We start from the raw sequence: 57,671 nt of genomic DNA on the forward strand, positions 1-57,671 counted from the left end.
TGACGGACTTCAGGCACTCCCGGCTTCCATGGCTTGACGGGCGGTGTGTACAAGGCCCGGGAACGTATTCACCGGATCATGGCTGATATCCGATTACTAGCGATTCCAGCTTCACGGGGTCGAGTTGCAGACCCCGATCCGAACTGTGACCGGTTTTGTGGATCCGCTCTGCGTTACCGCATGGCTTCCCGCTGTACCGGCCATTGTAGCACGTGTGTGGCCCAGGACGTAAGGGCCGTGATGATTTGACGTCGTCCCCACCTTCCTCACGGTTTGCACCGGCAGTCCCGTTAGAGTCCCCGACATGACTCGCTGGCAACTAACGGTAGGGGTTGCGCTCGTTATAGGACTTAACCTGACACCTCACGGCACGAGCTGACGACAACCATGCAGCACCTTGCAAATTGCCCGAAGGAAAAGTCATCTCTGACCCTGTCAATATGCATTTAAGCCCTGGTAAGGTTCCTCGCGTATCATCGAATTAAACCACATGCTCCACCGCTTGTGCGGGCCCCCGTCAATTCCTTTGAGTTTCATTCTTGCGAACGTACTCCCCAGGTGGGATACTTATCACTTTCGCTTGGCCGCCCAGGTCTCAAGGACCCGGACAGCTAGTATCCATCGTTTACGGCGTGGACTACCAGGGTATCTAATCCTGTTCGCTCCCCACGCTTTCGTCCATCAGCGTCAGTCGATGGTTAGTCAGCTGCCTTCGCAATCGGTGTTCTATGTAATATCTATGCATTTCACCGCTACACTACATATTCCGCCAACTTCACCATAACTCAAGACCGACAGTATCAAAGGCAATTCTACCGTTGAGCGGCAGACTTTCACCCCTGACTTATCGGCCCGCCTACGGACCCTTTAAACCCAATAATTCCGGATAACGCTCGGACCCTCCGTATTACCGCGGCTGCTGGCACGGAGTTAGCCGGTCCTTATTCTTACGGTACCGTCAGTGGGCTACACGTAGCCCTTTTTCTTCCCGTATAAAAGCAGTTTACTACCCATAGGGCATTCTTCCTGCACGCGGCATGGCTGGATCAGGCTCCCGCCCATTGTCCAATATTCCTCACTGCTGCCTCCCGTAGGAGTCTGGTCCGTGTCTCAGTACCAGTGTGGGGGATCCCCCTCTCAGGGCCCCTACCCATCGCGGTCTTGGTGAGCCGTTACCTCGCCAACTAACTAATGGGACGCATACTCATCCCCTACCGTAACCTTTAACCATAAATACGATGCCGTAATATGGTACCATGTGGTATTAATCCAAATTTCTCTGGGCTATCCCACAGTAGGGGGCAGATTGTATACGCGTTGCGCACCCGTGCGCCGGTCGTCAACATCTAGCAAGCTAGACTTGTTACCCCTCGACTTGCATGTGTTAGGCCTGCCGCTAGCGTTCATCCTGAGCCAGGATCAAACTCTTCATCGTTGTTTCATTATATGTTATAAGTCTTTCAACCCCGAAAATTTCCCGGCCCCGACTCTCATCCTAAAATAAAAATCTTAAACTCTAATCTGTATGTTGTTTCGTAATTCATCGGAACAAAAAGGTTTCCCAATTCATCCCTTTACGCTGTCTCCACAATATGTCAAATGAACTTCTATATCCCTCCCGGTCTCCCGGGAAACGCCTTCCGAACATCTTACTGTCTGTCTAAGCGGCTGCAAATATACAACTGTTTTTCTAACCGGCAACTTTCTTTTAAAAAAAATCGAAATCTTTTTTTTCGCCGTCTCAAAACAATATATCACAAGGAACGTTTACTCTTTTTTAACCCCCGCTTAACAAACATCTTCATACCTGTTTAGCGGGCTGCAAATGTAACACCCTTTTTTAATTCCAGCACAATTTTTAACGGAAAATTTCGTTTTTTAACGCCCTGACCGCACAGCTGCTTGATTATGAGACATAAAGGGAACAAGGTTTTTCCTTCCTTTCGGGTCATTTCCAGTACCAAAGGCTTGACATGGACGCAACATGGCACCATGAACATGCACCTGCCCTCCCCAAAACACACCCGAACTACGAGAAAAAGTTCCACACAAGACCGAAACGGATCACGAAATCACGGTATGGATACCCAGGGGCGGAATAGTATGTAGGCTTCTCTATGAACAAAGAATTGAAGTGTTCCGCCTTTAAATAGATTCTGGTTTGTTGAATTTTTGCATTTATGAAGAAATCCAACATAGGGAAGTTACCCAATTTTTGATCGTTCTGAAGGTAGAATTCACCCAAAAGCGAATTGTAAGCATCCATATTATACGCTGTAAAATACTTTAGGGTTACTCCTGTTTGCATAAACATGGCCTTTTTAAAAACGTCGGAAGAGAAGTACAATGTATTCCTAGTTACCAACTCAGGCACGTTTAAAACCTGATTTGCCTGAGATACATTTTGATACATAACTGTATTATTTAACGCAAAACCTCCCAGCTTAAACTCCTTGGCATATTTTACCTTGGTATGGTTGAGTACATTGCCTTCTTGCAAAGGGCGTATCGTAGCATTCTCCATACCTTCTTCCAACAAAACGGATGGGTCTTGCCCAAAATAGGTATAATTATCAACCGTCTGGTAACTCACCATAAGATTACCCCACAACTCTGACTCAAAGTCCAAACGTAAACCGTATACCTGTTCTTTTTCAAAATTGGACAGGTTTAACCAGTTGTAATTTTCATAATCACTTTGGTAAAGCAAGAAATTAAAATCCGGCATCTTTGATGAACCAAACGCAGATACGGTTATCTTATGCTTATCATTTAACCTATAAGATGCGGAAGCGTTCATTTGATTACCACCCAGCTCTCCTGACAAATTATACTTTGCCGTGGCCTTTAATTGAAAACCTTTTATACGCTTTTCATATTCCGCACCTAATGCAATTTCTTCGCCCTTTAGCCTACTTGGAATGGTTACCCTTTCTTCATTTATGAGTATACTATTGAAAAAGTAGTTGTAATTGTACAGTGAAATATTACCTTGAAGCCTACCCAACGTTGCATTATAAAACTCCGCATTAACTTGGTTGTACATTGTTTTTAAACTGGCCTTGTCCTCTATTGGCGAAACCAGATTGTTTCCATAGTATTCGTTTGGAGTAGTTTGGTTAAATGCGTAATACTTGGTTTCATAATTAAACTGATGACCTATACCTAATGATGTTTTTTCTTGGCGACTAGAGTCCTTTTCCTTTCGTATCAACTTATATAAATGATCAAAAAAGTAGCGTTTTCCCAATATCTTACTATTGGCATCGCTAAAACGGACATCTATCTTAACCCGGTTACTAAAGTCTGCGAGACCGGACTCAAACTGCCCCTCCTCATCTACCAAACCGCCGTTTTCCATATTTTCAATATTCTGGGCGGCTATATGTGCTCGTAAGCTATACCTATTATTCTTGGTAACATAATTGGTAGTAGTCCTAAAATTACCTGATTCCGATTGGTTATATTGGTATTTACCAAAAGAACGAAACCCTTTGTACGCTAGAGAAAAATTGAGTCTTCTAGAGGTGTTGAAGGCCAAGTTGGCATCTAGTAATTGACCTTGTTCAAAAGTAGTCTTGAACAACAAATCTGACATTGGCGTGGCTACATTATAATAATCAATGTCCTCCTTCTCAAAATAATTACTGTGAAGTGCAGTAGCCCCCAACGACGGATACAAATTATTAGAAGTAAAATCTACCCCTAACTTATTATATGGTTTTCCTACGTTGGCAAAAGGCATAAGTTCAAAATCGTCCTTCCTTAAATAATTGTATTTATATTCTTTCTGAATGGTAAGTGTTGTATCCAAAAATGTGGTATCTCTAGCATAAGAAATAATCTTGTAATCTTTGATTGTTAACTCCTCCGGCTCCTCTTCTTTTTCCTTTTCCTTGGGTCCTAATCTACGTGGCATACGACGAACCGCCGAAGTATCTATGTCTCTTTTAGGAGGAATAGAGTCTTCTTGTGCAGAGACCTGAATACATGAAAAGTGAATTAAGAAAACTAAAAGAATATATTTCATTGAAGCTAATTACAGCGGTAAAGTTAATTTTTTTAGTTCGTAATTAAATGTGAAAATTTTAAGTTCTTGGATAGAGGTTTAAAAATTGATTTTCAAAACAAAAAAAAGCCGTCAACTAATATGACGGCCTTTCCTAGCAAAATTCAAATAAAAATCTAGTATACCAAATCTATATTCCTCCAGTCATTTGCACCAGAAGCAGTACCTGGTTCACCTACAGCAGCAGTACCGCCAAAAGTATATATATCATCTTGAGTAATTTCAAGTTCAGATGCCGGCACAGGATACATAGTAGGCGAGCCTGCTTGCAACATATCATGCCTTCTCATGAACCACCACTCTACGCAAATTCCCGATGCAAGGTCAAGTTCTATAGACACTTCATAAAGCAAAGCGTTCAAAACGTTAGGTCCTGCTGCCGTTGTAGACTGATTACCCTTTGACATGCGAGGAGAAGCATCTAAAGCTGCAACAGCTGCACTAAAGTTTCCTAAACGATAGTGGCACTCAGCTATTATATAATCTATTTCGGCCTTTGCAAAAACATTGGTAGGCAGACCGGTTTCGTTCTGATCATTGTCATTAAAAAACTTCACAGTTTTATAACTTGAAAAGAGATACCGCCCTCTTGAGGCTCTAAGAAATCCAAAATCGTCACCAACATATTCGTAATACTCCTCAAGTCTAGGATCGTCCGATACTGCTTCTCCTAACACAATACTTTCATCTTCAGGATAATCCGTATCATAAGTGGGGTCAAAAAGGTGCAAAATTTTCAAATCCGTAGGCATATAACCCGCATCTCCTAAATCAAACAATGACCAATCTTGAAAATTATTAAAAAACACATCTTCTTCTGCCAATGGGCTAAAGTCTTCGGTTAGGCCTTTTTCGGCATAAGCTAGTATAGCGTTATAATCAAGAGTTTCTGCTTCGGCATTATCCCTAGGCAAACCTATAGATAGACGTGCCAAATAACTATTTGCCAATTCTAAGAACTTAGGACCGTCTAGCATCTCTCCTCCTGGATAAATACTATATTGGAATCCGCTAAAAGAACTAGCCTTCTGGATACCTATCTCAATGTTCTTAACGGCTTCAACAAAAACTTCTTGATAAGTAGAAAACTCAAGTGCACCTGGATCCGTATCCGGATTTACGATATAAGCTTTATCATATATTAAAGCAAGATAACCTTGCGCCACACCTTTATCAAAATAAGCAGCAGCCAATTCCTGTTCCGTAAGATCACTGTCTCCAACCATTACTTGGTTACCATCATTCTCTATATTACCTATTACAATATTGGCATTATTGATTACTGAATTAAAACTATTCCATGGTCCACCGGCTTGAGATGAAAGGTCATCGTTAGCAGTTGAGTTTATAATCTGCCTTCTAGGTTGATCACAAAATGCCCAAAAACCACTAAAAGCATTTGTTGTAGAGAATTGATCAGCTATACCTCTAAAGAAAATACCTTGAAATTCTATTTGATTGTCGAATAAGGCTGAGTGATTAGAAATATTAAAGTTCTGAAAATCGGGTCCGTTCGCCAATACTCTTTGCGAATCTGCCTCATTGGAATTGCGTATATCGAATTCCTCTTGTGTACATGACAGTACTGTCATGGCCATGACAATATAAATTATTTTTTTCATGCTCTTATTTTTTTAAAATGTTATCTGTACCGCTGCAGCGAAAGTTCTAAAATTTGGAAAAGAAAACTCATCCAACTTAAAAATAGGACTTCCACTAAGTGCTACTTCCGGATCATAACCTGAGTAATCCGTAAATGTGTATAAGTTTCTACCTGATAGTGTAAATTTGATAGCATCTATTGGAATTTTAGGTCCCAATATGTCATCATCCAAAGTATATGACAATGAGATTTCACGGATTTTCACAAAGGTTGCATCCTCAACAAAATAATCAATAGGAGCAGCTCCATTGTAAATTGTTGAACTAGCATTAGCATAAGAAGATTGCTGACCTGCAGCTCCATATGTATCTAAATCTGCATGTCTATCATTGAAATACAAAAATTGCTTGGTATAATTATAGACATCCCCACCAATTTGAGCATCTACAAGTGTGTAGAGACTCACGTTTTTATAGGTCAATGTATTTTTGAAGCCCATATTGAAGTCTGGGTTAGTATCTCCAATTAAACCTACAGCTAATTGATTTGTCTCAGGGTTCCACTTTCTAATTGCCTGTTCTCCGCCTGCGTTTACCAAACCAGACTGATCTTCATTGGCGGTCACAATAACATGACCAAATTCGTTAACCGAAAAATCAGATATTGGTAGATTAAGTCCTTCATTGATAACTACGCCATCCTCAACGGTTAAATCATCTAACGATGTTGCCAGTTGATTTCCGAACATTGCTCCAAATGGCTGCCCTGGCTCAACCCTAAAAACATTTACCGCTGGATCTGCATCCAATTGCTGGTTACTGTTACCTGCTCCAAAACCTTGAATAACCCTGTTGAAAGGAGCAACCGAACCTAAATTATCGACCGAATTTTCAACTGTCGCGAAAGTGATACCAAAATCCCATGTAAAATCTTCGGTTTCAAATGGCGTACCGTTAAATGCAACCTCATATGCCTCATAGGAAGTATCCGCTACATTTTGAACTTGAACGCTTCCTGGAACCGCGCCAGATAAAGGTACCGTAATCAAGGCATCTTCCGTATTTGAATTAGCATAAGTAAATGCCAATGTATACTTATTTAAGACCTGAAAATCAAAACCAACTTCCAATTCCTTTATTGTTGGCGATTGCAAGTCAGGATTACCAATTTGCAATGGAGTAATACCCGTCTGACTTACTGAGAACGTCTCAAAAATGTCTCCAAAGCTAGGTCTAAGACCTGCAGTACCATAGGAGGCTCTAAATTTTAATTCATCTAACCATTCCGCATCAATATCCTCACCCAACCTATAGGCCAAAGACCCTCTATAGAAAAGTTGATCGCGATTGTCCTCTCCAAAGAGCGAACTTCTATCCGACCGTACAAATCCACCAATTATTAATTTGTCCTTCCAATCAAAATCTGCGGATAAGAATACGTTTTGTGTTTTCTCTTGAAACTCACCCGAGTTTACACTAATATTCTCAGTACCCTGTTGTAAATTACTAACCCCTTCCGTTAAAAAATTAGAACTTTGGGCAGTTTTAAAAGATCCTTCAAAGTCTTCAAATAAATACCTTAAAGAAGATTTAAAATTAAAATCACCAAAACTAGTGTTGTAATTTAACTGAGCATAAGAATTGACTCGAGCGTAATCACTATCAATATTTAAAATAAAACCGTTGTTGGTATTCGGATCAAATTGAGAACCTGAAACATAACCTTTTGGGAAAAAGTTAACGAATTCACTACGGCCTCTGTCCGTAGACAAATGAGTTTCAAATACCAAGTTATCCGTAATGCTATACTTACCAGTAACCGAAGATACTAATCTAGTATTTTCATTATCGAACTTTTGGTTTGAAGCAACATACAAAGGATTTTGATATTCATTGATAAATCCATTTCCATCAAAGAAGGGAATAAAGTTTCCGTTAGCGTCTTTTTGATCTAGTCTTACCGTTGGGTTCGCCGTTAACAAATTAAAAAATACGTTATCTCCTTGTCCAGCTTGAGTAACCTCTGCCCCTGTTTGCCTAACCAAATAATTGGTTAGTTCCAGCTTAAATTTGCTACTTAAGTTTACATCCAAATTTAGACGTGCATTTTGTCTTTTAAACGGGTCAAGACCTCTTATAATGCCTTGTACCTCTGTTTGCTCAGCCGAAACATAATAGTTAACCTTGTCTAGATTCTGAGAGACTCCTACACTTATTTGACTGTAGGGTTGGGAGCTAATGAACTCATCTACGTTATTTATCAAATCACCAGGATAGGGGTTGTCAAAAATCCCGTCTGGGTCAGCAACTATTGAACCGCTGCTAACATCAAAATTGCCATTTGCATCTAACAATCTATCATGATTCTTTGCCAATGGATAATCTCTTTGAGTATTAGAGAAACCATTTTCAAAACGCAATGTTACTTTAGGCTTATCTGTGGTACCCCGCTTTGTTATAATTTGGATAACACCATTACCTGCCAATGAACCATAGAGAGATGAAGCTGCCGCCCCTTTTACCACCTCTATTGTTTCTATATCCTGTGTACTTATTTGATTAAGTCCTCCTTGAGTTATAATACCATCTACAATAATTAGCGGTGCAGTGCTCCCTTCTATAGAACTTGCCCCTCTTAAAATAACAGCAGCATTACGGAGCGGATTACCACCACCTTGAACAATTTGCGCACCAGCTACTTTTCCAATTAAAGCCGATGCAGCATCAGGAGTTGGTACATTTTGAGTTCCAGTTACAGGTACTGTCTCCACTTTAAAAGCCAGCTTCTTTTTTGAAGTACCTTGGGCAACACCGGTCAAAACCACCTCATCTAAAGCTTGGGCCGAATATTCCATCTGTACGTTAATGGAATTTGAGGCACCAACCACTCTTTTAACCGTTTTTTGTCCGATATAACTATATCTAAGACTCTGCCCCTCTTCTGCACTAATGGTATAATTACCGTCAAAATCTGTTTGGGTACCATTTGTAGTACCTATAACCACAACGGAAACACCTGGTAACGGAAGACCATCTTCATCCGTAACATTTCCGGAAATTGATTTTTCTTGGGCAAAAGAGTAGCCTGATAATAATACCAAAAAAGGCACTATAATCCATTTAAATTTTCGTTTCATGTATATGTTTTTGTGAATTAGTTTCGACAAAAAACCTAAAAATTTGTTAATAATCCAAATATTATCACAAATTTTGTTTATAAAATGTTAATTTGACACTTATTTTGTTAAAAAAACAACAAACGCGATTTGACCAGTATTTCTTAGAAAAAGGAGACCTCTATATTGTAATTTGTAATAAGTAATTATACTTTACGGTCCTATTAATTTCCATTGAAAAATGCTATTAGAGAGATACAAATTTGAAAACGAAGCCGGAACCGATGAAGCTGGAAGAGGATGTCTAGCCGGACCAGTTACGGCCGCTGCCGTAATCTTGCCCAAAGGATTTACAAATAGCATTTTAAACGACTCAAAATTACTGACCCACAGCAAAAGGGACGTGCTAAGGCCCATAATTGAATCTAACTGCACAGCCTACGCCGTTTCCCATGTTTTTCAAGAAGAAATTGATGCCATAAATATTTTAAATGCCTCAATTTTAGCAATGCACAAGGCTATTGAACAACTAAAAACAACTCCCAAATTTATTATCGTAGACGGGAACCGGTTCAAGCCTTTTAAAGATATTCCGCATGAATGTATTATAAAAGGCGACGGAAAATACATGAACATTGCCGCAGCATCCGTTTTGGCAAAGACTTACAGAGATGCATATATGGATGTGCTTCACGAAGAATACCCAATGTACAACTGGAAAAAAAATAAGGGCTACCCTACAAAAGAACATCGTGCGGCCATTAAGAAGTATGGTATTACCAAATATCACAGGAAAAGTTTTCGGTTACTCCCCGAATAATAGAGTCCAAGCATTTATTTCTATTTTTTCTTACATGTAGGAAGAGTAATATTTATTCCATCTACAAAGTATTTTATACCATCCATACAATTTTCACATCCAACAAATACAAATCTCTCTTTTAAAAAACCCATTTCATTTAGTTTTGATGTTAACCTTTTAAGGTGTTTAATCATTAATGTAAACATTAGGTCTACGGACAATTTTTACATTATTAAATACCAAGTACATGAAAACACTAGAACACTACTTAAAATTTATTTTACCCATAGTGTGCATCTTTTTTGCCCACCAGACAAGTGACGCCCAAATTTTAAGAAAACTGGGTAAAGCTGCCGAAAGGGCCGCCGAAAGAACGGTTGAACGCAGGGTAGAAAAAGAAACCTCCGAAAAAACGGATCAAGCCCTTGACAGTATTTTTGAACCTGGATCCGAAAAAAAGAAAAAGAAAAAACCTAAAACCAATCCTTCCAACAGTCCCGGAGAACAAGAATCCCCAGAAACTAGCGAAGAGAATTCCCCCAATAACCAAGAAGAATCCAGTAAAACTGAGTCAGAAACCATTAAAGTGTACAGTAAATTTGATTTTGTACCAGGTGATACCCCAATTTTTGTAGATGATTTTTCCAACGATTTTGTGGGCGATTTTCCATCTCGTTGGAATACAAACGGGAGTGGAGAATTGGTAACCCTAGACGGGCAATCCAATAAATGGCTGAAAATTTTACCCGGTTACCAAACTACATATATTCCGGATGTCACCAATCTACCCGAAGAATTTACCTTGGAGTTTGATGTTATTGCTACCGGACTGGACGGTAAAACTTCCTCTCAATCTTATTTTGGAGTAACTATAAGCGATAACAACACCTTTAAAAAAGGTGCCAATTTAGGCAAGGTAGAATATTCTTTTTGTCAGTTTATTGCACGTGGGGTGGTGGTTGAAAACAACATTGCCTCAAAACGAGTTATCCGTAATGACGTGGGTGCAGATATCCGAAATATTGTAAATAAGAAACACCATGTTTCCGTGGCGGTCAACAAACAGAGATTTAGACTATGGATAAACGAAACCAAATATATAGATGTACCACGGCTTTTACCGGCCAGTGTGCAAATGCAAGGTGTTAAGTTTACGCTTCGCGGAACGGACACCAAGAAAGAATCTATACTCATAGGGAATATAAAAGTTGCAAAAGGAGGTGTTGACTTACGTAGAAAATTACTTGCAGATGGGAAAATATCCACTAACGGAATCCTTTTCAATAGTGGCTCTGCCAATATTCAACCGCAATCTATGGGCATCATCAGACAGATATATCAAGTACTGCAACAGGATAGCAACATACGTTTAAAAATTGTTGGGCATACTGATGCCGATGGAGACGACAGTAAAAACATGAGCCTATCTCAAAACAGAGCTGAAGCTGTCAAAAATGCCTTAATATCAGTATATAACGTATCTTCAGACAGATTAACAACAGAAGGTAAAGGTGAAACTGAGCCTGTTGGCGACAATTCATCACCCGATGGCAAAGCGCAAAACCGACGCGTAGAATTTATCAAACTATAAAAACATAAAATGAACACTATGAAAACCCCTTTATTGATTACCTTATTTTGCTTCTTCACTATGAACATCACTTTTGCACAAGAAAGTTGTAGTAAATTCTATCCTTTAGAAGAAGGGAGCTCATTTGAATACACGAGTTACGATAAAAAAGGTAAAACTGATGGCAGCGTAAACTACACCATCACCGATGTTCGTCAAGAAGGTTCGGCAGCAGCAGCTACTTTTGACATGAAATATAAAGATAAAAAAGGTAAGGATGTTTTTGAAAGCAGCTATTCCTTTAGTTGTGAAAACGGATTGGTTACAGTTGATTACAAATCGCTTTTCCCCTCTCAAATGATGCAACAATATTCAGAAATGGGATTGGAAATGGATATTTCTGGTACCGATATTGAGCTTCCCAATGACCTCAGCGTAGGCCAACAATTAAATGACGCCAACGTTGCCATTGCTATGAGTATGTCTGGCATTAACATGAACGTTTCCGTAGACCAAACCAATAGAAAAGTAGAGAAGAAAGAAAGTGTGACCACTCCTGCAGGTACCTTTGATTGTTATTTGATCACCGAAAACAGCACCACAAAAACCATGGGGGCTACTATTAAAATGAAATCTAAACTATGGCTTGCAGAAGGTGTTGGTATGATAAAACAGGAATCTTATAAGGACAATGGTAATTTAATCAGCACATCTGAACTTACTTCTTATTCAAAATAGAACAAACTGTTAACCTTTTTCACCTAAGAACATTAAACAATACTTATAACCTCTAAACCCTCTATTATGAAAATGAAACTATTTTTAGGATGCACACTTTTATTGATGTTTACATCATGTATAAAAGACTATGTTGGTCATGCAGATGACAAGGTTAAACTAACCAAAGAAAATTATATCTATGAAGGTGACCTCTACTCCTTTTATTTAAGCAACGAAATAGCAACCTTGGAAAACCATATAAAAGAATTGGAATCTATCTCACCCAACGACCCAAAATACAATGAAGCTCAAAAAGAAAAGGCTATGGCCGAAAGCCAAAAAAAGGAATTTATGGAGGTACAGAACAGTATTTTTGATTTAGGTGTTTTAGGAATAATAGACCCGGACAATCCTCCCCTTCCATGTTTATGTTGGACACTCTCCAACTTGCAAGAGTTCCTTATCACCACTCCGGACACAAAGATCCTGAATGTTAGCGTTCTAGATTTGAACGGAAAAGAGATAAGTAAAATCATAACCGAATTTTCGCCATTACCTGAATACAACAATCAAATTCTGTATCAAAAGTTTGCCACCCTAGCCGCAGAAAAAGGCGAACTACTTATAAAAATTGAGAAATTAGGAAAAGATGGAAAGCCATTTAATTACACAATACCTGCCTATTATATTCCACAATAAAAATAACCTAATGATACCCTTACAAATGTAAAATCCATAATTTATTGTAGTACAAATCTTTAAACGAACTTATTCGTAAATTGGCCTTCATATATATGAAGGCCAATTTTTTATGAAACCAATTATTGTATTTTGCATCTTCTTTTTAGTATGTTGTTCATTAATTGGGCAGACTCATGAATACAATAACCATTTAGATTCCTTAACAAAGAAATCGCGTCAATTTTACTACAAGCAACAAGATTCAGTATATCACTATTTTCAAAAGATATATTCACTTTCCAGTGCGAACAACTCTTGGAACGACAATTTCTACACGCTGATCAACTGGAACAGACAGTCTATTTACTTTTATGATTTACAACAAATTAAATCTAACATTCGCTTACTGGATTCTATTTCCTTAGTTCATGAAAAAGAAATAGATACCTCTTCTAATAGGCTAATGATTCAAAATTCGCTTCTGTACGATAAAGCCATGTACTATTACAACATTAATGAGTATAGTACATTACGAAATGCTTTATTGAAAATAATAGACTCATATAATGAGACCCAGCCAGAAACCCTTACTACAGGTCATGCCTACCTTATCTCCAGCGGCTATAGCCTTCTAGCAAAAGCCTATAGCAACGGAGGCAAATATGATTTAGCCAAACAGTATTATCATCAAAACATTAGATTCTTACAGAAACATTTGCCCAATAACCTCCCCTATCTATTAAACACATATAGCTTGTTAGGTGAAGTTTATGAAAGAGAAGGCCAGTACGGACTATCCAGCTCTTATTTTCAAAAATCATTCTCATCTCATTTAAAAAACAACTCAAACTTAAATTACGTCATTACGGATGGATGCCGACTGATTCAAAGCAAACTGGCCCTCACCCAGTTGGATAGTGCCAATCATTATCTAAATCTGTTAAAGGATAAAATCCCTGAAAAACATCCATTTTGGCATAAATATTATGAAGCAGAAGCGGGGTTTTACAAATCAAAAAGAGAATACCAAAAATCGACCGAAGCTTATACGAATGCTATATCCGCCTTAAAAAGAAAGTGGAAAAATCAAAATCATGATGAAATTGCACTCCTATATAACCAAATAGGGTTAATGAATATATATTTCAAAAAATATGATGGGGCTTTGAAAAATTTCAAGTTGGGAATTGAGCAACTATCCGTTCACAATCCTAACGGCACCACCTTATTAAAACTCCTAAAAAACAGAGCTGAGGCACTCTCCAGAATTGGTAATGAATCCTCTTATCCTCAAGTTATAACTACCGTTAATCAAGCGTTGATCCAATTGGACACCCTAAAGCCTACCTTTAAAAGCCAAGCGGATAAGCTGACGCTTATTGAAGATGTATATCCGCTTATAGAATCTGGCTTGAACGCTCTTTATAATTTGTATACTATTAAGGGAGAAGGCAATTATATTGACCAGGCTTTCAAGTATAGCGAAGAAAGTAAATCTGCTATATTGCTTGAAGCTCTATTGAACACCAAAGCAACCAAATTTGGCAATATTCCTCCTGAACTTTTAGAGCGAGAAAGTCAGTTGAAATCCGAAATTGTTCACTTGGAAAAGAAGACCAACTACGTTAAGGAAAAAACTGACACATCAGAAGAACTTCTTTTTGACCTTAAACAGGAACACCGGAAACTCATTGCCGATTTAGAAGCTAACTACAATGATTATTTCAACTTAAAATATAACACCAAAACCATTTCACTACGGGGGTTACAGGATGAATTGGGTGAAGGAGAAAAATTAATATCCTACTTCTACGGCAACCATGATATTTATGTAGTAACGGTTACCAAAGGCGAAAAGAAATTAGGAAAAATTCCGATAACCGAAGAATTAGAAACCAGGATTAAATCCGCTTATAAAGATTTGGCAGACCCACAGTCCGATATAAAAGAACTAAGCAAAAAAACCTATCAACTGTACAACAGATTGTTAGCACCTTTTATAACTGAAGCAGACCAAGAACTTACACTTATAACGGACGGGTTATTAAACTACATTCCCTTTTCGGCCCTAAATACGAACAACAACGACTTGACCTACCTAATTGAGCATTCTGCAATAAGATATAGTAATTCGGCTACACTCCTTTCGGAATTACGCAACCGACCTGTAAACACGCCAAATGTACTAGCCGTAGCCCCAAGTTTTGATGGTACATCTCAGGTTAATATCAACAGGTCCGCACTTTCACCCTTGCCCCATAATAGTTTAGAGGCCAAAAGAATTTTGAGCACTTTTGAAGGGCTTTCTTTACTAAAAAATGATGCTTCACTAGAAAATTTCAAAAAGGAACACAAAAAATATGGCATTCTACATTTGGCCACACACGCTATTTTTAACGATAGTACTCCGGAATATTCCTATTTGGCTTTTTCGCAGAACCATAACAACAATAATGAAGACCTTCTTTTTGTAGCAGACTTGTATACGCTTAGAACAGATGCCGACTTGATTACTTTAAGCGCATGCGAAACGGGTATTGGAGAATTGCGCCGGGGAGAAGGGTTTATGGGCCTTTCCCGTGGGTTCTTCTATGGCGGGGCTTCCAGTATTGCCAGTACTTTATGGAAAGTAAACGATGCTTCTTCCGCCAACCTTATGGGGTTGTTCTATACGCATCTCTCCAAAGGAGAATCTAAGGACAGAGCTATGCAAAACGCACAGATAACATTTTTACAAAACAACAGTCAAAATGCCTTGGCACACCCCTATTATTGGTCTGGATATGTACTCTCTGGCAATAGCACACCGGTATTAATTAAATACCATTGGGGATATTGGATAATTGGAGCCGTAATTCTTGCCCTGTTAGGGTTTTGGGCCTTCACTAAAAAAAAGAGAATTAGTTGACCTTATTCTAATTCTTTCAAGAGCCGTTGCGCCTTATCTTTATTATAGTCAAATTGCGAAACAAGCTCATTTAAATATTCTACAGCAGTCTTCTTATTGTTTTCTTTTATGGCAATTAATGCTAGATACCAATAGGTCTCTGCTTTAAACTTTTCATTTGATGCTCCTGTGTTAACCAGTAATTTTTTGGCCTCGTCCAACTGACCTGAATTTAAATATGACAACCCTAAGTAAAAATCCACATATCCTTTTTTATCGGATTGAGGTATTCGTTTAAAGTTTCCAATAGCCGACTCATAATTACCTAATTCATAATCCGTAAATGCTTTTCTTTCAATAGATTCAACAGACTCCCCCCTAGTAATGGCATAAACTGTATTGGGATATTCCTGAAAGTTCTCCCGGTACAGGTTTTCATAATCGGGTCCTGAAAAACTATTGTATCCCAACCAACCTAAACCTATCAACAACGCAATAGATGCTGCCATGGCCCATTTCCTATAGTTTGTTCCAGGTAATTGACGCACCGGTGTAGCACTTTCTATCTCCTTTTCAAAACCTTTTAGCTTAGCCTTTAGGTTTTCATTTTCTTTCTCTCTAATAACTCCCTTTAAGTTATTTTCAAAGTCGAATTGTTTCTTGAAACCGATATCCGTTTTCAACAACTCCTCAAATTGATGCTGCTGTTCAACCGTCAATTGGTTGGAAAAATAATTATACAACAAAAGTTCTTTATCCATGATTAGTAGGTATTTGCTTGGATTTTTTCTCTAAGCGTTTTCATGCAACGCGATTTGGCCGCTTTGACCACATTCTCATTATTATAATTTTCAGCCTCCATAATCTCTTTTATGGTATAACCCCGGTAATAAAAAAGAGTCAACAATTGCTGGCATTTTTCGCCTAGAGTACTAAAGTGCTTTTTCAATAAAACCTGTTCTTCGGAAAGATCGGGTCTTTTCAAATCAAAGGTATTTACCTGCTCATCTGTTTCTTCAACCCTTGATAAATCATAATCACCACTTACCATTTTTTTATTCTTTCTCATCTTGTCAAAAATTAAATATTTGCCAATAGAAAACAGGTATGTAGAAATACTGCTGGTTAAGCTTTCTAGTTTTCCGCTCATGACATTATCATAGAAAATAATATAGGCATCTTGATATACATCTATATTTTCTTCTTCAGAAAGGTTGTAGCGCCTCGCATAATTCAAAAATTTTGTGCGATTGGACTCATACACCTTTTTTAAAAGAATATCAGACCCTTTTCGTAAATCTTCAAGCGTTATTTCTGCCTGTATATTTTCCATTTAATGCATATCTAATGAGAAGGTTAACAGCGGTGGCATCTAATTTAACATTTTTTGTTTGCCCACCCTGAAAACGAGCTAATAATTTCAGAAAGGATATAGTAGCAATTAAAAAATAAAAAGTAGCAGTCATGTTAACCTCTTTCTAAGTTTTCATATTAAATAATGAACCGAAAAATGAAAATTATGAACACTTATGAAAAATTAGAATTGTTAAAGTGGATATTCATAACAGCCTTCATCATTACCCTATTGTTACTCATGACTATACTGTTTCAATATTAAAAAAATCCAATTGAAACAATTAAAAGTATCCGAACCAGTATGGAAAATTCAATTGCAATTTAAAAGCTGGTTTTACCTCACTAAATGAGCATACCCCAAAAATCACAACCTCTTTTAAAAAGAAATTATACGAGGTCGTTAACCTTTTATTTCTGGTTTCATTAAAAGCCGTAAACAAATTCTACATATTATGAAAACTACTTTAAAATTTTTATCCTACATTTTTCTAGGTATTGGCCTTGTGGCCATTGGATGTTCAAAAGATGGTGACCCAGGGTCAGACGGACTGCAAGGGGAACAAGGAATACAAGGAGAACCTGGGCAAGATGGTGAAGATGGAGTTGATGGTAAAGACGGTAATGCCAATGTAGTAGCCTCCGATTGGTTCCAACCCATTGAATCCGATTTTACGAGTAGTAGTGATAGCCATAAGACCTTACCAATACCACTAAGTAATTACAACGTAAATGAAGATGTACTACTGGTTTATTACTATGATCAATATGAAAATAATTCATCTTATTCCCATTTTTACCTCATTCCCTACTATCGCTATCACATTGACGGACAAACAATAGACAAGTCCATCACTGTTGATATAAGGCCTACTTTTTATAAGATGTACGTTAAAATAACTTCATATTCTCGGAATTTAAGTCCAAGAGAGTATCTCTGGGAACCAGATGCTTTAAACCCAGAAAATAAAGGAGTCCGTTTTCGATATGTAATTATTCCATCCAATACAGCAACCGGTAAAAATGCTAGTTCACCATCAATTAAAAAATCTTTTGAATACACTAAAAAAGAACTTTCAAATAATGGAATCGATATAAATGATTACTACGCTGTTTGTGATTATTATGGTATAGCATATTAAGCAGATAAAACATAAATGTTGATCCAAGTTTGAGGTTTATATCCACTTTTATCTTTCCGTGCAAATTCTATCCAAGAGAAACGTTTTTATAAAACGCTGTAAATAAAGGCATGAGTAATATTCTTTAACACTAAACAAAACAAAAACCAATGAAAACAATTAAAATAACACTTACAATAGTCGCCCTTGGCTTAACTACATTTTGCCAAGCGCAGCAAACTCAAGACAAATCAAAAACAGATACCACTAAACAAATGAACCTTCTAGACGAGCAGACAAAGGTCTTTGGTGAAGTTTTTAATCTGATGGGAGCGGGAGCAGATAACCCCGTAGGCGATGCGACCAACTATCTTGAATTGATAGAAAACATGGATATGTCAGATGAAATGAAGCAGTCCCTTCATAATCAGTACGAAATAATCGATTTAGGCAACGACCCCACAAAGAAAGAAGAACTCAAAGCAAAGGTCAATAAGATGTTAAATGATGCTAAATCAGAAGATTCTAAAAACTAATCGTGAACCATAAGTAAAGAACCGAATCTGTTAGCCAGCCGTTATGAAGAAGTATCAAAGGCCTGCTTTTACACCCAGAAGACGAAGAACCTCGGCTCAAACCGAGGTTTTTTACTCTCCAATGTTAACCTTTATGAATCCCTCACATTAAATAAAAAAAATACAATCAGTAATCTATAAAAATTATTAAAATGAAAACAAAATTTAAATTTTTCATGAGCCTAATAATGGTTTTTTCAATTGCGATTATTTCATGTTCAAAAGATGGCGATGTAGGTCCTGCTGGACCGCAAGGAGCACAGGGGGTACAAGGGGTACCAGGGCAAGACGGCGCAGATGGAGTTGACGGTACTGACGGTACTGACGGAACCAATGGTCAAGATGGCGAAGATGGCAATGCCAATGTTGTTTCGGTTATGTTTGAAGATAAAGACATCGTCGTTGGTGACAATCCCTTTGATATGTCCGAACTGACACAAGAAATATTTGACACAGGATTCGTTTTAGGATATGCCAGGAATCCTTCAAACACCTTTAAATGGGAAAGTCTACCCATAGTCATTTCTAACGAAGTTCGTATGGATATTGACGAAATCCGTGTTGGGGGCCTTATCGTACACTCCATTTTTAATCAGACCTTAAGCTTTAGGTTCATTCTTGTTGAAGGCAATCTATCTGGGAAAACCGGAAGTGAAAATCTTAAAAAAATGACCTACGAAGAAGTAATACAGTATTTTGGCTTGGAATACTAGCTTTATTTTAGGCAAAATAAAAAACCTCGGCTCACACCGAGGTTTTTTTACGCCCTAATGTTAACCTTTACTATCCGCTACCATTAAAGTGAAACTAAACGTATCACCCTAAAAAAAATATTATGAAAACACCATCAACATTCTATCTCGTTCTACTGTTAGGTATGTTTCTACTAAACGCCGCTTGTTCCAAAGACGATGGGCCAGAAGCTCCACCCCCGGCTGCGGAAGAACAACCCAAAGAGGAGGAAAATCCTAGCGAAGAAGAAGAAGAAGAAGAACCTGCTAACCTCGCACCCGAGCCATTTAATTTGATCGGGGTAACGGACGGTGCCGTTGGTGTAGACGTATACCCTACTTTCAGTTGGCAGGCCGCTACAGATCCAGATGGGGATGCCATCACCTACGATTTGTATTTGGGTAAAGAAGAGGACCCTACTGAACTATACACGGCAGACCTTACCAGTACCTCTTTTGAAGTAACAGAGCGCCTGCATACCTATGACTTCTATTACTGGAAAGTGGTAGCCAAGGATCCCGAAAATGCCACGATGAACAGCACGGTTAACGAATTTAGCGTAAGGGGGCTAAAATTTGACAACACCCCAGTAACCGCTGCTGCTGCTTTCTCGGGAAGGTCTAGTCATACCACCGCTGTTTTTGACAACAAGATGTGGGTCATTGGTGGTTATGACGATACAAATAAAAATGACGTTTGGTATAGCGCAGATGGTCTTACCTGGACCGAGGCTACCAATGCGGCCCCTTTTTCCGCAAGAAGTATTCACACCACCGCTGTTTTTGACAACAAATTATGGGTCATTGGGGGAATTGACGGAACATCTAGAAAAAATGACGTTTGGTACAGCGCCGATGGCATTACCTGGACCGAAGCTACGGCAGATGCCCCGTTTTCCGCCAGATATTATCACACCACAGTTGTATTCGATAACAAATTGTGGGTCATTGGGGGCAATGATGGAAGGCTCAAAAATGATGTTTGGTTCAGTACCGATGGGTTTACCTGGACCGAAGCTACGGCAGATGCTCCGTTTTCCGCCAGAGATTCTCATGATACAGTTATATTTAACAACAAATTATGGGTCATTGGAGGAATTGATGCAACATCTAGAAAAAATGACGTTTGGTTCAGCGCAGATGGGGTTACCTGGAGCGAGGCTACCGTTCCGGCCCCGTTCTCGACCAGAGAGTCTCATACCACCGCTGTTTTTGACAACAAATTATGGATCATTGCGGGTTATGATGGAACACTCAAAAATGACGTTTGGTACAGCGACGACGGCATCACCTGGACAGAAGCTACTGATGCGGCTTCTTTCTCAAGAAGAACTTATCATACCACCGCTGTTTTTGACAACAAATTATGGGTCATTGGAGGCTCTTCAAGTGAAGATCGTTACATGAACGATGTATGGGCTTTTGATTAAGATTAAAGGAAAAAACCACGGCTCACACCCTGGTTTTTTCCTTTATCAACTCTGCCTCAAAGAGACTTTCAAAATGTTTTTGTAACTTTCCCATAACCTCATCCATATCAACGGTTTCCTTCCCTAATTCTACATTCAAAGAAGTAACGGCCTTATCCTTTATGCCACAGGGAATCATCAAATCAAAATACCCTAAATCCGCATTTACGTTTAAAGCAAACCCGTGCATGGTTACCCAGCGGCTGGCACGTACGCCCATGGCGCATATTTTTCTAGCAAACGGGGTGCCAACATCCAACCAAACTCCGGTTTCTCCTTCGGAGCGTTCGGCTTTCAATCCGTATTCGGCCAAGGTAAGAATGACCATTTCCTCTAAAAAACGCAGGTATTTGTGAATGTCCGTAAAGAAATTATCCAAATCTAAAATAGGGTAACCTACTATTTGTCCAGGGCCGTGATAGGTAATATCTCCGCCCCTGTTGATTTTATAAAACTTTGCGTTTTTTGCAGCTAGTTCTTCCTCGCTAATCAAGAGGTTCGCAAAATCGCCGCTCTTGCCCAAGGTGTAAACATGTGGGTGCTCTACAAACAAAAAATGATTGGGTGTGGGTTCATTGGCTTGTCCCCTACGATTCTTTATTTTTAAATCTACGGTCTCCTTGAACAGGGCTTCTTGGTAATCCCAAGTTTCCTTATAATCCTTTAAACCTAAATCCTGCAAATAGACCTTCTTGTTCATGCTACAAAGATATGAAAAGGTAATGCCCTAATCCTCTAATTCTACCTCGATCAATATAGACTCCGGGTCTTTCAGCATTTCCATAAAACCAACCTCGTAGATCATGGTCTTTCCGTCCATTGAAAATGTGGCATCCTCCACGTTGGTAGATTTTACCCGTTTGGGAAAATGGTATTTAAAGGTATACGTAGAACCGGACAAGAACATTTCTGCACTCGAAAGGCTATCTATACTTTGCTTGAACAAGTCTTGGTCCACAATAGCTGCAGAACGCTTAAATTTGTTCTTTTTAAAGCTATAACTCACTTCCGTAGCTTCGTTAGCGGAATTTTTTGGCATGGGTTTACTTCCTGCCGCCGGACCAATGCTACTTGCACTTTGAAAAGCATTAAAAGCATCGTTAATTTCGGAAACGTTTTTGAAGTCCGTAAACATATCAAAGTTCATGATTCCTTCTTCGGCATTGACCAACATATGAAGGCTAAAAGGCTCTAACTTTTTTAATTGAGCTTGCTGTTCAGGAGACAATTGGGCTATACTATCCTTTTTATCCCGTAGCAAATCTTTAAAAACCAAGGTAGAATCTATAACTTCTTCCAGCTCCGTAGAATCTGTTGAAGGTAACATTTGGAGCATTTCGCTTCCGTCAAAGCCAATGTTCATCTTACCCGTTCCATCTTCATTAAAATGTATTTCCTCCGTAAAATTGCAGGCTACAAATAAAACGGTAATGAACACGATTACCAATGCTCTAAAAAATTTCATAGTTTGGATTTTAATTGGGGTTGTTCAAAATAACCAATGCAGCTATAACACCAGGTACCCAGCCACAGAAGGTCAAAAGTAGAACAATTAAAAAGGACCCACAACCTTTTCCGATGACCGCAAGCGGAGGAAAGATGATTGCCAGTAAAACACGTAAAAAACTCATTTTTGATATTATTTTATTGATTGATGATGTACTTCTTTGACGCTTATATCTATAATTTGTTACAGAATACAGAGCAAAAAGAACTCAGTAATTTTAAATTTTACCGCTCTCCAACTCATTCCTCTTAACAAACAAAGTGCCAAGCTTGTAATTTCATATTGTATCATGCATATAGTAAACCACCTATAGCTTATATTTGCAGCCTTAAATAGTAAAAAATGCAACTTTCGGAACAAGAAATTATTAGAAGAGAAAAATTGACCAAATTGCGCGAATTGGGCATTAACCCCTACCCCGCTGCACTATACCCTGTTGATGCTACATCAAAGAGCATTAAATCTGATTATAAGGAGGGTAAAAAGGTGGTCATTTCAGGTCGTTTAATGTCCAGAAGAATTCAGGGCAAGGCTTCTTTTGCCGAGTTGCAGGATAGTGAAGGCCGTATACAGGTGTATTTTAACCGAGACGAAATCTGTCCCGGTGAAGATAAAGGCCTTTACAATGACGTCTACAAAAAATTGTTGGATATAGGGGATATCATTGGTATTGAAGGGGAACTCTTTACTACGCAAGTAGGCGAAAAAACCGTGATGGTCAAAAACTTTTCGCTCTTAAGCAAATCGTTACGCCCGTTACCTTTGCCCAAAAAGGATTCCGAAGGCAATGTGTACGATGAGTTTAACGACCCGGAAATGAGATACCGCCAGCGGTATGTAGATTTGGTGGTCAACCCTAAGGTAAAAGAAACCTTCATCAAGCGTACCAAGATTACGAACAGTATTAGAGAATTTTATAACGCCGCTGGTTATTTAGAGGTAGAGACCCCTATTTTACAGCCTATACCAGGTGGTGCCGCTGCAAGACCGTTTTTAACGCACCACAATGCGTTGAACATTCCTTTGTATTTACGTATTGCAAACGAACTCTATCTTAAAAGATTGATCGTAGGCGGATTTGACGGTGTTTACGAGTTTTCAAAAGATTTCCGTAACGAAGGTATGGACCGTACCCACAATCCGGAGTTTACCGTAATGGAACTCTACGTTGCCTACAAGGATTACAACTGGATGATGGATACCACTGAAAAGCTTCTCGAGAAAATTGCTCTTGACGCCAACGGTACTTCCAAAATTACAGTAGGTGAAAACGAAATTGAATTTAAGGCTCCTTATGCCCGTGTGCCCATTCTTGAAGCTATAAAAATACACACCGGTAAAGATGTTGCCGGTATGGGCGAAGAAGAACTTCGTGCTACAGCAAAAGAACTTGGCCTTGAAGTGGATGAAACCATGGGGGTAGGTAAATTGATAGATGAGATTTTTGGCGAAAAATGTGAGCATCATTACATTCAGCCTACTTTTATTACGGACTATCCAAAAGAAATGAGTCCGCTTACCAAAGAACATAGAGATAACCCTGCACTTACCGAGAGGTTTGAGCTGATGGTAAACGGTAAGGAATTGGCAAATGCCTATTCTGAGTTGAACGATCCAATTGACCAACGTGAACGTTTTGAAGAGCAATTGAAATTATCCGAAAAAGGAGATGATGAGGCTATGTTCATTGATCAAGATTTCTTGCGTGCCCTTGAGTACGGTATGCCACCAACATCCGGTATCGGTATTGGTATAGACCGTTTGGTAATGCTCATGACCAACAATTCTTCTATACAAGAAGTATTGTTCTTCCCGCAAATGAGACCGGAGAAAAAAGCGGTTGAACTAAGTGAAGAAGCTAAGATTGCTCTAGAACTTATTAAAGTAAATTTTGAAGGTGTACTAAGTAGCATTAGAAATATCTGTGAATTAAGTAATAAAAAATGGGATAAAGCCATTAAAGAACTAAAGAACAATGACTTAATAAAAATTTACAAAACTAAGGAAAACACTATAACGGTTAAATACAAAGGTTAATTTCAATCATCTCCTAGACAGAAAGACCCTTCATTCTATCATTAAATGGTAAATGAAGGGTCTTTTTATTTCAGCAAATTCTAGCACATTACAGCTATTTATGTGTCACAAAATTGTCACGTTTGTCAAATTACCATTATTTTTAATGGATAATAACAATACACATGGCAGTAAATATCATAAAGAAATATTCAGGCAACCCTAAGCTTTCACAAAAGCGTAGACCTTATAAATATCAATTAGATTATAAGTTGAATGGTAAAAGAAAAAGAGAAACTATAAAAGAGGTGATATTTCTACCTACCGACAGCAGAGATGTAAGGAAACAAAAAGATAGAGTAGTAAATAATATAAAAGCAAAATTAGAAATTGACCTCGCAAATCAATCCAGTGGATTAATCTCACGTGACCTCAATAAAGCAAGTTTTATCAATTTCTTTCAGTCTATCTTAGAAACCAAGACTCCTAATACAAAGGGTACATGGGATAACACCCTTAAACACATCATTGCATTTCATGGTGAAAAGTTGAGGTTTGTAGATATCTCAGAAAATTGGTTGGAAAATTTTAAAAACTATTTACTAGAAAATGTATCTCAGAATTCTGCACGAACTTATCTGCAAAAAGTAAGTACAGCATTGAATCTTGCTGTTAAAAAGAAAATAATTTTTGAGAATCCTCTAAAATTTATAGACAGACCAAAACTAGAGGAACAGGAAATGGTTTATTTAACAGAGGATGAGGTAAGACAAATAATTGCAACTGACTTTTACGATAATCAAGTTAAAAATGCATTCCTTTTCGGCTGTTACACTGGATTAAGATTTTCAGATTTAAAACGACTTAAATGGCAAAATATTAGAGGGAATACAATTCAACTGACTCAAAAAAAGACTAAGGCATCAATCTATATTCCCTTAAATAATAATGCCAAGGGAATACTTGCCAGTCAAAAAAAGACTTCCGAAAAAATTTTCAATTTATCGAACCACAACAGATCTTGCAATAGAACATTAGAGAAATTGATTAAAAAAACTACAATAGATAAAAAAGTAACTTTTCACTCCTCAAGGCACACCTTCGCTACATTATTAATAACTTCAGGAGCAAATATCTTTACAGTTTCAAAATTATTGGGTCATAAGGATATAAAAAGCACTCTAGTTTATGCTAAGGTGATAAATGAAGAAAAAGAAAGAGCAATTAACTCAATGCCAGAATTCAATATCTAAAAAATGACATTTGAAGAGATAGATGCAAAAATAAAACGATTAGAAAAAAATATAATCACAGATTTCGAAGAAAGACTAATCTATAAAAGATTAGAGGATTTCTATGAAGTTAGCAGCGATTATGACACGAGAGTACCAGACGAATTTTACTACATGGAATTATTGATTATTGATGAAGATGAGGTAATCAGTCTTCTAGATGAAATTCGTTATTGTGATAAAACTTTTCATAGCTTACAATATAGGTTGATTAAATTAAAGAGAATAATTGACAATAGACTTGCTAATACAAGCGAAGAACTAATAACTATTGATAGTCGCAAACAGAGAAGAATTAGTCATTTTCAATTAGATTCCTCGATAAACATAAAAGATTTCACAGATAATCTTTACGGGTACCTTAGGAAATATCATTTCATTGAATGTTTAAAGGATGAATTTCAAAGTATTTTTGAACGTGGTGAAACCAAATTCAAAATCAAATGGCTGGGTACTGAGTTAGAATTAACATCTCTAATAAACAAATTGATTGAATATAATCTACTGGAAAAAGAAACGCATAGTTATAAATACCATTTAATTGCAAAGTACTTTATTAATAAGAGAAACAATCAATTTAAAGAAAAGCAATTAAGTTCGGTTTATTCAGAAAAAAAGGATTCTCTTTCTTTTGAGAATCCAATCAATATGTATTTCGAAAATTAAGTACTTACTTATTTCTCATTTCCTACTTATCAATACCCTCACAACAACTTCCCATCTTCGTCATATCAAAACTGAAAGATATGACAACAATTATCAAAGAACTTATTAATGAACTCCGCGCCATACGAAGAGAGATTATGGCCATCAAATATTCTAAAAAAGAAATTTACACCCTAAAAGAAGCAGCTATAGTCATAGGAGTAAGCCACTCATATATGCAAAAACTCGTTGCAGGAAATCAAATTTCTTATTCCAAACCTAATGGTAAATTAATTTTTATTCAAAAGATTGATCTATACAATTTCATCTCGCAAAATCACATTTCAAGTAAGGATGAGATAGACACTTTTGTTGCTGATTTATTGGTTCAAAAAAAGATGTCATGATGGAAGTCTCAAAAACTGAACTAGTTAAAAAAGGAAGACCTTATACAGTTACTAATATCAATCTGTATAATAAAGTGTACCTCAGAAAAGATAAAAAATACTTATTCATTAGATTGAAAACGGAAAAATCACAACGATGGCAAAAGTTAAGATTGAATCGTTTTTACGGCAAACAATTATGGTATGGTAAATACTTTGATAAAGAAAGCCTACTGGTGATAGATTTCCATGAAAAAGATAAACCCATAGAACTAACCATTTTTCATTCACAATGGCATTATCGGGTAATCCTATTAACATCCTTAATCCCCTAAACAATAATAACATAACTAATTATCATAAAGAAGAAATATTATGATTGATACCATTACAGGTTATATAGAATTACAAAGAACCAAATTTGAGGATATAGAGCATTTATTAGCAGATGCAACCAAAAGAGAAAAGGATAATTGCACCATATACTTTTGCTCAGTGTCAAATTTTAAAATCAGGATATTAATAGATTCCAATTTAAAACCTTATAAACTAACATTCAATGGCTCTTTGCCTAAACTATACTTCGGTAATAATATCGAAACTCTTGATATAAGAACAACAAAACTAGCCATAGATAAACTTAGTGAGAAACTAGCAGTCAATTTAACTAAAGCCAGAATAACAAGGCTAGATTTTGGTTTGAACATATCGGTAAATCATCCTGTATATGAATACATCTCATCAATACAATCATATCCAAGATTAAAATATTGCAGATATCATGAATCTATTTTGTTCTACTCTTTGAAAGGTTCTAAAGCTTTAACATTTTATGACAAAATAAATCAAGTAAAAAACCGCGACTCTCCAATATTCAATAATCTACCAAAGCACATTAAAGATTTAAACCTATTAAGATTCGAAGTAAGATTCAAAAAAGATTTAAAGAAGAATCTAGACACTAAAAATCTAAGGGTAAAAGATTTATATCAAGAAAGATTTTATTCTATGTTGAAACAACTTCTGATTAAAACCTTCAAAAAAGTTCATATTATGGATTCGAACAATGTTCCTAAACAGATATTACAAAGACATAATGGGCTAAAAAATTTTCTTTCTTACCATGGCTTAGTATATCTGGGCTACAACAAGGTTCTAAATATAATATCAACTCAAAAATTCGATGAGAAAAATGAAGCTGTGAAACGAAGCAGACTTAAGAAACAATTGAAAGGAATTACAAATTTACAGGAAGGCTCTAAAACCGCAACAGTTAATTTGAAAAATGAATTAAGAGACAAACTGAATCTGTCACTCAAGGCTTTATAATCGTATCCCCCATCTATCTTTAAACATTGCTTTTCTTTTTAGATACGGTGTGCCTCTCGAAATACCACAACTTTTTCCACGCATTAAGGGTAATTCATTTGTATACACGATTTTGGCTATTTTACGGTTTTCCGTAAAACTTATATATAAATAACCACTATTTTTAGGGAAATTATATTCATTCTAATGAAATTCCTTAAACATTACTCTTCAATAATCCTTCTAAGCTTGTTTTCCTTAACTCTAGTCAACTGTATTGACGAATCCAGGTATATGATAGACAGAGTAAGAGAAGAAGAGAATACGGATGCCGAAATTGAACCTATCGATTTCAGCAGGATAAAAATGAGCACCGCAGAAAAAAAGAGAGAAAAATGGCTTAGAACGTATCGGATGCTACAAAACATGGAAGATGGCGACACTACAACTATTTCCAACGGAAAAGCGTTAAGAAAACAAAGAACAGAAGAACAGATAAAAGAAGATGAATATTTTATTAAAAATTCAAATTTATTTGAACCAACAGTGGACCTACCAAGCAACGAAGAACTTGAATACTCCGAAAAATGGAAAATAGAGGCATACAAAGCCACAAAAGAATTCATTAAAAAAGGTATTAATAAAAAACCTAATTGTAAGGTAATTGCTGAGGGCATTTATGAGAGTAATATCGTCCGTTATATTGGGAGTCAAACCTTTCAAGTGAGAGTGTTCTTTAAATTTAATTGTAACGAAGGATACAACAACCCTTCATATTTCTGGACAGAATCTACACTAAATAAGTATGGCAAGTGGTCAATAAGATTGATTGACCAACAGTTTGCTGATTAGCATTATTGATATAGTCAAGTAGCCATACTACTTTTTTTAGGGAAAGCTACAAATGCACTTAGAATTATATAAAAATTGGTACTTTTCCTAAGAAAAGATCGCTATTTAGAGCAAACCCATATTATTTCATCTTTTTATAAATACATAATTGTTTTCTAACTTACTCACTTTAACTTAAAATAATAATGGCGTCACTACTTAAAAGGCAGATTTCAGAAGATGAAAAAAAGAAGGTTTTAGAAATATATGGTAATAATTGTTTTGCAACTGGGCATCCAATTCATAGCGATGAAAACATTCAATTTGACCACATTAAAGCGTTTGCACAAAAAGGAGCTTCAGAAATTGATAACATTGCTCCAATGTGTGGGAAGCATAACAAACAAAAAGGACAATTATCTCTTTATGATTTTAAAATAAAATTAAAAATTGATGAATTCTTTGATAGCGGAGAAAACCTAACTTTAAAAGACGAATTAAATTATCTAAAATTAAAAAAAGAATTAAAGAGTTACGGTGAAACAATATCAATTATCAACCAAGAAGAGAACTCTATAAAAGTAGAAATTCTAGATAGGAATCAAGATTTCACCTTATATAATTGCCCTACGACAAATTGGAACTACTTTTATGCATCCCTACCAATAGAAATTTTAGATAGTGATGATGATGCTGATAATGAAATCGGACTACAACCAAGATATTTAATAAAAGAAAAAGTTTTTAATCTTTTTAGGCATTTTCAAAGACATCCAGTACTTCAACCATCAATATGCAGGATTTATAAGAACAGGATTTTAGTTTTTGATGGACAGCATAAAATAGCTGGATTATTATGGGGGGGAAGAAAAAAATTTGAATGCAAGGTATATCTCAACCCAGAACCCAATCTACTTAATAAGACTAACATTTCAGCTCATGATAAGTTTGCTCAAACAAGGTTTTTTTCGAGTATTATGGTAGCAAAATTAGGAGCTCAATTTGGCAGGGAATTTGAAGAATATAAAAGTCTAGAGGATGGTAAAACCAAATCCGAATTGGGCTTTTTAAACTATTTAAAAGAAAAAGAACAATTAACAAAGGCCGAGCTTAATAAGCGATTCAGAAGTTTCTTATATAATGCTATACTTGACGACGATAGTAATAAACTTGCAGACTTTGTATCAAAAGGGAATCGAAGTTCAGTAGAAACGCCAATAACAATGGATATGTTAGAGAAATCTATCTTTTCCAACTTTCTATTCCGCCAACCCGTAGAAACCGATATGACCACGGATAAATATATTCGTGAAATTGAGTTCAATAATCTTGTTAAACTTTTGAATATAATTTATGAAGAAAGTCTTTTGAATTGGGATAGTAAAAAAACAAATTCTGACCCAGTGCAATTAAAATTATCGAGAATTTTTCGTTCTAAATCGATAATATCATGGGCAGAAATTTTATTTGACTCTATATGTGCCAGTTTAAAGCTTTTTGATTCAGATGATAAACTAAAATCAATGCATAGAAGTCTTTCCGATAAAGACTTCGAAGCAATCAAGTTTAATATTAGAAGACTTGTAAATTGGAATGTTTGGGACAGTCCACTAAATTCAGATATTGATAGAATTCTTTCTGACAATAAGAGTGAAATAAAAAAATGGTATAAAGACAAAGGTCTAACGACCGGTTACCTGATGGGAGCGAGTGAATAATTTAGGTACAAACTAATTCAAAAAATCTAAAAATTTTTATGGCTAATAAAAATAAAGATTTGCACAAGGCAAAAAAGGCGAAAAAAGATGAATTTTACACACAACTTTCAGATATTGAAAGAGAGTTAAAACATTACAAATCTCATTTCAAAGGAAAGGTGGTTTACTGTAATTGTGATGACCCTAGAATCAGTAACTTTTTCCATTACTTTTCCTATAATTTCGAAAAATTAGGGCTTAAGAAGCTCATAACAACTTGCTATAAAAATCAGAATATAGACCTTTTTAGTCAGAATGATTCTGAGCAGGCGATTATGTTGGAATATACAGGCGATAAGAACAATAATAATGTCCCGGACCTTGAGGAAATAGGAATTGTTCATCTTAAAGGCGATGGTGATTTCAGAAGTCAGGAGAGTATTGAAATATTGAAACAGGCTGATATTGTTGTAACAAACCCACCATTTTCATTGTTTAGAGAGTATGTAGAGCAATTAGATGAATATGGCAAAAAATTCATAGTCATAGGGCATCAGAATGCTATTAAATATAATTCTATTTTCAAGCTAATTAAGCAAAATAAATTTTGGTTAGGTTATGGTTTTAAAGGTGGTGCCGCACATTTTATTAATAAGCATTATGAAAATTATGCTACTGCTGGAGAACGTATCGAAGGAATGATTAGAGTTTCAGGAGTTGTATGGTTTACTAACCTTGATATTAATAAGAGACATGAGGATTTACTGCTTTATAAAAAGTACTATGGCAATGAAGAAGAGTTTCCAAAGTATGACAATTATGATGCAATCAACGTTAGTAAAACTAAAGATATACCCGAGGATTATGAAGGTCATATCGGTGTACCTATCACCTTTATGAGTAAATATAATCCTGACCAGTTTGAAATTCTTGGAATATTTGATGATAAGAGGGAGAAATCAGAATGCATTTATTCAGGGAGAACCTACATACGTTGACGAACAGCATAAAAATTATGTGGGACCAGTTGTTAATGGTAAAGCACTTTATACTAGAATTATTATCAAAAACCTGAAAATAAGAAGGTAATGAATATAGAATTAAAGGAAATTACAGTCCGAGAATTAACTAACGGTTATCAAGATAATGAAGAAGCTGGCGTTATAGGTTACGGCGGTAAATTAGATATACGACCACCTTACCAACGTGAATTTATCTATAAAGACAAACAGCGTGATGCCGTAATAAATACAGTTGATAAAGGATTCCCTTTGAATGTTATGTATTGGGCTGTTAGAGAGGATGGAAACTATGAGGTTATCGATGGACAACAAAGGACAATTTCTTTATGTCAATTTGTGGAAGGTGATTTCTCTGTCGTTATTGGAGACACCCCAAGTCATAGGGCTTTTCACAACTTACAAGATAATGAGCAAGAGGATATCTTGAATTACAAATTAATGATTTACGTCTGTAGTGGAACGGATAGCGAAAAATTAGAATGGTTCAGAACCATTAATATCGCAGGGGAAAAACTCACGGACCAAGAATTAAGAAACGCAGTTTATTCAGGTTCTTGGGTAACTGATGCAAAAAGGTATTTCAGTAAAAATGGTTGTCCGGCTTATGGTATTGGTAGTGATTATTTAAATGGGTCACCTATACGGCAGGACTATTTTGAAACTGCAATTAAATGGATATCCAAAGGAAATATTGAGGTTTACATGTCGAACCATCAACATGACCCAAATGCATTAGCCTTGTGGCAATATTTCCAGAGTGTAATCACTTGGGTTGAAGGTACTTTCACAAAGAAGCGAACTAAGTTCATGAAGGGTGTCAATTGGGGTGCTTTATACAATAAATATAAAGATGAAGTTTTCGATACTAAAGCGATTGAAAAGGAAATAGCAGTACTGATTTCTGATGATGATGTTCAGAAGAAAAAAGGTATTTATCCGTATGTATTAACTAGAGACGAGCGGCATTTAGGAATTAGAGCTTTTTCGGATTCCATGAAACAAAAGGTATACGAAAAGCAAAAGGGCATCTGTGTTTCATGTGAAGAGCATTTTGATATTGCACAAATGGAAGGTGATCATATTACACCTTGGCACGAAAACGGTAAGACCGTTGAAGAGAATCTTCAAATGCTTTGTAAAGATTGTAATAGAAGAAAATCAGGCAAATAACAGTACAAAGTCAATATTATAGATAATTTGTAAAGAGCAACTATCTTTTTTTTAATCCAAGGCTTCGAAGATTTGGTATTAGTATCTATAAAAAATTCCGTAAGTCCTAATTAAAACAGACTACTAACGATTACCTTTCTTTTTAATATTTCAACTCAAAACTTACAAAGTAGCATTTTACAACTCATAACAGCTAGAATTTGTCACAATATTGTCACTATCTCTATATAAACAAAATTAAAGTGCTGAATTTAAATGTTTTGCAATTATAGGTATTATTCTTCCCGCAAATGAGACCGGAGAAAAAAGCGGTTGAGCTTACAGACGAGGAAAAAGCAATTGTTGCTCTTTTAAAACCTACTGGTGAAATGGACTTAGCTGAACTGAAGGCCAAAGCTGGACTAAGCGGCAAGAAATGGGACAAATCCATGAAGGCATTATCAAAACACGGACTTACTTCTGTTGTTGTTGATGGTGACAACAAAACAGTACAATTAAAACAGTAAAACTTTACTTCACTTAATATAAAAGAGCCAATTCATTCTAGATGAATTGGCTCTTTACTTCTATATCATATAATGTAGATTCCAAAGGGATTAAGGCAAGTTCATATTAATTTTCAAAAGAAAAAGAAAAAGTCTAGTTTTAGGAGCACCAATTCAAAACTATGGAATCCAGTAAAAAAGCGGGACTTTTTTTAGGCCCCATTCTTTTTTTCATTATTCGCTTTTTACCGTTTGACCTGGTCTCCGATAAAGGAGATGCCGTAATTGCCGTTGCCGTTTGGATGGTAGTTTGGTGGATTACCGAAGCGGTTTCCATCTCCGTAACCGCACTCCTTCCCTTACTCCTCTTTCCTATATTAAAGATTATGGATATTGGTGAGGTTGGGGCAAATTATGGAAGTCCTATAATTTTCTTGTTCTTTGGTGGTTTTGTTCTGGCCTTGGCTTTGGAAAAAGTGAATCTCCACAAACGCATTGCCCTGAATATTATAAAAATAACGGGTACTACTCCCAACAAAGTTGTCCTTGGTTTTATGATCGCCACGGCGGCATTGAGCATGTGGATCAGTAATACGGCCACTACCGTGGTCATGTTGCCCATTGCCATGTCCGTTATAAATCTTTTGGTGAACGATGCGGACGGGTTTACCAAAAGCGATAGGAATTTTGCCCTTTCGGTGATGTTGGGCATTGCCTTTTCGGCTAACGCAGGAGGTGTTGCCACAGTTATTGGCACCCCACCCAATTCGGTAATGATCGGTCTTCTAGAAAACGAATACAATATAGAAATCTCCTTTTTAAAGTGGATGGTCCTAGGCGTTCCATTCTCCGCCTTAATGATATGGATCAGTTATTTGGTTCTGGTAAAATGGATGTATCCCAATCGCGACCTTGTATTTTCGGCATCAAAAGACGTCATACATAATGAGTTAAGAAAATTAGGCCCCATGAGCGGAAAGGAAAAAATGGTCCTTGCTATTTTTGGTGTTACTGTTTTCCTGTGGATTTTTAGAACGGTCATAAACGGTATTTTCCCTGCCCTTAAATTAAACGACACCATGATCAGTATTATGGCCGCCATCGCTATGTTCGCCATACCCTATAATATGAAAAAGGCAGATTTTATCATTGAGTGGAAAGACACCCAAAAATTAGCTTGGGGCATCTTGATCCTCTTTGGTGGCGGATTGGCATTGGCCAAAGGCATGTCCGTAAGTGGTATTGTAGATATGGTTTCCGCGGCAATTGGAGACAGTAACGTTAGTATATTGTTTACGGCCATACTCCTTATTACCCTCATGCTCTTTATGACGGAGCTTATGAGTAACGTAGCCTTGATTGCTGTACTGGCCCCAGTAGTAGCGGGCATAGCCATTGGTTTGGATATTCCCGTTCTTTATTTGCTGATTCCCGTTACCATAGCCAGTAGTTGCGCCTTTATGCTTCCCATGGCTACCCCGCCCAATGCTATTGTATTTGCCAGTGGTTATGTAAAAGTGAACGAAATGGCCCGTGTGGGTGTTATCCTTAATATTATTGCTGTTGCCCTATTAGTTTTGATGTTTCAATTTGTAGTGCCTTTACTATTTTAAAATGGGCCAAACACCTAACCCTGTATCCATATTATCTTAAGGGAAGGAGTCATTACCACAAAAAGCCGGATTTTATGAGAAGTTCGGTCTGCTTGTTCCTTCATTTTGTTATTTTTATCAAATTCGATATAACGAAAAAATAGCGTTACCACTTATCCACTAATTTAATCGCTCTTGATGAAAAAAATAGTTCTCCCACTACTAGCTCTAGTACTGTTCAGCAGTCATATCATGTATTTGAAATTGGATTCTTATTTTCTAAAACCTAACAAATCTGCAACGATCCAACTGTTTAATGGCACTTTTGACAAGAGTGAAAATGTAATAGACAGAGATCGCATGCTAGATGTTAGCCTGCTAAACAATGGTAAAAGAATTAAAGTAGACGAATCTCAGTGGAGCGAAAAGGATAGCATTACTTTTTTAAACTTCAGAACTGGTGAACCCGGTACTTATGTGGTAGGAGTTTCTACAGCGACTAGATCTATTGAAATGGATGCCGAAGCATTCAACACCTATTTGGAACATGAAGGCATACAAGATATGCTAGCATGGAGACGAGACAATGATGCTTTAGAAAGCGATGCCAATGAGCGATATTCCAAACATGTAAAAACTATTTTTCAAGTTGGGGACAAACGGACGGATGATTGGCAGAAAGAACTAGGGTACCCCATTGAATTTATACCACTTGATAATCCGTATGAATTGAATACTGGAGACGATTTTAAATTTAAACTGTTATTCAAGGGAAAACCTTTAGCAAACCAACTAGTATACGCCAATTACAAAGGCAGTTCGGAAGAACACAGTCATGGAACGGGCGAGAATGCCCATAGCCATACCAGTAATCCTGAAGCCAATACTCCAGAAAACAACGAGACAAATCATAGCCACGACCACAACAAGGAAGAAGTACATAGTCACGAAAAAAAACAAGAAAAACATAGTCACAATCATAAAAAGAAAGAAGGTCATAGCCATGGAAAAGGGGAAGAAACTCATAGCCATGATCATAACACGAAAGAAAATCATAGTCATGGCACAACCCAAGAAACCCATAGCCATGACCCTAAGGAAGAAAACGCCCATAGTCATGATCCAGAGGTGAGCGGCCACACCCACACTTCCGGACAGCAGCTCAGAACCGATTCTCAAGGAATGGCAACCGCTAAACTTACCGCAGATGGAATCTGGTATTTACAGACCATTCATCTACAAAACCTGGAAGAGGAAGAAATTACACATGAGTCTAACTGGTCCACCCTAACCTTTGAAGTTTCTCACGCGCATGGAGCGGATACACATACCCATGCCCCTGTAGAAGAAGAAATCCCTTCTTACGTTTATTGGGTAAGCAGCTTATTTTTAGTAGCTATATTATTCTTTTGGTTTAACAGAAAACAATAAATGAACCCACTTTTAAAAAAACTTCCGGTAACATTACTATTTCTGCTTACTCCGTTTTTATTGGCTGCTCACGGCGTAAGTTCAGAAGACCAACAAATACTCAATAATGGTGGTTTGCTCTCTTACATTTATGTTGGGGCCAAACACATGGTTACCGGGTATGACCACCTTTTGTTTTTAGTGGGGGTAATTTTTTATTTAAGCGGATTTAAAGACATCGTACGCTTTATTACCGTCTTTACCATAGGACATAGTGTAACCCTAATTGGGGCCACCTACTTAGGCATTAAGGCAGATGAACATTTAATAGATGCCGTTATTGCCTTGAGTGTCCTCTACAAAGGGTTCGAGAATTTGGGCGGTTTTAAGAAGTACTTAAAATTTGAATCGCCCAACCTTTTATTGATGGTCTTTATTTTTGGGCTTATCCATGGTTTTGGCCTATCAACTAGACTACAGTCTTTTGATGTAGGAAGTTCTCAGTTTCTTGCAAAAATCGTCAGTTTTAATATTGGAGTGGAATTGGGACAGATTTGTGCATTGATTCCCATTGTTTTTATAATCACACAGTGGAAATCCAAAAAGAGTTTTTCCGCTTTTTACAAAGCGGCCAATGTCTACCTCATCATTGCAGGAATAGGCCTATTTATCTATCAGATATACGGTTATTACTATGGAGGCCACTAAACAACTCATAAACATGCACTTGCATATTTTCTAAAACAACAAAATTAGGAACCACACATAGATAAAAAACAAAACCCCTGATTTCAACAGGGGTTTAGCTAGCTAATTCAAATAATTTACAATGGTTAATTGTTCCTTATATACGGGTCAAACCCGCTAGGTAGATGTTTTTTTGTATCAAAATCTAGAGCAATTTCATCATTCTCGTCAATATAATTGAACCCTTCAACATTTTCAGGGAATGCATACGCATCAAAGCTCTGTGGAAGGTACTTTTCCGTATTGATGTTAACCTCAGATTCGGCCTCAATAAAACTAATTGCATCTAAATTGACATAGATGTCATTGGCATCAAAATCTTCCGGTAAATAATCCGCAGTATCAAAGCCTAAATCAAAATAGGTATCCTCATCTATATAGTTTATAGAATGAATAACCGTCTCATCTTTTTCGGTCAAAGGGTTAGCTGCAAAAACTCCGTTTGCAAATATAAGACCCAATAGCATACTTATTTTTAAACTCTTCTTGTTCATAACGTTGTAGGTTTGTTTAAGAGTCTATATAACGCAGAAACATCTCTTTATTGTTCTTTTTATTTTGTGGGAGCTTTCCTAAAAACAGTGAAATAATCATATTCTCAAAAAGTGGATTAAAACGATATGAACTTCGCATTTTAACATCTTTCAATTTGTCATACACGCACTTAATCTAATGTATTTTTACGTCGAAAAAATTCACATTTTATTTCCGTTATATTGCACCTAACAAGCAGAGTATTAGCTAATCGGAGTTTTTAGGCCTTACACCGGAGTCTAGAAAAGGGAAATAATTGAAATTAGGAAAGCTGCTTCGGCCTATATCATCAAAATCACTTTAAACAAACCTTAAAAGATAAAGCATCTAAAAATATTATATTTACAAACATTAGTAGGAATCATCTTTATAGATGACTTCTCTTTTTTAAGTATAGTACTCAAAACTCTAACCAAAATTACATGCTCAAAACAGTTTTTACCCGATTGGTTTTTTCTTTATTAGTTATATGTTCCCTATCTGCGGAAGCACAAATTTTCAAAAAGAAAAAAGACAACACTGAAAAGACGGACAAAAAAGGAGACGACAAAAAGGACAAAATAAAACCTTACAATAAGGTAATTACCAAAGATGCCAAAACGGATAAAGGGCTTTTTGATGTGCATGTGGTTGATGAAAATCACTTTTATGAAATACCGGATTCCCTTTTCAGCAAGGAAATGTTGATGGTAAGCCGCATCTCAAAAACAGCTACAGGCATTGGTTTTGGTGGAGGAAAAATTAATACCCAAGTACTCCGTTGGGAAAAAAAGCCCAAAAAAGTTTTACTTCGTGTGGTAAGCCATGGTGTTGTTGCCGCAGATTCCCTACCCGTTCATGAAGCTGTTGTAAACTCCAATTTTGAGCCTGTACTCTTTGCCTTTGATATCAAGGCCATTAAAAAGGATACCGTTAACCCGTCTACGGTAATTCAGGTAAACGAACTTTTTGAAAAAGATGCTCAAGCCTTGGGAATGCCCGACTTTTACCGGGAAAAATATAAAGTATCACGTTTAGATGAAGCTAGAAGCTATATTGAGGCTATTAAAAGTTACCCTTTAAATGTAGAAGCACGTCACGTAAAAACCTACTTGGCAAAAAAACCGCCCAGTAACGGTAGTTTGGGTTCAATTTCCATAGAAATCAATAATTCTATGATTCTTCTTCCCGAAGAACCCATGAGACGTCGGTATTTTGACGAGCGCGTTGGTTGGTTTGCCAGTGCTCAAACAGATTATGGTCTGGACGTTCAAGAAAGTAAAACCGTGAAGTTTTTGGACCGGTGGCGTTTGGAAGTAAAGGATGAAGATTTAGAAAAATTCAAAAATGGAGAATTGGTTGAGCCCAAAAAGCAGATTGTATATTATTTAGATAGAGCTACTCCAAAAAAATGGATTCCTTATATCAAACAAGGTATTGAAGATTGGCAGGTGGCATTTGAAGAGGCCGGTTTTAAAAACGCCATTGTTGCCAAGGAACCCCCAACCGTTCTCGAGGACCCGGATTGGTCTCCGGAAGATGTACGTTATTCCGTGGTACGGTATCTGGCATCACCTATTCCCAACGCCAACGGCCCACATGTAAGCGACCCACGAAGTGGTGAAATCTTAGAATCGGATATCAACTGGTACCATAATGTTATGACCTTGTTACGCAACTGGTTCTTTGTTCAGACGGCTGCAATAAATCCAGATGCCCGCGGAACCGAATTTAAAGATGAAGTTATGGGGCGTTTGATCAGGTTTGTTTCCGCTCATGAGGTGGGGCACACCTTAGGTCTACCCCACAATATGGGAAGTAGCGTTGCATATCCGGTAGATTCTCTTCGTTCGGCATCGTTTACCGAGAAATACGGTACGGCACCATCCATTATGGATTACGCCCGTTTCAACTATATAGCCCAACCGGAAGATGGTGATGTGGCCCTAATGCCCAATATTGGAATCTATGACAAATATGCTATTAAATGGGGGTACAAGCCTATTTTAGACGTTTCCACTGAGGAAGAAAATAAGATTTTAGACACTTGGATTTTAGAGCACGCCGGAGACCCCTTATATCGTTTTGGACATCAACAGGTAGGAGATGTAGTTGACCCTAGTTCGCAAACAGAGGATTTAGGCGATGACGCTATTAAAGCCAGCCAATACGGTATAGAAAACTTAAAGCGCATAGTTCCCAACCTTATTACATGGACCAAAGAAGACGGTAAAACCTATGAAGACCTAGACAAATTATACGGTCAGGTTATTGCGCAGTTTAACCGTTATATGGGGCATGTATCAAACAATATTGGCGGTGTTTATGAATACCATAAAACTTATGACCAAGAAGGTGCCGTTTACATTCCAGTCACTAAGGAACATCAGCAAAATTGTATGTCTTTTTTACAAGAACAACTTTTTACCACACCCCAGTGGCTTATTGATCAAAACATCTATAACAAGATTCAATACTCAGGTTTTGTGGAAAAAATTAGGGCCACACAAACCAAAACTTTGGACAACATCCTAAGTTTAGGAAAACTACAGCGTTTGGTGGAAAACGAAACCGCCAATAAAGCGGAAGCCTATAGTTTAACGGATATGATGAACCAACTGCGTAACGGCATCTGGTCAGAACTTAATACCGGAAGCGCTATTGACACCTATAGAAGGAACTTACAAAAGGCACACGTTGAACGCTTAAATTACCTAATGACCGCAAAAGACCAAAAGAAACAACCGGACTTTGGCGGCTATCAAAAATCAACAGTGGTGAATACCAACCAATCGGACATTCGTTCAGTAGCACGTGGTGAGTTACGGAGTATACAACGAATTATCCAAAATGCTATTGGCCGTACCTCCGATACCATGAGCAAATATCACTTAGAGGATGTAAACGGGCGTATAGAGCAAATATTAGAGCCAAAATGAAAAGCAAAGGCCATTTTCTAAATAACATATTCAAGCCTTCCGATTTTTCCGATGAAGAACTTGCTGCGATTATTCCTAAGTTTAAAAAAGTGGCTTTCTCCAAGAACGACTTTATATTAGAACAAGGGAAAACCGAAAACCACTATTGGTTTATTGAAAGTGGGTTTGTACGTTCTTATGTGGTGAATACTGAAGGCAAAGACATCTCCACGAACTTTTATACTGTTGGCGATATTGTTATTGATTGGACTTCTTTTTTCCTTAGAAATCCTACTAGAGAAAACATTCAAGCTTTGACGGATTGCGTATGCTGGCAATTAGATTTTGATACTTTTCAGGAACTTTTTCATAGCATACGCAGTTTTAGGGAACAAGGACGTACAACTTTGGTAAACAGTTATTTCTCGTTAAAAGAACAAAGCGTAGCTATGATCGCTGATCAAGCTTCTCAGCGGTATCTGAAGCTCTTAAAGGAAAAACCACATATTATTCAGAACATTTCGCTTAAACATATTGCCACATATTTAGGTGTTACGGACACTTCTTTAAGCCGAATTAGAAAAGAGATTTCCAGCGAATAGGTTTTCTTGCCCTATGACAAGTTTTATTTTTTGAAATGCAGGTAGCTTAGCCTCATTGAAATATATGAACCATAAAACTTTGAAACAATGGAAAATCTTCAAGACTTCATGTTGCTATTTCGGATGCAACCTAATGACCAACAACCCACATCTGACCAAATAAGCGAAATGCAGAAAAAGTGGGGTGCCTTTATTGGTGGCCTTGCCGCTCAGGCTAAACTTGTCAGCACTACCCGCTTGGCCTTTGAGGGTGTTTTAATCGATAATAAATTAAACGTTAGCACAGGAATTACCATTGCGGACAACGAAACGCTAAGTGGTAACATGGTCATTAAAGCCACCACATTTAAAGAGGCTACCAAAATAGCAAAAGGATGCCCCATTCTTTCCATGGGCGGTTCCGTAGAAGTACGAGGCATAATACCAATGGAAGCTTAAAACGCGACAAAAGATGAAAACAATTTTTGATAACAACACAGTTGCCGAATTGGTTGATAGAATAAATTCCCTGCAAGTACATCATCAGGCACAATGGGGCAAAATGAACGCTTACCAAATGCTAGAACATTGTACATTAAGCGAAGAGTTGTTCCATGGAAAAAAAAGCTACAAGCGCTTGTTCATCGGCAAACTGTTTGGCGGCATGGCATTACGCGGCATTGTAAAAGACGAGCAACCGATGAAGAAAAATCAACCTACCCATCCTGAGTTTAAAATTACCGGCACAGGCAACTTTGAAAATGAACGTAAAAAATGGATTGAATTGCTTCAAGCATATGACTCCTTTTCAAACCCTGATTTTGTACATCCATTTTTTGGAAAAATGACCAAGGAGCAAATTGGTGTTTTTGTTTACAAACATACGGACCATCATTTAAGGCAATTTAAAAGCTAGCACTATGCTACCATTTCTATTTATTGCAACAACCCTTTTGTCCCTAATTCTTTTCTATCAAGGAACAGGAAAGGATAAAAGGGTGCTTGTTTTTAGCATATTTTGGTTACTTAGTATAGGTCTAATTTCATATAATGGATACTTTGAAAACACCCAAGAAAAACCACCTAGGTTCATTTTTGCTGTTATCCCTACTATAATTGCCTCTATATGGTTTTATAGAACGATTGATTTAAACAGAATTAAACCTAAGTTTTTAGTGGCCGTTCATGTAGTCCGTATTCCAGTTGAACTCATACTTTTTGAATTGTTTCTTCAAAAGAAAGTTCCTCTTTTGATGACTTTTAAAGGGTGGAATTTTGACATTTTAATGGGAATATTGGCCACAACCATTCTTTTTTACATGCTGTACACGAAAAAGAATCCATCCAAATCTTTTATTTTGTCTTGGAATATTTTTGGCCTTCTTTTTCTAACGGCCATTGTCTTGATGGCCGTATTATCGTCTCCATTACCTATACAGTTACTTGCATTTGACCAACCCAATCTAGCAGTCTTACAGTTCCCTTACATCTATCTACCCACCTACATTGTTCCTGTTGTCTTTATATCTCACTTGTTAACTTTAAAAGATACGCTACACAGATAGCGCAAACTTGGCAGCAATTGTTTCAATTTAAAACAGTAAAGCATAGACGAAATACAGCGAACCTCGCCAAAGTGAATTTACAAACAACAAAATTGGGCTTGTTGACCACATCCTGAGCTCCCTTTGCAACAACCTGCAAAACTGCTTTCTTCTTTTACTTAACTTGGTATCAGAATCAAAAAATACATACCATGTCTCAAAAACTTAAAAGTTCTCTGTACCTAGCCGGATTCGTAATTGCTTCAGTAATATATTACAATCAAACCAATTCTGACCAGTCTCCCCAGACTGTAGAAATGGCTTCGGCGGACATTGAACAAGTTATGAGTCCTGAGGCATTGGATTAAAATACACACACATTGAACGACCTACTATGTGAGGGCGAAGAATTATTTCTTCGCCCTTTTTTTATACCCAAACCCCAGTCTCTCAGATGTTAATTATTACATAAATGAAATATCACTGTTAAACCTTCCACTACTTTTTCACTCTAAGGTGTATAAACAATAAATTAAAAAAGATGAAAAAGATACTTATAGCATTAGTATGTATGGTAGGGTTGACCGCAATGGCGCAAAGAGAAAAAGGTCACCACGGTAGAGATGGAATGAAAGATTTGACCGCTGAGCAAATAGCAACTTTACACACAAAAAAAATGACCTTGGCCTTGGACCTAACCCCGGACCAACAAACAAAAATGAAGGCCATTAACTTAGACGAAGCAAAACAGCGCAAGGCAAAACTAGAAGAACGTAAGGCCCAAAAAGAAGAAGGCGAACGCAAAAAACCAACATCTGAAGAGCGTTACGCCATGCAAAATGCCAAATTGGATAAGATGATTGCTCGTAAAGCACAAATGAAAGAGATACTCTCTACCGACCAATTTGAAAAATGGCAAAAAATGAACCATAAAAAAGGAAAGAGACATTCCAAAGAAGGAAGAGAAGGACGCAAAGCAAGAAAGTAGGGGGAAGTTTATTTATACAGTTGGGGTTGCACGCACATGCAGCCCTTTTTTTTTGCCCTATACCTAAACGGAGACTTTAGATTTCACTATTTTTAAGCCATGTCCATAAAAACCAATACAGAAGAACTTGAGGGTATTTTTAGTACGGTTTACCAAACTTCCAACCTGAACATCTCAAATTTTGAATTAGAACAGGAAAGTAAAGAGTATAAGGCCTGTAGATTTCAATTGAAAAACCATACCATTATCTGTAGAGATTCAAAAATTACTTCCAAAAAAGTGGGACAGTTCGTTACTTTTTGGAAGCGAATTGAAAATGGCCCTATTTCCCCATTTGAAGAGCAAGATACTTTTGATTATTTTATTATTAATGTACAGAAAGGCGATTTGTTGGGGCAATTTGTAATACCGAAAGAAGTACTGATAAAAAAAGGGATTATTTCTACCCAGAAAAAAGAGGGAAAACGGGGTTTTAGGGTATATCCACCATGGGACAAGGCAACAAGCAAACAGGCTACAATGACCCAAAAATGGCAATTACTTTACTTTCACGAAGCAAAAGACCAACCGGATTTACATGAAATACTCATCCAAAATAACGAACTTTAAGCAACTCTAAAATTCAAATAGTATGAAAAAGATGACATGTAAACAATTGGGCGGTGCCTGTGATGTGGAATTTTCGGCCAATACATTTGAAGAAATTGCCGAACTCAGCAAAAAGCACGGTATGGAAATGTTTCAGAAAAAAGATGGGGCCCATCTAAAAGCAATGGAAGAGATGCAAAATCTCATGAAATCTCCTAACGGTATGCAAGATTGGTTCGAAAATAAAAGAAAAGAATTTGCTACAATGCCGGATATTGAATAATCCGGCATTGTAACAACTATCTATAGATTCACTTTCTTTAAAGCTGCAACGGTCTCATCTATATCTGCATAGCTGAGGGCATCGTTCAAAAAGTAACTTTCAAAAGCACTTGGTGGTAAGTACACACCGTTTTGCAACATACCGTGAAAGTACTTTTTAAAGGTATCATTGTTTCCCTTAGCTGAACTATCAAAATCTACCACCGCTTCTTCCGTAAAATGTACGGATATCATACTTCCAAATCGGTTAATTTGGTAAGGAACATCTTTCGTCTTTAAAACGGAATCCAAACCTTCATGAAGGTAAGCGGTTTTTTTGTCCAGACTTTCAAAAACCTCTGGTTTATTGTTAAGTTCCGTTAGCATAGCTAGACCTGCGGCCATTGCCAATGGATTACCGCTCAATGTTCCTGCTTGGTAAACGGGGCCTTCAGGAGCTAAATGAGACATAATCTCAGCTCTTGCCGCAAAAGCACCTACCGGTAAACCTCCGCCAATAACTTTTCCGAAACAAACAATATCAGCATCTATACCTAGCGCTTCCTGAGCACCACCTTTGCCCAAACGAAAACCGGTCATAACCTCATCGAACAACAATAAAATACCTTCTTGGGTACACAGTTGGCGAAGTCCCTTTATAAATTCATCCGAAGGAATAATACAACCCATATTACCTGCTACAGGTTCAATAATTATGGTTGCAATTTCCCCTTTGTTGGCCTCAACCAATGCTCTTACGCTTTCAATATCGTTGTAGGTGGCCAAAAGCGTATCCTTTGCTGTACCTTGGGTTACCCCAGGGCTGTTGGGACTACCAAAAGTTACGGCACCACTACCCGCCTGTATTAAAAAAGAATCTGAGTGGCCATGGTAGCACCCTGCAAATTTGATGATTTTATCCTTTCCCGTATACCCTCGGGCCAAACGTACGGCACTCATACAAGCTTCCGTACCGCTGTTCACAAATCTAATTTTGTCAATATTGGGTACCATGGAAACTGCCAATTGCGCTAACTGGGTTTCAATCTCCGTAGGCATTCCAAAGGAGGTTCCTAATTTTGCTTTCTCAATTACCGCATTAAGTACAGGTTCATGGGCATGGCCCAAAATTAACGGACCCCATGAAGCGATATAATCAATTAACCGGTTATCATCTTCATCATACAAATAGGCACCTTTTGCCTTTTTTACAAAAATTGGGTCGCCTCCTACGGCCTTAAAAGCACGTACTGGAGAATTAACACCTCCAGGTATATATTTTTGCGCCTCGGCAAATAGGGCGCTACTTCTTTGATATAACATCTATTTATTGAAATTTTGAGTCTTAACAGTAAGTTTTTGACCAATATCCAGATTGTTGTCGTACATATAGTTCCATCGTTTTAAATCATCAACGGAAACAGAATACGCCCTGGAAATTGAATATAACGTATCTCCCTTCTTGACCACGTGCACCTTATTCTGGGCACGCGCCGCTATTACGGGTTTTTCTTTTGGTTTGCCATAGCCTTGTTTGGCAATCTCAGTATCATACTTGTACAATTCATACCGCTCAATAAGCGATATCAATTTTTGCGGGTAATGTTTATCCGTAGCATAACCGGCCTGTCGTAAGCCTTTTGCCCACCTCTTATAATCATCGTTACTATAATCAAACAAAAATGCATAACGTGAACGACCTTTTAAAAATATACTGTGATCGCGGTACGAATACATGGGGTGGTTATATTTTCTAAAACACTCCCCTTTTTCATCATCATCATGAAAATCATAATCGCCCTCCCAACCGGTATGGCATTTTATTCCAAAATGATTGTTGGTCTTTAAGGCCAAAGCCCCTTTTCCCAGTCCGCTTTCTAACAACCCTTGCGCCAATGTAATACTGGCAGGAATACCAAAAGCCTTCATTTCCATTTGGGCTATTTCAGAAAATGTCTCAACATATTCCTCCGGTGATTCAATACTAAAGTGAATAAATTCACCCGTATCATCTGGCATAGGGTACAGACCGTCATCTGCTTTTTTAATCTCCTTCTCAACCACTACAGCTTCCGTTTTCTTCCGTGGAGTTTCACTACGGGTGGCTACCGTTCGTTTTGCTTTACATCCAATAAAAAATAGGCTCACAAGAGCTACTGCTATAACGCTACGTATCATAAGCTTAATAATGGTAGATTTTTCTTTTGCAAATTACGGTTCATTCCTTCAATACCTTGGAGCCCCCCTGTATGGATTGCTAAAATTTTTGTGTTAGGGGGAAAATATCCTTTTGTAACCTGATCTACTATACCATACATCATCTTGCCCGTATAAATCGGATCCAGAGGTATTTGGGTCTTACTCTTAAAATCGTTTATGAAATGTATGAGGTGTTCATTCACCTTTGCATAACCTCCAAAATGATTGTCCGTTATAAGTTCCCAATTTTCCCTTGCTGCGAATTTACGAATATCTTCTTGTAAAAAATCGCCTTTGAGCGCCGGAAACCCCAAAACTTTTTGATCCGCAAAAGCAGAATTACTTATTCCTGCAATAGTACCGCCCGTACCCACAGCACAGCAGATTACATCAAAACCAGCATCGGCATTTGTTAAGATTTCTTCGCAACCTTTAATGGCCAAAGGATTGGTTCCACCCTCGGGCAAAAGATAAAAAGCGCCCAATTCTTCTTTCAAATCCTTGATGAATTGTGCATTATTCTTATTCCTATAAGCTTCCCTAGAAATAAATTTAAACTGCATACCATGGGAATTGGCCAGTTTTAAAGTAGCATTTTCTTGCCATTTTTGAGCCAGTTCTTCCCCACGTATTACCCCTATGGTTTGTAGACCGTGTAGTTTTCCGGCATAGGCCGTCGCGGCAATATGATTGGAATACGCCCCTCCAAATGTAAGCAGGGTGTTCTGCCCTTGAGACTTTGCATCCTCTAAATTGCATTTGAGTTTTCTGTATTTATTTCCAGAAATAAACGGATGAATAAGATCCTCCCTCTTAAGTACAAGGGTTACCTTTTTTTGTTCAAGAATGGGTAAATGAATTTCTTGATTTTTAACAGTTTCTCGCATACTCCGCAAAAGTAGGGCGAAAAACAGAGGTATTAAAGTTCTGTTTTATAATTAGACCGGAAGTATTGTACAGGCTAATTTGAAAGATATTTAATAAAACTAAAGGCTTTACGTTCGTTGGTATAATTCAAATTTTTCTCGTTTGAATAAGCCTCGCGTTCAAAGCTAATGTTTTGATATGCCTTATAACTATCAAAATAAATGGCCGTTCTTATAAGCCATTCCGATATATAGAAAAAGTAGAAGAAAACAATAAGTAGTTCCTGCTGTTGTTTTAAGTGGATTTTCTCATGATTGATCAAGACAATATCTTCTTTGAGTTCATCATGCTTAAGAATAATGAATGGCCAAAGTGATAGACCAACATAATTCTTATAAAAAAAATGTTTAAAGACTAAGATCATAATCAAAGGTTTAAACGGTACAAAACAAAATTGATTGTTGTTGAACCATCTTAATGGGATAACACAACTTTGTTGCCAATAATTGTAATCATTCGTTAAAATACATCTAAACCCTGTAAAATGTGCGGTTTTAAGATGGATTTAAGTACTCTATCAACAAAATGCAGTAATTTTAACCTAAACAAGGTATCGGAAGATAAATTAATGAAAAAAATAATTCCGCCCGAGGAAGGCGACTTTTACCTAACCGAAGAAGGGTATAGAGTATTTACAAAACAGTACCACTTAAAAAGAGGGTATTGTTGCGAGAGTGGTTGCAGACATTGCCCATACGGCTACGACCCTAAGACTAACCGTCAATAAATACGGTTCTTCGGCATGATTTTTGAGACTATTTTAAAAAGAAAATGATGTGTTAACACCAAATACTATTATCCGTTATGAAAAAGATTAAAATTTTAGTGGTGCCAATGCTCGTGTTGTTGTTTTTAAGCTCCTGCACATCGGTACGTGTGCTTTCGGATTACGACAAAGAGGCTAACTTCAACAGTTATAAATCCTACGCATTTTATAAAACCGGAATTGACAAAGCCCAGATTTCCGATTTGGACAAAAAGAGAATTCTAAGAGCTATTGAAGCCGAAATGACCAAACGTGGTTTTACCAAATCTGAAAACCCAGACATTCTGATAAGCATTTTCACTAAAGAAAAGGAACAGGTTGACATTTATAACAACTACTGGGGCGGTGGTTGGGGCTGGGGCTGGAACCCATACTACTGGGGTCCCGGTTGGGGCGGAAATAACGTCAGCACTCGTACGGAAGGTTCATTATACATAGACCTTATAGACTCCAAAAGCAAAGAATTGGTGTGGCAAGGTAAAGGCGTTGGCAACCTTACCAACACTAGTAACATTGCCAAGAAAGAAGAGAGAATTAGAGAATTTGTATCAGAAATCTTAATGCAATACCCACCCAACATTGTTGCCACAAAGTAGGTTGGTTTAACTAATATAAGTCTTAATGACAAAAGCTCTTTTCATCAAAAAGGGCTTTTTTTTACACCCAACTTAGTCCTTGTAAATATTAGAAAAAGCGCTCTACCCTTTTTTGTATCTTTATAACAGAAAATTTTGTTGTATGACATACACTAGTAATCCTGTACTTGATAAACTACCTGCACATTTGCAGCAGTATATAAAACCGCAAGACTACAATGAATACTCGGCTATTGACCAGGCCGTTTGGAGATATGTAATGCGCAAAAACGTAGATTATTTAAGTAAGGTAGCACATTCTTCCTATTTAGATGGGTTACAAAAAACAGGAATTTCCATAGACCACATTCCCAATATGTACGGTATGAACCGTATTTTAAAAGAAATTGGTTGGGCGGCCGTTGCCGTAGACGGTTTTATTCCGCCTTCTGCGTTTATGGAATTTCAGGCATACAACGTGCTTGTTATTGCCTCGGATATTAGGCAATTAGACCATATAGAATATACGCCTGCCCCAGATATTATTCATGAAGGCGCAGGGCATGCCCCAATAATTGCCAATCCTGAATATGCAGAGTACTTACGTAGATTTGGCGAGATTGGTTCAAAGGCCATTTCAAATGCCAAAGACTATGAGCTTTACGAAGCGGTGCGCCACCTTTCAATTATAAAAGAGGCCCAAGGCACACCACAGGATGAAATTGACAAAGCCGAAAAACATATTGAAGATCTTCAGAACAATATGGGTGAACCCAGTGAAATTGCACTCATAAGAAATTTACATTGGTGGACCGTAGAATACGGACTTATCGGAACACCTGAAAATCCTAAAATTTATGGTGCCGGACTACTTTCTTCTATTGGAGAAAGTGCCTGGTGCATGACGGATGAAGTCAAGAAAAAACCGTATTCCTTAGATGCGGCGTACACGTCTTTTGACATTACACAGCCCCAACCTCAACTTTTTGTTACTCCGGATTTTGCTTACTTGAGTCAAGTTTTAGAGGAGTTTGCGAATACCATGGCTTTACGCAAAGGCGGATTGAGCGGAATTAAAAAACTGATTGCCTCCAAAGAACTGGGCACCATAGAACTGAGTACGGGCTTACAGATCTCGGGTAATTTTGATAGCGTTATAGCGTATGATGATAAGCCTGTTTTCTTTCAAACGGTTGGAGCTACGGCTTTATCCTTCCGCGATAAAGAATTGGTAGGGCACAGTACAAAACAGCACGCTACCGGTTTTGGCTCCCCATTGGGCAAGTTAAAAGGAATAAACTTGGCTATTGAGGATATGAGTCCGCTTGACCTAAAAGCTTACAATATTTTTGAAGGCCAACGCATTTCCTTAGAGTTTGAAGGACATATACAAATAGCCGGAGAAATCGTTACGGGAACCCGAAACCTGCAAGGAGATATTATTCTCGTCACCTTTAAAGATTGTACGGTAACCCACAAGAACAATGTTCTTTTTAAAAGCAAGGAAGAGCTTTACAGTATGGCCGTAGGTAGCGAAATTGTTTCGGCTTTTAACGGTCCGGCAGATTTGAACAGTTTTGACCTGGTTACCCATAAAGTGTCATCCACGACCATAAAATCAGAAGGCAACGCTTCTCAGAGCCAATTGGAACAATATTACGAACAGGTTCGCCACTTCCGGGAAGGCAAGAACATTACCATCTCCAGACACAAAGTTTTTGAAGCCATAAGGGATAATTACCCTGGTGATTGGCTCCTGCCTGTTGAACTCTACGAGCTTGCCAAAGAAAACGGAGACCATGAGTTTGCCCATGAAATATCCGAACATTTACAAACAGTGAAACTGAACAATCCAAAGGTTGGTCATTTAATAGATGATGGCCTAAATTTGGTAAACCAAACATGTGAAACAGAAAATTTGAACTAGAAACCTATATTTCCTAATTGACCCCAAACCAAACCGCCGTGAAACGAATAACTTCTCTCTTTTTTATAATTTTCAGTACCATCCTATTGGCACAACCCGAAGCTAATTACGATGAGACCAGAATACCAAAATTCTCAGTTCCCGACCCTCTCACCTCTTTTAGTGGGCGAGCGATAACGAATACCGATCAGTGGGAAAAAAATAGAAAACTAGAAATCTATCAGTTCTTCGAAAAGCAAATATATGGCAAGGTCCCTGCCATGTTGGACGAGTACTCCTTTAAAGTCATAGAACAAGATAATAATGCATTTGAGGGAAAAGCACAACGCAAACAAATTGCGGTTGGCTTAAAGAAAAACGGACGGACGTTAAATTTCAACATCCTTTTATACCTTCCTAACGGACATGAAAACGCACCTGTATTCCTAGGCTATAATTTTCATGGGAACCACACGGTAACGAACGACCCCAAGGTCATAATCACCGAAGCTTGGAATGCCAACAACGACGATTTAAAGATAAGCAATAACAAAGCTACAGAAGCTTCGCGAGGCGTGCGTACCAACCGCTGGCCCATAAATAAAATGCTCGAAAAGGGATACGGTCTCGCCACGGTGTATTATGGAGAAATAGACCCAGATAAAAATGACTTTTCGGATGGACTGCACAGTTTATACTATACCGAAGAACAGACCCGGCCAAGGACCAATGAATGGGGCAGTATAGCCGCATGGGCTTTTGGACTTAGTCGCGCTATGGACTACTTAGAAAATGACACTAATATTTCTAATGTAATTGTGTTTGGGCATTCAAGGCTAGGAAAAGCAGCTTTATGGGCAGGTGTAACAGACCCTAGATTCTCCGGTGTGGTCAGTAATAATTCGGGTTGTGGAGGTGCAGCCTTATCCAAACGAAAGTATGGAGAGACCATAGAACACATTACTACTTCTTTTCCACATTGGTTTTCCCAAAGCTTTAAAAAATACAGCAACAGAGAAGAAACATTACCTGTAGACCAGCATCAGTTACTGGCATTGATTGCTCCAAGGCCATTGTACGTAGCCAGTGCCATTGAAGATGAATGGGCAGATCCCAAAGGTGAGTTCTTGTCTTCTCAATATGCGTCTAAAGTGTACGAGCTATATGGAAAAAAAGGATTGTCCCTTACAGATGTTCATGAGGTTGACAAGCCTATTCAGCGAACGCTAGCCTACCATATGAGAACCGGAAAACACGATGTAACCGAATACGACTGGGACCAATACATGACTTGGGCAGATACTTTTGCCAAATAGGTAAAATCTAATCCTTGAAAAGTATTTGGGGCAGATTCTCTTCTACCGGCTGACCATTGTATACCAAAGACCATCCCATGGAATTGGTTAAAATATAGAATTTCTGAAGTTCGCTGATCAGACGGTTTTCAGCGTTCTTTTTTAAAGCCGATGCTTCTACTTTTTTCATTAGGGAAGCATTTACGTTTTTCTTGATTTTATTATAATCACTGGCTTCGAACATATTTAAATAGTCCGAAGTAACATCGTAATACTCAAAATCCGGACTGATCTTTACTTCCGGCTCCGGTATGCTTTTGATGTGTAAAGTCTTGTTTGCCTCATCCACTTCAAAATTAATTTTACTTAAATCATAGGCAATAGTAACATCGGCATTTACCACGACCAACGCTTTCTTTTCCGCGGAAATAAAAGGCCCAAAAAGCATCTTAGAATCTTTGTAATTGTAGACTTCCGCAAAGTGACCTTCGGTAACTATTAATTTACTTACGTTGTCTATTTGCGTCTGTATGAGCATACTATTTTCTTCAAGGATGGATTTTTCCTCCCTATCGGCAACGCACGAACGAAAAACCAAAACAGCGGCCAGGGTAATCAAGACGCCTGCAAATACTTTTTTCATAAGATGAAGTTACAATACATATTGAAATTGACGAAACGGAAAGCGGATTCTAACACCCTGAATCTTAACTTGAAAAATCCATAAACGAAAACTGCTTTTGAAGGTTGGATATTTTAACGTCCAAGGATTTTAAGAACTCTAAATGTTGTTCGGATTTTGGGTAAAAAGGCCTATGAAGGAGTCCTTTCTGAACAGCATCTACCTGAAGCATAGTTTTTTGGGCCTCTTCCGTAATCCAAACCAATTTAAACTTTTCCCAAATATAATTGACCGCCAATGCATTTGGGTGCACCATATCCTCTTTATAAAAACGATAATCGCGCAGTTCGTCCATTTGAATTTCATACGAAGGAAAGTAATCTACTTTCAGCTTCGCAGCTTCAATCACTTCATGAACAGCAGCTATTAAATGTGCCTTGCTCCGTTGATTTTCTACAAAACCATCTTTTATATGACGTACCGGTGATACCGCAAAAATAAAGTGAGCATCGGGGTTCATAGATTTTACCGATGCCATAATACGGTTTAGGCTAGCTGTAATCTCCCCAATACTCAACAACTCTTTTGAAAACTGTTTTTGAGGAACTTTATGGCAATTAGCTACCACTGCATCTGTTTCCGTATGTCTATACACCCAAGCCGTACCCAGTGTTATGCAAATATGGGTAGCTTGTTTCAGATGATTTGCAGTTTTTTCAATTCCGTCATTTAAGGCATTAAGCAGACTTTCTTTGGAAACCGCACTTAAATCTGAATGGGCATCATAGCACTGCCAACGCTCATTGTGAAAAAAAACATCGTCCTCCGTATAGACCTTCCCCAATACGGCACGAGAGACCAAATTGGCAATAGCCAACGGGTGGAATAAAATACCGAACGGGTTCTGAAGTTCGCGAAATTTAAAGTAACTGAATTTTTGCCCAATATTCTCCGAAAAGCAGGAACCCAACAACACAAACCTACTTTCATAGTCAATTTGGTTTTGGACCTTTTGTAAAGGTATTTGGGTTTGGAGTTTCATCTTAATTTGTTGCTTTTTTCTACCACTCAAAGATAGTGTCTAATTTAGAGGATTTTCAATTCCATCAACTCAGATATTGAACCAGTATTCCCATTATTCCAATTGCTAGGCATAAAGGAATAAAAACTTTTGAATCTGCATTCGCGAATGTGGTATGTTTTATTTTCTTAAAAAGACCAACGTACTTAAATTCGCCTATCGCCCGCAAAATAAAAATAGAAGGAATAAACCAATATGCATAATTTATAATCCAATTAGGTGCCTGAAAATGCATCAAACCTGACTTCAAAAGATATAAAAGCCCAAACGAAACCAAAACAAGGCCCACTATTAACGTGGCTATTTTAGGAATGGCGAGCGAGTTCAGTTCATTACCTTTTGTTGGAATCGCGCTCTTAAGTGCCCATGTGCCTCCAAAAAGCCAATAAAAATGGATGCCACCGAGAGCAACAAAAACTAAAAATAAAATCGCGGATAAAATCATGACAGTCATTAGTACAGGTTTTAAAAATTACTCCATTTATTTAATGGGAGCTAATTTCTAGAAATACTGCGAAATCACGACTTAACTTTGGGTAATTAATGCTTTGAAACCTGATTTCTGATTCTACTTAATGATTGTGGTGTTATACCCAAATAGCTCGCAATATGTTTTAAAGCATACTTTTGAAAATATTCAGGATGATTTTTCATGAGAAGCAAATACCGCTCCGTTGGATTTAAAAATAGCAGTTGTTCCGTTCTCCGTTTACTATTTACGAATATCTGTTCGCTAATAATTCTCCCAAATTTATTCCAGTAAAAAGAGGTTTCGTAAAGAGAATACAGGCCAGTTCTATCCAAAAAAATAGCTTCCCCTTTTTCTATGCCCTGTATCCACAAGGTAGAGGGCTGTTGACTTACAAAGCTCTCATAGTCTGTTATGAACTCATTAGTGGATCTTAACAACAAATTCGTTTCTACCAGTTGGTCATTTATATGGTAAGACCGCAAAGACCCCAAATTGATAAACGCAATAAAACGGCATATTTGGGGCGGACAGAGCAACTGTTCACCTTCTTCAAACCCAACAACTGAGAGGTAAGGCAATATAGCCTGCCAATCCTCTTCCGTAATAGGAAGAATACTGTTCAATATGCGTTTTAGTTTTTCTATTGGTTATATTATTTATATGACTACGCCCTGCCTAGTACTATGAATGCTTTTTATTGATTTGATATTCAAAACTCAAAACCCGAAATCGCCACAAAGTTAAGGTCTGTATTGCTTTAATGCTTCCATTTTCTGAACTAACCACCAGTTTATCTTTAAATGATGAAATAAACTTAGTCCATTTATTTCCCTTGGAATCGTTCAGTAAAAAATAAAATCCACTATCACCAATTGTTTTCCCCGAAGAGGTTAAAATTAATTCACCGTTCTTTCCCACACTCGGGATTAAAATAACCGTAGCATTACCATTGGGCAACGGAAATATAGCTTTTACACAAGTCTGCCCTTTTGGAATCATACAGGTTTCATAAACCCCAGAATACACCACTTGCCCCGAGGTTTTGAAGGTTCTTAGCCAAATGGTACGTTTTACTTTTTTTGTTTGACCGTCCAACAAACAAATGATTTCATTTGTCATTGCCTTGGAACCTTTATTGTTTCTAATAGGCACATTTAATTGTTCAATTCTATTACTGAACAATAGGCGTAAAAGCACACCAAACCCTTTAAAGAAGGGATTCCATTTCACTTTTAAGTCAAGATCATAAGTACTTGTATTTTCATAAAAATCGATTACATTTTTGGACAATTTATCCAACTCTGTTTGAGGTAGTTTAAGTTGATTAATGGATTGCAATATACCTTTAGCATGGGTACTTTTATCTTCATTCAACTCTTCCTTATGCGCCAGCTCTTGAATGAACTTTTCTCCAATTCCGTTTTTTGTTCCAAAAGGTCCCAGAAGCCACTTACTAGTATCTTCATCAACTTTTTCCCCAAATAGGATAACCCATTGTTGGGTAATCCAATCCTGTACGTTTTGCTTAAGAATAGCAAGCCCCATTTAATCTATTTTAAGATTAGGAACAAAATTCTTTTTACCTTTCCATGAACCAGATTCCGAGATGGGTTTAAAACGCAGAGTGGTAAATTCAAAATGAAAACTCTTCCTTTCTCTTTCTTTCATTGCAACCGCATGTCTTTGGGGTTTAGGCACTTTACTATGACCACGCACCATATCTGTCATTTCTTTCTCCGTTCTCCAAATAGAAAATGTGGATACCGTATTGGGAAATCTAAATGAAGCCAAAGAAAGCGTAGTTCCAGGGTGGTCACGGACCAACTTTTCTACAGGTCTGCCCCAATGTAAAAACCGTGGGATTTCAAAGGGTTTCATTCTCGCAATCGTAACCGCTACTACGGGAGAATTTAGTCCATCTAACTCGGATTTATATTCCGAAATATTAAAATCCTTAAATTTTCCCCACTCTCGCACAAAAGACAAGCGAACATGCCAGCCGTTAGCTAGAATTTTACCAAATTTCTCTTCTTCTAAATAATCATCTATGGCATTTTCATTTTCCCATTGAGCAAAGACCACTACCTCCCGTATTAAAAATCTTGATGGGGATACAATAGCAGAACCCAATCTCATAGAAGACATATACTCCACATGAATCAAACCTTTTGTATGCCTAGGAATAGGATTTAAGAATACTCCTTTTACGGCCGTAGAAAATGGTATTTTGGCCAAATGATAAGAAAATATAGTCATACTTATTTTGATATCTACGCCACAGAACAACCCACAAAAACCGTAGCCCATGCCTAATTTCAAAGTTAAAGATAGCCCATTAATTTGACAGAAAAATTCATAAAAACCAGCGTATTCTATATACTACCTAAACTCTTTTCTTGTTTCGTAGATAAAACTTTGCATCAAATTTATTTTTGGACGTAATTTCTTACCTTTAAATACGTTAAAATAAATATACTACACCAGCCTAAAAATGTTTTCAAAGTATTGTTGTAAAATTTTTACGTTTTTTATTCTTTTTCTTTCCATACACACGGTTAGATCTCAACAAACAACATCCTTTGATTTTCAACACATTACAGAAGGAATATCACATAGTACAGCTACGGTCTTTTTAGAAGATAGTTACGGTTTTATATGGATCGGAACCAGAAATGGACTGAACAGGTACGATGGTAAGGATTTTGAAATATTCAACAAAACATTAGACGGTGTAACAGGACTTACCCACGAATATGTAGTTTCTTTATATGAGGACGGTGAAAATATACTCATAAGCACCAATGATGGCTTAAGTTTATACGACCGCAGTTTAAATCTTGTTGTTCCATATCCATTTAAGAAAGAGGGAAAGGAAATAGAATCCAAAAGGTTTCAAGGGGTAACAAAACTACATGGCTATTTATGGCTAGGCACGGAAAAAAGCGGACTATATCGATATCAACCCGAAACTGGAGCGATAAAACACTTTAAACTTCCAAATGACTATGTAAAACTAAAAAACAAACGTATAGATAGAGTTCTTCAAATAATGCCCTTGGCCAGCGATTATATGTTGGTTATTACTACTTACAATATTCTGGTAATAAACAAGGATATGGAAATCCAGAGCAGACATCAGCAAACAGATGAAATCTTTGCGGCTACCACCATAGATAAAAACAAATATTTACTGGGCACCCTATACGGATCTCTTGTAGAACTAGAGGTAGATAAGAATTTAAAAATACATACCAAAAGAAAGGATGTAAGCCCAGGTTATTGTATCCGTTCCTTAACCAAAAGCAGCAATGACGAATTGTGGATAGGTACAGAAAACAACGGCCTCTACATCTACAATAAAAATTTAGAACAGCTCCAACATATAGAACATAGTGTTTATAAACCTAATTCCATTTCGGGCAACTCCATTTGGGCACTGTTAAACACTCGCAACGGTATTATGTGGGTAGCCCCATATAGAAGTGGCCTAAATTACCATGACCCAGAATTATTTAAATTTAAACACTTTACATCAGACCCACTAAATCCCAAATCTTTAAGCAACAAGCTGGTAAATTGTTTTAACGAAGATTCTAAAGGTAATATATGGATAGGAACGGACGGTGGTGGA

At 37.5% G+C, this 57,671-nt stretch carries 55 protein-coding genes, 1 rRNA gene and 1 pseudogene (2 of these 57 running past the window's edge); 37 read left to right on the forward strand and 20 right to left on the reverse strand.

Going from position 1 to position 57,671, the window contains the following annotated elements:
* The 4 genes from SJY45_RS09770 to SJY45_RS09785 form a co-directional block, all read right to left on the reverse strand.
* Positions 1-1,435, reverse strand: a 16S ribosomal RNA gene (locus SJY45_RS09770); it reaches 91 nt to the left of the window's first position.
* A gap of 594 nt (positions 1,436-2,029) precedes the next feature.
* Positions 2,030-4,030, reverse strand: a complete 2,001-nt coding sequence (locus SJY45_RS09775) for a putative porin (protein ID WP_400070359.1) — start codon at positions 4,028-4,030, stop codon at positions 2,030-2,032.
* A 155-nt stretch (positions 4,031-4,185) separates the two neighbouring features.
* Positions 4,186-5,691 carry a hypothetical protein gene (locus tag SJY45_RS09780; RefSeq protein WP_400070361.1) on the reverse strand — a complete coding sequence of 502 codons (1,506 nt, stop codon included), beginning with the start codon at positions 5,689-5,691 and terminating at the stop codon, positions 4,186-4,188.
* A 12-nt stretch (positions 5,692-5,703) separates the two neighbouring features.
* Positions 5,704-8,808: a SusC/RagA family TonB-linked outer membrane protein gene (locus SJY45_RS09785; protein WP_303407700.1), complete on the reverse strand. Its 3,105-nt coding sequence runs from the start codon at positions 8,806-8,808 to the stop codon at positions 5,704-5,706.
* A gap of 220 nt (positions 8,809-9,028) precedes the next feature.
* Here SJY45_RS09785 and SJY45_RS09790 point away from each other — a divergent pair, with 220 nt between their 5' ends.
* From SJY45_RS09790 to SJY45_RS09810, 5 genes are all read left to right on the forward strand, one after another.
* On the forward strand, positions 9,029-9,607 hold the full coding sequence (locus tag SJY45_RS09790; RefSeq protein WP_303407697.1) for a ribonuclease HII: 579 nt from the start codon (positions 9,029-9,031) through the stop codon (positions 9,605-9,607).
* A gap of 229 nt (positions 9,608-9,836) precedes the next feature.
* A complete protein-coding gene (locus tag SJY45_RS09795; RefSeq protein WP_400070364.1) occupies positions 9,837-11,180 on the forward strand; it encodes an OmpA family protein in 1,344 nt (447 codons plus the stop codon).
* Between the two features lie 18 nt (positions 11,181-11,198).
* Positions 11,199-11,897 (forward strand): hypothetical protein, encoded by a 699-nt coding sequence (locus tag SJY45_RS09800; protein ID WP_400070366.1) that lies wholly within the window; start codon positions 11,199-11,201, stop codon positions 11,895-11,897.
* 66 nt (positions 11,898-11,963) lie between these two features.
* Positions 11,964-12,578, forward strand: coding sequence for a hypothetical protein (locus tag SJY45_RS09805; protein WP_400070368.1), 615 nt, complete (start codon positions 11,964-11,966; stop codon positions 12,576-12,578).
* A gap of 112 nt (positions 12,579-12,690) precedes the next feature.
* Positions 12,691-15,468: a CHAT domain-containing protein gene (locus SJY45_RS09810; protein ID WP_400070370.1), complete on the forward strand. Its 2,778-nt coding sequence runs from the start codon at positions 12,691-12,693 to the stop codon at positions 15,466-15,468.
* A gap of 2 nt (positions 15,469-15,470) precedes the next feature.
* Here the strand turns inward: SJY45_RS09810 and SJY45_RS09815 are convergent, their stop codons facing one another.
* Both SJY45_RS09815 and SJY45_RS09820 read right to left on the reverse strand, forming a co-directional pair.
* Positions 15,471-16,208, reverse strand: a complete 738-nt coding sequence (locus SJY45_RS09815; protein WP_400070372.1) for a tol-pal system YbgF family protein — start codon at positions 16,206-16,208, stop codon at positions 15,471-15,473.
* A gap of 2 nt (positions 16,209-16,210) precedes the next feature.
* The gene (locus tag SJY45_RS09820; protein ID WP_400070374.1) at positions 16,211-16,780 is read right to left on the reverse strand and encodes an RNA polymerase sigma factor; all 570 of its coding nucleotides are present in this window, start codon (positions 16,778-16,780) and stop codon (positions 16,211-16,213) included.
* A gap of 475 nt (positions 16,781-17,255) precedes the next feature.
* Here SJY45_RS09820 and SJY45_RS09825 point away from each other — a divergent pair, with 475 nt between their 5' ends.
* The 4 genes from SJY45_RS09825 to SJY45_RS09840 all read left to right on the forward strand — a co-directional run bounded on the left by SJY45_RS09825 (position 17,256) and on the right by SJY45_RS09840 (position 20,657).
* Entirely contained in the window at positions 17,256-17,942 is a 687-nt protein-coding gene (locus tag SJY45_RS09825) for a hypothetical protein (protein WP_400070376.1), read from the forward strand.
* A gap of 149 nt (positions 17,943-18,091) precedes the next feature.
* Entirely contained in the window at positions 18,092-18,457 is a 366-nt protein-coding gene (locus tag SJY45_RS09830) for a hypothetical protein (RefSeq protein ID WP_400070378.1), read from the forward strand.
* A 191-nt stretch (positions 18,458-18,648) separates the two neighbouring features.
* Positions 18,649-19,209, forward strand: a complete 561-nt coding sequence (locus SJY45_RS09835; protein WP_400070380.1) for a hypothetical protein — start codon at positions 18,649-18,651, stop codon at positions 19,207-19,209.
* A 122-nt stretch (positions 19,210-19,331) separates the two neighbouring features.
* Positions 19,332-20,657, forward strand: coding sequence for a Kelch repeat-containing protein (locus SJY45_RS09840; protein WP_400070382.1), 1,326 nt, complete (start codon positions 19,332-19,334; stop codon positions 20,655-20,657).
* A gap of 22 nt (positions 20,658-20,679) precedes the next feature.
* On the opposite strand, the gene lipB is transcribed toward SJY45_RS09840, so the two are convergent.
* From lipB to SJY45_RS09855, 3 genes are read right to left on the reverse strand one after another with little or no spacing between them, the layout of a single operon-like run.
* Positions 20,680-21,396: a lipoyl(octanoyl) transferase LipB gene (lipB, locus tag SJY45_RS09845; RefSeq protein ID WP_400070384.1), complete on the reverse strand. Its 717-nt coding sequence runs from the start codon at positions 21,394-21,396 to the stop codon at positions 20,680-20,682.
* A 27-nt stretch (positions 21,397-21,423) separates the two neighbouring features.
* Positions 21,424-22,161 (reverse strand): hypothetical protein, encoded by a 738-nt coding sequence (locus tag SJY45_RS09850; protein WP_400070386.1) that lies wholly within the window; start codon positions 22,159-22,161, stop codon positions 21,424-21,426.
* 10 nt (positions 22,162-22,171) lie between these two features.
* Positions 22,172-22,327 (reverse strand): YqaE/Pmp3 family membrane protein, encoded by a 156-nt coding sequence (locus SJY45_RS09855; protein WP_215438162.1) that lies wholly within the window; start codon positions 22,325-22,327, stop codon positions 22,172-22,174.
* 218 nt (positions 22,328-22,545) lie between these two features.
* On the opposite strand from SJY45_RS09855, the gene lysS reads away from it, so the two are divergent.
* The 14 genes and pseudogenes from lysS (at position 22,546) to SJY45_RS09925 (ending at position 36,765) form a co-directional block, all read left to right on the forward strand.
* Positions 22,546-24,240: a lysine--tRNA ligase gene (gene lysS / locus SJY45_RS09860; protein WP_400070388.1), complete on the forward strand. Its 1,695-nt coding sequence runs from the start codon at positions 22,546-22,548 to the stop codon at positions 24,238-24,240.
* 164 nt (positions 24,241-24,404) lie between these two features.
* The gene (locus SJY45_RS09865) at positions 24,405-25,472 is read left to right on the forward strand and encodes a tyrosine-type recombinase/integrase (protein ID WP_400070390.1); all 1,068 of its coding nucleotides are present in this window, start codon (positions 24,405-24,407) and stop codon (positions 25,470-25,472) included.
* Between the two features lie 3 nt (positions 25,473-25,475).
* Positions 25,476-26,177 carry a hypothetical protein gene (locus SJY45_RS09870; RefSeq protein WP_400070392.1) on the forward strand — a complete coding sequence of 234 codons (702 nt, stop codon included), beginning with the start codon at positions 25,476-25,478 and terminating at the stop codon, positions 26,175-26,177.
* A gap of 80 nt (positions 26,178-26,257) precedes the next feature.
* On the forward strand, positions 26,258-26,563 hold the full coding sequence (locus SJY45_RS09875; protein WP_400070394.1) for a DNA-binding protein: 306 nt from the start codon (positions 26,258-26,260) through the stop codon (positions 26,561-26,563).
* Positions 26,560-26,877, forward strand: a complete 318-nt coding sequence (locus SJY45_RS09880) for a hypothetical protein (protein WP_400070396.1) — start codon at positions 26,560-26,562, stop codon at positions 26,875-26,877. Before SJY45_RS09875 ends, SJY45_RS09880 begins: the two co-directional genes overlap by 4 nt.
* Before the next feature lie 40 nt (positions 26,878-26,917).
* Positions 26,918-27,871, forward strand: coding sequence for a hypothetical protein (locus SJY45_RS09885; protein ID WP_400070398.1), 954 nt, complete (start codon positions 26,918-26,920; stop codon positions 27,869-27,871).
* Between the two features lie 273 nt (positions 27,872-28,144).
* Positions 28,145-28,702 (forward strand): hypothetical protein, encoded by a 558-nt coding sequence (locus tag SJY45_RS09890; protein WP_400070400.1) that lies wholly within the window; start codon positions 28,145-28,147, stop codon positions 28,700-28,702.
* Positions 28,703-28,887: 185 nt separating this feature from the next.
* Positions 28,888-30,399 carry an HNH endonuclease signature motif containing protein gene (locus tag SJY45_RS09895; protein ID WP_400070402.1) on the forward strand — a complete coding sequence of 504 codons (1,512 nt, stop codon included), beginning with the start codon at positions 28,888-28,890 and terminating at the stop codon, positions 30,397-30,399.
* Positions 30,400-30,437: 38 nt separating this feature from the next.
* The gene (locus SJY45_RS09900; protein WP_400070404.1) at positions 30,438-31,376 is read left to right on the forward strand and encodes an adenine-specific methyltransferase EcoRI family protein; all 939 of its coding nucleotides are present in this window, start codon (positions 30,438-30,440) and stop codon (positions 31,374-31,376) included.
* 90 nt (positions 31,377-31,466) lie between these two features.
* Positions 31,467-32,570 carry an HNH endonuclease family protein gene (locus SJY45_RS09905; RefSeq protein WP_400070406.1) on the forward strand — a complete coding sequence of 368 codons (1,104 nt, stop codon included), beginning with the start codon at positions 31,467-31,469 and terminating at the stop codon, positions 32,568-32,570.
* 272 nt (positions 32,571-32,842) lie between these two features.
* A pseudogene (locus SJY45_RS09910) lies at positions 32,843-33,076 on the forward strand (lysine--tRNA ligase); the annotation flags it as partial.
* A 161-nt stretch (positions 33,077-33,237) separates the two neighbouring features.
* Entirely contained in the window at positions 33,238-34,668 is a 1,431-nt protein-coding gene (locus SJY45_RS09915; RefSeq protein ID WP_215438157.1) for a DASS family sodium-coupled anion symporter, read from the forward strand.
* A 177-nt stretch (positions 34,669-34,845) separates the two neighbouring features.
* On the forward strand, positions 34,846-36,078 hold the full coding sequence (locus SJY45_RS09920) for a DUF4198 domain-containing protein (RefSeq protein WP_400070408.1): 1,233 nt from the start codon (positions 34,846-34,848) through the stop codon (positions 36,076-36,078).
* Positions 36,079-36,765, forward strand: coding sequence for a HupE/UreJ family protein (locus SJY45_RS09925; RefSeq protein ID WP_400070410.1), 687 nt, complete (start codon positions 36,079-36,081; stop codon positions 36,763-36,765).
* A 125-nt stretch (positions 36,766-36,890) separates the two neighbouring features.
* Here SJY45_RS09925 and SJY45_RS09930 read toward each other — a convergent pair whose 3' ends face one another.
* Entirely contained in the window at positions 36,891-37,298 is a 408-nt protein-coding gene (locus tag SJY45_RS09930) for a hypothetical protein (RefSeq protein WP_400070412.1), read from the reverse strand.
* 462 nt (positions 37,299-37,760) lie between these two features.
* On the opposite strand from SJY45_RS09930, the gene SJY45_RS09935 reads away from it, so the two are divergent.
* From SJY45_RS09935 to SJY45_RS09975, 9 genes are all read left to right on the forward strand, one after another.
* Complete coding sequence (locus SJY45_RS09935; RefSeq protein ID WP_400070414.1) at positions 37,761-40,256, forward strand: zinc-dependent metalloprotease; 2,496 nt, start codon at positions 37,761-37,763, stop codon at positions 40,254-40,256.
* On the forward strand, positions 40,253-40,837 hold the full coding sequence (locus SJY45_RS09940; RefSeq protein ID WP_400070416.1) for a Crp/Fnr family transcriptional regulator: 585 nt from the start codon (positions 40,253-40,255) through the stop codon (positions 40,835-40,837). Before SJY45_RS09935 ends, SJY45_RS09940 begins: the two co-directional genes overlap by 4 nt.
* A gap of 87 nt (positions 40,838-40,924) precedes the next feature.
* The gene (locus SJY45_RS09945) at positions 40,925-41,275 is read left to right on the forward strand and encodes a YciI family protein (RefSeq protein ID WP_400070418.1); all 351 of its coding nucleotides are present in this window, start codon (positions 40,925-40,927) and stop codon (positions 41,273-41,275) included.
* 13 nt (positions 41,276-41,288) lie between these two features.
* Entirely contained in the window at positions 41,289-41,732 is a 444-nt protein-coding gene (locus SJY45_RS09950) for a DUF1569 domain-containing protein (RefSeq protein WP_400070420.1), read from the forward strand.
* A gap of 4 nt (positions 41,733-41,736) precedes the next feature.
* The gene (locus SJY45_RS09955; RefSeq protein ID WP_400070422.1) at positions 41,737-42,381 is read left to right on the forward strand and encodes a hypothetical protein; all 645 of its coding nucleotides are present in this window, start codon (positions 41,737-41,739) and stop codon (positions 42,379-42,381) included.
* Positions 42,382-42,572: 191 nt separating this feature from the next.
* On the forward strand, positions 42,573-42,728 hold the full coding sequence (locus SJY45_RS09960; RefSeq protein WP_400070424.1) for a hypothetical protein: 156 nt from the start codon (positions 42,573-42,575) through the stop codon (positions 42,726-42,728).
* A gap of 173 nt (positions 42,729-42,901) precedes the next feature.
* Complete coding sequence (locus tag SJY45_RS09965; protein WP_400070426.1) at positions 42,902-43,348, forward strand: hypothetical protein; 447 nt, start codon at positions 42,902-42,904, stop codon at positions 43,346-43,348.
* Positions 43,349-43,447: 99 nt separating this feature from the next.
* Positions 43,448-43,957, forward strand: coding sequence for a MepB family protein (locus SJY45_RS09970; RefSeq protein ID WP_400070428.1), 510 nt, complete (start codon positions 43,448-43,450; stop codon positions 43,955-43,957).
* A 22-nt stretch (positions 43,958-43,979) separates the two neighbouring features.
* Positions 43,980-44,219 (forward strand): DUF1059 domain-containing protein, encoded by a 240-nt coding sequence (locus SJY45_RS09975; protein WP_215913951.1) that lies wholly within the window; start codon positions 43,980-43,982, stop codon positions 44,217-44,219.
* A 20-nt stretch (positions 44,220-44,239) separates the two neighbouring features.
* Here SJY45_RS09975 and hemL read toward each other — a convergent pair whose 3' ends face one another.
* From hemL to SJY45_RS09995, 4 genes are all read right to left on the reverse strand, one after another.
* Positions 44,240-45,520, reverse strand: coding sequence for a glutamate-1-semialdehyde 2,1-aminomutase (gene hemL / locus SJY45_RS09980; RefSeq protein WP_400070430.1), 1,281 nt, complete (start codon positions 45,518-45,520; stop codon positions 44,240-44,242).
* Positions 45,521-46,375 (reverse strand): glucosaminidase domain-containing protein, encoded by an 855-nt coding sequence (locus SJY45_RS09985; RefSeq protein WP_400070432.1) that lies wholly within the window; start codon positions 46,373-46,375, stop codon positions 45,521-45,523.
* Positions 46,372-47,283 carry a 1-aminocyclopropane-1-carboxylate deaminase/D-cysteine desulfhydrase gene (locus SJY45_RS09990; RefSeq protein ID WP_400070434.1) on the reverse strand — a complete coding sequence of 304 codons (912 nt, stop codon included), beginning with the start codon at positions 47,281-47,283 and terminating at the stop codon, positions 46,372-46,374. The genes SJY45_RS09985 and SJY45_RS09990 overlap by 4 nt, the downstream gene beginning before the upstream one ends.
* A 74-nt stretch (positions 47,284-47,357) precedes the next feature.
* The gene (locus SJY45_RS09995; RefSeq protein WP_215438142.1) at positions 47,358-47,687 is read right to left on the reverse strand and encodes a hypothetical protein; all 330 of its coding nucleotides are present in this window, start codon (positions 47,685-47,687) and stop codon (positions 47,358-47,360) included.
* A 204-nt stretch (positions 47,688-47,891) separates the two neighbouring features.
* Between SJY45_RS09995 and SJY45_RS10000 the strand changes: the two genes are divergently transcribed.
* From SJY45_RS10000 to SJY45_RS10015, 4 genes are all read left to right on the forward strand, one after another.
* Positions 47,892-48,050: a DUF5522 domain-containing protein gene (locus tag SJY45_RS10000; protein ID WP_215438227.1), complete on the forward strand. Its 159-nt coding sequence runs from the start codon at positions 47,892-47,894 to the stop codon at positions 48,048-48,050.
* Between the two features lie 77 nt (positions 48,051-48,127).
* Positions 48,128-48,685 carry a DUF4136 domain-containing protein gene (locus tag SJY45_RS10005; RefSeq protein ID WP_215913947.1) on the forward strand — a complete coding sequence of 186 codons (558 nt, stop codon included), beginning with the start codon at positions 48,128-48,130 and terminating at the stop codon, positions 48,683-48,685.
* A gap of 142 nt (positions 48,686-48,827) precedes the next feature.
* On the forward strand, positions 48,828-50,591 hold the full coding sequence (locus tag SJY45_RS10010; protein ID WP_215913946.1) for an aromatic amino acid hydroxylase: 1,764 nt from the start codon (positions 48,828-48,830) through the stop codon (positions 50,589-50,591).
* Between the two features lie 38 nt (positions 50,592-50,629).
* Positions 50,630-51,886 (forward strand): acetylxylan esterase, encoded by a 1,257-nt coding sequence (locus SJY45_RS10015; RefSeq protein ID WP_371735783.1) that lies wholly within the window; start codon positions 50,630-50,632, stop codon positions 51,884-51,886.
* A gap of 7 nt (positions 51,887-51,893) precedes the next feature.
* On the opposite strand, the gene SJY45_RS10020 is transcribed toward SJY45_RS10015, so the two are convergent.
* The 6 genes from SJY45_RS10020 to SJY45_RS10045 form a co-directional block, all read right to left on the reverse strand.
* Complete coding sequence (locus SJY45_RS10020) at positions 51,894-52,508, reverse strand: DUF4230 domain-containing protein (RefSeq protein WP_400070437.1); 615 nt, start codon at positions 52,506-52,508, stop codon at positions 51,894-51,896.
* 64 nt (positions 52,509-52,572) lie between these two features.
* Entirely contained in the window at positions 52,573-53,529 is a 957-nt protein-coding gene (locus SJY45_RS10025) for a GSCFA domain-containing protein (protein WP_400070439.1), read from the reverse strand.
* 64 nt (positions 53,530-53,593) lie between these two features.
* Positions 53,594-54,022: a DUF3995 domain-containing protein gene (locus SJY45_RS10030; protein WP_400070441.1), complete on the reverse strand. Its 429-nt coding sequence runs from the start codon at positions 54,020-54,022 to the stop codon at positions 53,594-53,596.
* 86 nt (positions 54,023-54,108) lie between these two features.
* On the reverse strand, positions 54,109-54,663 hold the full coding sequence (locus SJY45_RS10035; RefSeq protein WP_400070443.1) for a Crp/Fnr family transcriptional regulator: 555 nt from the start codon (positions 54,661-54,663) through the stop codon (positions 54,109-54,111).
* 58 nt (positions 54,664-54,721) lie between these two features.
* Positions 54,722-55,585, reverse strand: a complete 864-nt coding sequence (locus SJY45_RS10040) for a hypothetical protein (protein WP_400070445.1) — start codon at positions 55,583-55,585, stop codon at positions 54,722-54,724.
* Positions 55,586-56,296 carry a hypothetical protein gene (locus SJY45_RS10045; RefSeq protein WP_400074338.1) on the reverse strand — a complete coding sequence of 237 codons (711 nt, stop codon included), beginning with the start codon at positions 56,294-56,296 and terminating at the stop codon, positions 55,586-55,588.
* Positions 56,297-56,531: 235 nt separating this feature from the next.
* Here SJY45_RS10045 and SJY45_RS10050 point away from each other — a divergent pair, with 235 nt between their 5' ends.
* Positions 56,532-57,671: the beginning of a two-component regulator propeller domain-containing protein gene (locus SJY45_RS10050; protein ID WP_400070446.1), read on the forward strand. Its footprint extends 2,124 nt past the window's final position; the window shows 1,140 of its 3,264 coding nt (coding positions 1-1,140); the start codon lies at positions 56,532-56,534; the stop codon falls past the right edge of the window.

It is taken from the genome of Zobellia russellii, from assembly GCF_044597075.1.
Taxonomy (GTDB): Bacteria; Bacteroidota; Bacteroidia; order Flavobacteriales; family Flavobacteriaceae; genus Zobellia; species Zobellia russellii.

Bases quoted from the DNA above. Each gene is read 5' to 3' on its own strand.
- SJY45_RS09815 (WP_400070372.1), bottom strand. From the start codon at position 16,208: ATGGATAAAGAACTTTTGTTGTATAATTATTTTTCCAACCAATTGACG.
- SJY45_RS09900 (WP_400070404.1), top strand. From the start codon at position 30,438: ATGGCTAATAAAAATAAAGATTTGCACAAGGCAAAAAAGGCGAAAAAA.
- SJY45_RS09965 (WP_400070426.1), top strand. From the start codon at position 42,902: ATGAAAAAGATACTTATAGCATTAGTATGTATGGTAGGGTTGACCGCA.
- SJY45_RS09835 (WP_400070380.1), top strand. From the start codon at position 18,649: ATGAAAACAAAATTTAAATTTTTCATGAGCCTAATAATGGTTTTTTCA.
- SJY45_RS09795 (WP_400070364.1), top strand. From the start codon at position 9,837: ATGAAAACACTAGAACACTACTTAAAATTTATTTTACCCATAGTGTGC.
- SJY45_RS09840 (WP_400070382.1), top strand. From the start codon at position 19,332: ATGAAAACACCATCAACATTCTATCTCGTTCTACTGTTAGGTATGTTT.
- SJY45_RS09805 (WP_400070368.1), top strand. From the start codon at position 11,964: ATGAAAATGAAACTATTTTTAGGATGCACACTTTTATTGATGTTTACA.
- SJY45_RS09850 (WP_400070386.1), bottom strand. From the start codon at position 22,161: ATGAAATTTTTTAGAGCATTGGTAATCGTGTTCATTACCGTTTTATTT.
- SJY45_RS09970 (WP_400070428.1), top strand. From the start codon at position 43,448: ATGTCCATAAAAACCAATACAGAAGAACTTGAGGGTATTTTTAGTACG.
- SJY45_RS09875 (WP_400070394.1), top strand. From the start codon at position 26,258: ATGACAACAATTATCAAAGAACTTATTAATGAACTCCGCGCCATACGA.
- SJY45_RS09865 (WP_400070390.1), top strand. From the start codon at position 24,405: ATGGCAGTAAATATCATAAAGAAATATTCAGGCAACCCTAAGCTTTCA.
- SJY45_RS09905 (WP_400070406.1), top strand. From the start codon at position 31,467: ATGAATATAGAATTAAAGGAAATTACAGTCCGAGAATTAACTAACGGT.
- SJY45_RS09930 (WP_400070412.1), bottom strand. From the start codon at position 37,298: ATGAACAAGAAGAGTTTAAAAATAAGTATGCTATTGGGTCTTATATTT.
- hemL (WP_400070430.1), bottom strand. From the start codon at position 45,520: ATGTTATATCAAAGAAGTAGCGCCCTATTTGCCGAGGCGCAAAAATAT.
- SJY45_RS09785 (WP_303407700.1), bottom strand. From the start codon at position 8,808: ATGAAACGAAAATTTAAATGGATTATAGTGCCTTTTTTGGTATTATTA.
- lipB (WP_400070384.1), bottom strand. From the start codon at position 21,396: ATGAACAAGAAGGTCTATTTGCAGGATTTAGGTTTAAAGGATTATAAG.
- SJY45_RS09975 (WP_215913951.1), top strand. From the start codon at position 43,980: ATGAAAAAGATGACATGTAAACAATTGGGCGGTGCCTGTGATGTGGAA.
- SJY45_RS10020 (WP_400070437.1), bottom strand. From the start codon at position 52,508: ATGAAAAAAGTATTTGCAGGCGTCTTGATTACCCTGGCCGCTGTTTTG.
- SJY45_RS09995 (WP_215438142.1), bottom strand. From the start codon at position 47,687: ATGATCTTAGTCTTTAAACATTTTTTTTATAAGAATTATGTTGGTCTA.
- SJY45_RS10025 (WP_400070439.1), bottom strand. From the start codon at position 53,529: ATGAAACTCCAAACCCAAATACCTTTACAAAAGGTCCAAAACCAAATT.
- SJY45_RS09825 (WP_400070376.1), top strand. From the start codon at position 17,256: ATGAAAACTACTTTAAAATTTTTATCCTACATTTTTCTAGGTATTGGC.
- SJY45_RS09830 (WP_400070378.1), top strand. From the start codon at position 18,092: ATGAAAACAATTAAAATAACACTTACAATAGTCGCCCTTGGCTTAACT.
- SJY45_RS09935 (WP_400070414.1), top strand. From the start codon at position 37,761: ATGCTCAAAACAGTTTTTACCCGATTGGTTTTTTCTTTATTAGTTATA.
- SJY45_RS10040 (WP_400070445.1), bottom strand. From the start codon at position 55,585: ATGGGGCTTGCTATTCTTAAGCAAAACGTACAGGATTGGATTACCCAA.
- lysS (WP_400070388.1), top strand. From the start codon at position 22,546: ATGCAACTTTCGGAACAAGAAATTATTAGAAGAGAAAAATTGACCAAA.
- SJY45_RS09895 (WP_400070402.1), top strand. From the start codon at position 28,888: ATGGCGTCACTACTTAAAAGGCAGATTTCAGAAGATGAAAAAAAGAAG.
- SJY45_RS09775 (WP_400070359.1), bottom strand. From the start codon at position 4,030: ATGAAATATATTCTTTTAGTTTTCTTAATTCACTTTTCATGTATTCAG.
- SJY45_RS10005 (WP_215913947.1), top strand. From the start codon at position 48,128: ATGAAAAAGATTAAAATTTTAGTGGTGCCAATGCTCGTGTTGTTGTTT.
- SJY45_RS09985 (WP_400070432.1), bottom strand. From the start codon at position 46,375: ATGATACGTAGCGTTATAGCAGTAGCTCTTGTGAGCCTATTTTTTATT.
- SJY45_RS09990 (WP_400070434.1), bottom strand. From the start codon at position 47,283: ATGCGAGAAACTGTTAAAAATCAAGAAATTCATTTACCCATTCTTGAA.
- SJY45_RS09945 (WP_400070418.1), top strand. From the start codon at position 40,925: ATGGAAAATCTTCAAGACTTCATGTTGCTATTTCGGATGCAACCTAAT.
- SJY45_RS09925 (WP_400070410.1), top strand. From the start codon at position 36,079: ATGAACCCACTTTTAAAAAAACTTCCGGTAACATTACTATTTCTGCTT.
- SJY45_RS09940 (WP_400070416.1), top strand. From the start codon at position 40,253: ATGAAAAGCAAAGGCCATTTTCTAAATAACATATTCAAGCCTTCCGAT.
- SJY45_RS10030 (WP_400070441.1), bottom strand. From the start codon at position 54,022: ATGACTGTCATGATTTTATCCGCGATTTTATTTTTAGTTTTTGTTGCT.
- SJY45_RS09880 (WP_400070396.1), top strand. From the start codon at position 26,560: ATGATGGAAGTCTCAAAAACTGAACTAGTTAAAAAAGGAAGACCTTAT.
- SJY45_RS09955 (WP_400070422.1), top strand. From the start codon at position 41,737: ATGCTACCATTTCTATTTATTGCAACAACCCTTTTGTCCCTAATTCTT.
- SJY45_RS10010 (WP_215913946.1), top strand. From the start codon at position 48,828: ATGACATACACTAGTAATCCTGTACTTGATAAACTACCTGCACATTTG.
- SJY45_RS09800 (WP_400070366.1), top strand. From the start codon at position 11,199: ATGAAAACCCCTTTATTGATTACCTTATTTTGCTTCTTCACTATGAAC.
- SJY45_RS09920 (WP_400070408.1), top strand. From the start codon at position 34,846: ATGAAAAAAATAGTTCTCCCACTACTAGCTCTAGTACTGTTCAGCAGT.
- SJY45_RS09780 (WP_400070361.1), bottom strand. From the start codon at position 5,691: ATGAAAAAAATAATTTATATTGTCATGGCCATGACAGTACTGTCATGT.
- SJY45_RS09855 (WP_215438162.1), bottom strand. From the start codon at position 22,327: ATGAGTTTTTTACGTGTTTTACTGGCAATCATCTTTCCTCCGCTTGCG.
- SJY45_RS09820 (WP_400070374.1), bottom strand. From the start codon at position 16,780: ATGGAAAATATACAGGCAGAAATAACGCTTGAAGATTTACGAAAAGGG.
- SJY45_RS09950 (WP_400070420.1), top strand. From the start codon at position 41,289: ATGAAAACAATTTTTGATAACAACACAGTTGCCGAATTGGTTGATAGA.
- SJY45_RS09790 (WP_303407697.1), top strand. From the start codon at position 9,029: ATGCTATTAGAGAGATACAAATTTGAAAACGAAGCCGGAACCGATGAA.
- SJY45_RS09810 (WP_400070370.1), top strand. From the start codon at position 12,691: ATGAAACCAATTATTGTATTTTGCATCTTCTTTTTAGTATGTTGTTCA.
- SJY45_RS09915 (WP_215438157.1), top strand. From the start codon at position 33,238: ATGGAATCCAGTAAAAAAGCGGGACTTTTTTTAGGCCCCATTCTTTTT.
- SJY45_RS09870 (WP_400070392.1), top strand. From the start codon at position 25,476: ATGACATTTGAAGAGATAGATGCAAAAATAAAACGATTAGAAAAAAAT.
- SJY45_RS09890 (WP_400070400.1), top strand. From the start codon at position 28,145: ATGATAGACAGAGTAAGAGAAGAAGAGAATACGGATGCCGAAATTGAA.
- SJY45_RS09960 (WP_400070424.1), top strand. From the start codon at position 42,573: ATGTCTCAAAAACTTAAAAGTTCTCTGTACCTAGCCGGATTCGTAATT.
- SJY45_RS09885 (WP_400070398.1), top strand. From the start codon at position 26,918: ATGATTGATACCATTACAGGTTATATAGAATTACAAAGAACCAAATTT.
- SJY45_RS10000 (WP_215438227.1), top strand. From the start codon at position 47,892: ATGAAAAAAATAATTCCGCCCGAGGAAGGCGACTTTTACCTAACCGAA.
- SJY45_RS10045 (WP_400074338.1), bottom strand. From the start codon at position 56,296: ATGACTATATTTTCTTATCATTTGGCCAAAATACCATTTTCTACGGCC.